The following is a 57671-nucleotide window of genomic DNA, read 5'->3' as shown; positions in this document are numbered from 1 at the left end:
GGCTCGGCCCCAAACGAACATGATCATCATATAGATCAGGAATCCCAGCACCAGATTCACGGTAACCCCTCCCAGCATGATAATCAATCGCTGCCAGGCTGGTTTGCTTCGAAACTCCCAGGGTTGAGGCGGTTGGGCCATCTGCTCCTTATCCATGCTTTCATCGATCATCCCCGAAATCTTTACGTAACCCCCAAGAGGTAACCAACCGATCCCGTAGACGGTTTCACCAATTTTCTTTTTAAAAAGGGCGAACTTCACATCAAAAAACAGAAAAAATTTCTCTACCCGCGTCTTAAAAAGTTTCGCCGGAATGAAATGCCCCATTTCATGAAGTATGATCAAAAAGGACAAACTGAGTATTAATTGTATGGCTTTTACTAAAAATGGATCCATTAAGTAGCTTCAATTTTTAAATCGCACAAAAGTAAGTTTTTCTACTCTCCTACGAAAGTTTATATTTTTGAGTTCCAGCAGACATTGAAATTTTTACAGGTAGAATTCTTCTATTTCATTTTCAGCCTTTAACTTTGCCAAAATTTTGAGAATGCTAAAGTTTTTTGCTCGCTATAAGACATTCGCTATTGTAATGTTTATACTTTCTGTAATCATTATTTACACCATCTACAATCTTTACAAACCCGAAGAAAGGCTTCCTATATATCAGCCTGATATGGTAAATGCCGAACTGGTAGATTCTACCGTTCAGAATGTTCGGAAATACCACCGTATTGCCGATTTCAAATTAATAAACCAAAACGGTGATACCATCACCCAGGATTTTTATAAAAATAAGATCTATGTGGCCGATTTCTTCTTTACTACCTGTGTGACCATTTGCCCTATAATGACCGATCATATGGTGAAAATACAGGAAAAAATCAAAGACGACCCTGAGGTGTTATTGCTTTCCCATAGCGTTTTTCCGGTGGCCGACAGTGTCCCGGCCTTAAAGAAATACGCCGAAGAAAAAGGTGTTATCGATGAAAAATGGAATCTTGTTACCGGCGATAAGAAGCAAATCTATGAACTGGCTAGAAAATCGTACCTGGCTACCAAAACTACCGGAGATGGCGGGAAGTATGATATGATCCATACCGAAAATTTCGTGCTTGTGGATAAAGAACGGCGAATCCGGGGATTTTATGACGGGACCGACCCAAAAGCTATCGAACAGCTTATGCACGATATTGGGGTTCTGGAAAAAGAATATAAGTAAACTTACTTTTTTATGCTTTCACTTTTCTATTGGTCTAAATTCCATTACTTTTGCCTTGTTTAAAATCAATCTAAATAAAAATGAAGGTAACGGTTGCTAATCTCAAAAGGGGCCAGCGCGGGATCATCAAAGACTTCTCGGCCGATATGCTCCCTTTAAAGTTACTGGAAATGGGCTGCCTGCCCGGCAATGTGGTCGAGCTGGTACAAACCGCTCCCTTCAAAGACCCGATGTATCTGAATATCAACGGAAGTCATCTGGCTATTAGAAAAGAAACTGCCCTTTTAATCGAAATTGAATTGATAAGCTAATATGGCAAAACAAATCAATGTTGCCTTAATAGGAAATCCTAATACTGGCAAAACCTCTGTTTTCAATCAGCTAACCGGCCTTAACCAGAAAGTGGGGAATTACCCGGGAATTACTGTTGAAAAAAAAGAAGGCATTTGTAAACTTCCGCGGGGGTTAAAAGCCCATATCATTGACCTGCCCGGTACTTATAGCCTGAATGCTTCTTCGTTTGATGAGAACGTGGTCATCGAACTGCTTCTTAATAAAAATGATAAAGATTATCCCGATGTTGCCGTTGTGGTAAGCGATGTGGAAAATCTGAAAAGAAATTTACTCCTCTTTACCCAGGTAAAAGATCTTGGTATTCCTACCATCCTGGTGGTAAACATGGCCGACAGGATGAAAAGAAAAGGCATCAGCCTTAATGTTGAGGAATTTGAAGAGAAATTGAAGACTAAGGTCGCCCTCGTGAGCGCCCGGAAAAGGATGGGAATTGATTATTTAAAAGAACTCATTATCAATTATCGGCATTTACCCATAGAGCCCTGCCTAAATGCTTCAATTATTGACCCGGAATATTTTAATAATCTACGACAAATGTTTCCCAACCAGTCGCTTTACAAGTTGTGGTTGGTGATCACCCAGGACGTCAATTTTGGCAACATCAGCAGGTCAGGGATCAACAACGCCGCTGATTTCAATACCAAGTCGGGAAGTGATCTTAAAAGGCTTCAGCAAAAGGAAACAATTTTAAGATATCAGTTCATAAACGGAGTTTTAAAAGAGACTTTAACGATAGATAAAGATGCTGCCACCGATCTTCGTTCCAGGCTGGATCGCATTCTCACTCATAAAGTGTGGGGATATTTGATATTCTTTACCATTCTTCTAACCATTTTTCAGGCTATCTATAACTGGTCAAGTTATCCCATGGATCTTATTGATACCGAATTTGCGAAGCTGGCAGAATGGTCTAATGCCGTTTTACCAGCCGGACCTTTTACAAGCCTCATCTCTGAAGGAATAATCCCCGGCCTGGGCGGAATTATCATTTTCATTCCTCAAATCGCATTTTTGTTCCTGTTTATTTCCATTCTTGAAGAATCGGGCTATATGAGCAGGGTAGTTTTCTTAATGGACAGGATTATGCGAAAGTTCGGTTTAAGCGGAAAAAGCGTGGTTCCCTTGGTTTCTGGAACCGCCTGTGCCATCCCCGCAGTCATGGCTACAAGAAATATTGAACACTGGAAGGAACGTCTTATCACCATTCTGGTGGTTCCGTTCACCACCTGTTCGGCACGCTTGCCCGTTTATCTAATTATCATCGCGCTAGTGATTCCCGATAAGACGATACTCGGACTGAATTATCAGGGCTTAACCCTTATGCTGCTTTATCTTATCGGTTTCGGAATGGCAATTTTTTCAGCATGGATCCTCAACAAGATCCTTAAAAACAAATCCAAACGATATTTTGTAATTGAAATGCCTAATTACAAGCTGCCTATGCTGAAAAATGTCAGTATAAATGTAGTTGAGAAAACAAAATCATTCGTTTTCGGCGCCGGAAAAATTATCCTTGCTATTTCTATTATCCTCTGGGTGCTGGCGAGCTATGGGCCGGGCGATAAATTTGAAAACGCCGAAGAAATCGTTAAGGAAAAATATCAGAATCCTGCGAATGTTTCCGATCAAAAACTCGAAAATCAAATCGCTTCTTATAAATTGAAACATTCGTATATCGGCATCATGGGGCAGGGAATCGAGCCGATTGTACGACCTCTGGGGTATGACTGGAAAATTGGGATTGCCATTATCAGTTCTTTTGCCGCCCGGGAGGTATTTGTAGGGACTTTGGCTACTATCTATAGTGTGGGAAGTGATGAGGAAGAAACCATCAAAAATAGAATGGCCGCGGAAACAAACCCGGTTCTAGGTGGTCCCTTGTTCACCTTTGCAAGCGGCGTGAGCCTGCTGCTTTTTTATGCCTTCGCGATGCAGTGTATGAGTACGCTTGCCATTGTGAAAAAGGAAACTAATACCTGGAAATGGCCGTTATTACAGTTGATTGTTATGAGCAGCTTCGCATATTTGGTTGCTTTACTTGCATTTCAGCTGTTAAAATAGTAATTTATAGACAGTAAAAACGACACATAGAATATGGTAAGTTTACAGGAAATATTAGTATTTATAATTTTTTTGATTGCTGCTGGCTATCTGGTGACCAAGTTCATCTGGAAGCCAGCGTTTTTAGGTGGAAAAAAGAAATCAGGTTCCTGCGGAGTTTCTGATTGTGGCTGCGATCATTAAAGGTCAATCTACTTTTTCGGAAATTTCAATAAATAAGGAATAATCTTCAGGATTTATTTTCCGCCGGATATCCGGATATGGATAAAGTGAAAATCTGCTAATCTCAATATTATTTTTATCAAAAAATTCAGCTAATGAAGTTCCGGCTGAAGTAAAAATTCCTGTACCCAACGATCTATTTCCTTTAAAAAATTCAAGTTTTACCTTTGCTTCTCCGGCCCAGATGCAGTTAACTCCTTTTGAGCAGCGTGAATCTGAGATCACTTCGCAAAAGACTATGGAATAATCTTCAAACGCTAACTTACCTCCGAGACAGAGCTCCTCGCCAATATTTCTGAAATTTTCGGCTTCTCCGGTTTGCGGGAAAGAAGTTTCGGCCAGAAGCATTAAACATACCGCTAAGAATATTCTCATAATTGTTTTATTTTAAAGACGATCCGGAACAAGCTTTGTTGCAATTAAGCAAGTCCCACATCCAGCGTCATCATAATCATAAATCCTCCGATAAAACCAAGTGTTGAGATATCAGTATGCGCACTTTGCTGTGATTCTGGTACCACCTCTTCTACCACCACAAAAATCATGGCGCCGGCGGCAAAACATAAAGCATAGGGCAAGACAGGTTTAAAGGTCATCACCGCCCAGGCACCTAAAACCGCGGCAATAGGCTCAACTATTGCAGAAAGCTGGCCGTAATTAAAACATTTCCACCTGCTGAGTCCCTGGCGGCGTAGAGGCATAGCCACGGCAAAACCTTCAGGAAAATTCTGCAAACCAATACCAATGGCCAGAGCAACGGCCCCTCCAATGGTTGCGCCCTCAAAGCCGGCGCTCACACCCCCAAAAAGCACTCCAATAGCAAGCCCTTCAGGAATATTATGTAAGGTAATAGCCAGGGTAAGAAGTATAGATTTATGCCAGGCAGTTTTTACCCCTTCTTTTTCAGTTTCTTTAAAATTTACATGCAGGTGCGGCAGGATCTTATCAAGTGCGAAAATAAAAAGGGCGCCGAGCGAGAAGCCGATCACAGCCGGAATTACCTTTGCAAAACCTTCCCCCGGGCTCATTTCAATTCCCGGAGCAAGCAAGCTCCAAAAGCTGGCTGCCACCATTACACCCCCCGTAAAACCCAGCATTCCATCAAAAAATGCTCGATTCATTCCTCTTAAAAGAAAAACCAGTGAAGCTCCTAAAGCGGTTAACCCCCAGGTGAAAATTGTTGCGTAAAGAGCCGCCAGAACGGGATCAATACTTTTAAAATATTCAATAACTCCTTGCATATTCTGTGAATTTTATGAAATAAAAACTGGTATTTTAATACGATGGCGAACCTTATCTACGGTAGTTCCGAAGAGGAGATCTTTAAAAAAGGCATGGCCGTGACTACCTAAAACCAGTAAATCAAAATCACCGGAATTTACAATTTTTGGCAAAGCTTTTTTGGAAAGCCCGAAACCGAGTTGAATATTTATTTGGTAGCCGTTATTTTCGAGCTCCGATCTATAATCTTCAAGAAACTCCATATCGCTGGAGGTTTCGAAATCTTTTATCTGATTTCCATAAAGAATAGCTCCCGGCGTTTCCACAATATGAACAAGGGTGTATTTTGCTTCTTTTCCTCCAATTTGTAATGCCGAAGCGATACTTTTACTATCGGCTGTAGAAAAATCGACCGCTACCGCAATATTCTGATAAGCTTTCGGAATAGAAAGTTGCCCAATTTGTGAAGCTGTTATATGAGGGACCATTTTGGTCTCTTTTTCAGCGAAAAATCTTTTGATATAGGGCCATAAACCGATGAACAGAAGGAGCAATACGGCCCCAATAGCAACCGGAATAACGAAAATCCAGATCCAAAACGGGTTTTCGGAATTCTGAAGCCAATTGATTATCTCATCGTTTACCAGCTTTACATTTAAAGAAACTATGATTATGGTAATGAGCCAGGAAGCTGCTGCAATGGGCCATTTTATCTGGTATCCCTTCATCATTTTGTTATCACTAACGAAATGAATTAACGGAATCACGGCAAATCCCAGTTGCAGGCTTAGCACGACCTGGCTAAGTACCAGTAATTCACCGGTGGAACTTTCCCCAAAAAAATAAATGGTAAGCAAGGCGGGAATAATGGCAAGAAGCCTGGTAATGAGTCTTCGTACCCAGGGCTGAATCCGCAAATTCAGGTAACCTTCCATTACGATCTGTCCTGCCAGGGTTCCTGTTAGCGTAGAACTTTGTCCCGCCGCGATCAGGGCGAGTGCAAAGAGAACAGGTGCCAGAGAACTTCCGAGTAAAGGTTCCAGCAGGGCATGGGCGTCCTTAATTTCCGCAACCTGGTAAATTCCATTTTTGTAAAAGACCGAAGCGGCAAGAATGAGAATGGCAGCATTGACAAAAAAGGCAAAATTCAGGGCGATTGCCGAATCGGCAAAATTATACTTCAATGCCTGTTTTATGCCCGCTTTAGTTGGTATGATCTTTCTGGTTTGTACCAGCGAGGAGTGAAGGTAAAGATTATGAGGCATCACCGTCGCACCGATAATTCCAATTGCGATATAAAGGGCACGATTGTTCTTAATTTCAGGGATAAAACCAGTTGCTATTTCAGCTAAATCGGGTTTTGCGAAAAACAATTCCAGAAAGAAACACAAACCGATGACCGCTACCAAAGAAATGATAAAGGCTTCCATTCTGCGAATCCCTTTATTCATTAAAAAAAGCAGCAAAAAACTGTCAAAAACCGTAATGCTTACGCCCCAAAGGAGTGGAATATGGAAAAGAAGCTCAAGGCCTATGGCCATTCCCACCACTTCGGCAAGATCGGTAGCAGCAATGGCTATTTCAGCCAAAATATAAAGAATAAAATTAACAAATTTGGGATATTCTTTTCGGGAGGCCTGTGCCAGATCAAGACCACTAACGATCCCAAGCCTGGTGCACAAACTCTGGAGCAATAGCGCCATGATGTTAGACATGAGCAGCACCCACAACAGAGAATATCCAAACTGGCTTCCGCCGGCAATATCGGTGGCCCAGTTCCCGGGATCCATATATCCAACACTTACCAGGTAGGCAGGGCCCAAAAAGGCGAAGATTTTCCTCCAAAAGGTTTTTTGGTCAGAGGCGTTTACCGAACCATGCACCTCTTCCAGAGATCTCTTCAGCTTTTCCTTAGCCTTCATTTTCCTGTATTTTTACAAAAAGATTAAAAGCCGTCTTTTTGGAAAGACTCATCTGCCCTTCTGAAGTTTCCACCAATACAGACTGATCAAAATCTTCTTTGTGCAAAAGGGTGATCTTACTTCCAAGAGCAATGTTATTCTTATCTAAATACCGAAGAAAAGATGCCGATGAATCTTTAACTCCCATCACAATGGCGGTTTCACCTTCACGGCATTCGCTCAGGAGAATTCGGCTGGTTTTTGCAAAATTTCCTTCCTCGTCTGGAATTGGATCGCCATGCGGATCTCTTTTCGGATAACCGAGAAATCGATCCAGCTCATGTATGAGTTTTTCAGATTTTATATGTTCCAGTTGCTCTGCAACCTCATGCACCTGATCCCAGTTAAAATCGAGTTTCTCTACCAGAAAATATTCCCACAAACGGTGGTTCCGCACTATTTTTACAGCTTCTTTCCTGCCTTTTGGACTCAGTTTCACGCCCTGATATTTCCGATATTTCACCAGATCTTTATCTGATAACTTTTTAACCATATCGGTCACCGACGATGCCTTTGTTTGCATTTCTTCGGCAATCGCATTTGTGCTAACGCCATTTTTTGCTGTTCCTTCCAGATGAAAAATGGCTTTTAAATAGTTTTCTTCAGAAAGACTGATCCCCATATTCTTTTCGAGTTATAAAACAAAAATAAGGCTTTTTTGGCTTTATAAAACTTTATTTTTAGCCTAACCTAAATTTTCAACCTAAAAACAGGTAATTACAGGGTAGAATTTTCAGCTAAAAAATTACATACCTCTCTCCTTTTGAATTAGTTCGTAAGCTTCCTGGACTTTTCTGAATTTTTCCTCGGCGCCTTTTCGGTAGGCTTCATCCATATGTCCGAGTTTATCGGGATGGTACTTTTTGGCCATTTTCCGGTAGGCTTTTTTCACCTCCTCATTGCTGGCATTTTTTTCAATCTCGAGAATGGTATAAGCATAATCGGCCTTTTTAAAGAACATGGCCTTTATGCTTTCAAAATCGCGGCGGTTGAGCTGAAGATATCCTGCAATTTCCTGGATGACCTCCGCTTCCGGCTCACTCACGCGGCCATCGGCCTGAGCTATGCCGAATAAAAAATGAATGATTTGAAGCCGGGTCGCATATCTGGTTTTTGCAGCAAGGTACCTGCCAATTCTCGAAGCCGAAACCTGCCGGTTCTTCACCACTTCATTAAAGGTGCGAAAAGTGGCATTTGCGCGCTCCTTTCCGTAAGACTGGACGAAATAGGTTCTTACATAATCGAGTTCCTGTTGAGAAACATGGCCGTCAGCCTTGATCACTATGGAGCACAGGGAAAGGAGATTCAGTTCAAAATCACCGGGAGAAACATGCTGTTTCTGTTCGCCAAACCAGGAATTAAGCAATCCGCCGGTGGAACGTATATAATTGTCGAGCAGTGTACCTATAATAAAGCCAAGTATCGCCCCCGGAATGCGGGCATACATAAATCCGAGGACTGCGGCAAGCCATTTGATCATTGGGCAATTTTCTTTAGCCGCTAAGATAACACTTTAAGAGCGGAAGCCACAAGCTTAATAAATTCTGAGGAATTAGAAAAGGATATAAATTCAACCTATTTGTTCATAGGAATTTGAGATATGTATAGCCAAACATAATTTGTATCTTTGTGCTTCAAATAAGTTTTATAATTTAAAATCGTAATATATGTATCCAGCAGAATTGGTGAAACCAATGAGAGAAGATCTAACCAGCATTGGTTTTGAAGAATTGCACACCGTGGAAGATGTAGAAAAGGCGATGGAGAAAAAAGGAACCACGCTTGTAGTTGTGAATTCGGTTTGTGGCTGTGCCGCTGCCAATGCCCGACCAGGAGCCAGACTTTCTCTTCAGAATGCCAAAACACCCGATAATTTATTTACCGTTTTCGCCGGAGTAGATAAGGAAGCTACTGAAAAGGCTCGTGGTTATATGCTGCCTTTCCCTCCTTCTTCTCCTTCCATGGCGCTTTTTAAAGACGGAGAGCTCGTTCATATGTTGGAACGCCATCATATTGAAGGCCGTCCGGCTGAAATGATCGCAGAAAACCTTATGGGAGCTTACAACGAATATTGCTAGTGAACAATTAAGAATTTATAAGGCCTCACGCCTCTGCGTGGGGCTTTTTTATGCTTTGAAATAGCTATTTTTGTATTTTTAAGAAAATGAAAAAAATACTCTCATACTTTTTATCGGTCGTCTTTTATTTTTTCTTCGGAATTACGCTTCTGGTTTTCCACCCTATCCAGTGGGTTTCCCTGAAACTTGGCGGTTATGAGGCTCATAAAAAAAGCGTGGATATCTTCAATTTTTTTCTTCTTCGTTGCCTGAATTTACTGGGAACAACCTTTACAGTAGAAAATGATTTCGATATTCCCGCTGATAAAACCTGCATTTTTGTGGCTAACCACCAGGGAATGTACGATATCCCGCCTATTATCTGGTATTTTAGAAAACATCACCCGAAGTTTGTAAGCAAAAAGGAACTGGGAAAAGGGATCCCGAGTATCAGTTTCAATTTAAGACATGGTGGTTCGGTTTTGATCGACCGTAAAAATCGCCGGGAATCTTTGCTGAAAATGAGCAAGTTTGCCGATTATCTTGCAAAAACAAAACGCTCTGCAGTAATTTTTCCCGAAGGCACCCGAAGCCGCACCGGGCAACCAAAGAAATTCCAGGTGAGCGGAATGATGATGCTTTTTAAAAAATTACCCGATGCCGTGGTGGTTCCCATAACCATCAATAACTCCTGGAAGCTTTTTAAACATGGAAGTTTCCCTATAGACCCCGGCGTTCATATTCATTTAAAAACTCATAAACCTATTCCGGTCAATTCTACCGATGCCGAAAGTCTTGTAGCCGAAGTGGAAAGAACGATAATAGCAGATATCCGATAATTGATGAATAAAGACCTGCTTATTTCCCAAACCATTGATTTTGTAAAAGAAACGCTCAAAAATGCCGAAGGCGGACATGACTGGTTTCATATTGAAAGGGTTTTGAATAATGCACGGCATATTGCGAAAGGTGAAAACGCCGATATGCTGGTGGTGGAATTGGGAGCTCTGCTGCACGATATAGCCGATTCCAAATTTCATAACGGGGATGAAAGCGTTGGTCCGGAAATGGCCCGTGAATTCCTGAAATCTCGCGAAGTTCCCGATGCGATTATCAATCATGTAATCAAGATCATCGAGAATATTTCCTTTAAAGGTGGAAATGTGGAAAGGGATTTTACTTCCGTCGAACTCGATATAGTCCAGGATGCCGATCGGCTTGACGCCATTGGCGCCATTGGGATTGCGAGGACTTTTAATTACGGCGGATTTAAAGGAAGAGCCCTTTACGATCCTGAGATCGAGCCCAACCTTAACATGAGCAAGGAAGAATATAAAGCTTCCACAGCCCCTACCATCAACCACTTTTATGAAAAATTGCTGCTTCTAAAAGACCGGATGAATACCGCAACCGGGCGCCGAATCGCCGCAGATCGACATGCTTTTATGAAGCGTTTTCTTGATCAATTCTATTCCGAATGGAATGGCGAGGCTTAAAAAAGTTTCATTTGTCCGTCTTTAAACTGCTCGTGTAGATCGCAATTCAAGGGCGAAATTTCGCGGTCTTTTAAATAAAGTTTTCTGGCAATTTTAAACTGCTGTGCCACCTGGTCGGCGAATTCACCTTCTCCCTTCATGCGGGTTCCAAAACGACTGTCATTTAAACTTCCGCCGTGAACATGAGCGATTTGATTTAGTACCCTTTCAGCTCTGTCTGGCATTGCTTTTTTGATCCAATCGGTAAAAATTCCTCCAATAGCTCCGTTTAATCTCACGATGGTATAGCCTACACCCAAAGCTCCACGATCGGAAATTTCTTTTACCAAAGGCATAATTTCATGACTGTTGATGGAAGGAATAATAGGAGCCATCATCACCCTTACCGGAATACCTTCTTTCGAAAGTTTCTCTACCGTTTCCAGTCTTCTATTGATACTGGCCGTTCGTGGTTCCAGAATTCTCCTGGTATTCTCCTGTAGGGACGTTATTGAAATATTCACATTCACGAGCCTGTGTTCATTTAATTCTTTCAGGATATCAAGATCGCGTTGTACCAGGGCATTTTTGGTGATTATTCCCACCGGATGCCTATATTTTAGAAAGGTCTTTAAAAGATTCCGTGTTATTTCCAGCTTCTTCTCGACTGGCTGATAGCAATCGGTATTTCCCGAAAGCATGATCGTTTCGGCTTTCCAGCTTTTGCTTCTCAGTTTGGCTTCAAGCAGTTCTACCGCATTTCTTTTTACCAGAATTTTCTGTTCAAAATCGAGTCCGGCGCCATAGCCCCAGTATTCATGAGAATTTCTGGCATAACAATAAATGCAGCCATGCTCACAACCCTGATAGGGATTCAAACTATAACCCGGCCCCACATCGGGACTGGTAACTTTATTGATTATGGTTTTTGGAAATGTTTCAATGATGCTGGTCTTGTTTTCCTGGGCTTCATCTCCTTCTGTCGCGCAGTAATTCAAAAAATCATCGCGCATTTCATGGCGATGTTCCAGGAATTTATTTGCCACATTTTGCTGCGCTCCTCTTCCTTTAATAAAATCCTTCTCCATATTTCAAAAATATGGATATTTTCCAATTTAAAGGATTTTTTCCTATTAAAGTTTAAGAGCTTTTAAGCTTAAAGCTCTAAGCCATTATAGAATATTGTACAATAAAGGAGACTGCTTCGTTGACTTCGTCCCTCGAAGTGACTAATCACAGGCTGTTGTCCTTACGATCCGCCAGGGGCGGACAAGCAATCTCATAATTTCAGCTACAAGCTTAAGCCTAAAGCTCCCAGTCCAGAAAAGTCCTGATTCCAGTTTCAGAAAAGACCAGGTTAAAATAGAAAATGTCATCTTTCGACTCCGCTCAAGATGACAGTCATATTGATAAAGTTAAAGCTGTTACCTCCAACTTCGAAAATCGTAAATTTCATTGAGATTACTTCTCCGCTCAAGGCGGATCGTAATGACAATTTTTTAAAAAATTATTTCCCTGGAAAATCTGCTTTTCGCTTGTTTAGAAAGGCTGAAGTTCCTTCCTTAAAATCTTCGGTTCCAAAAGCACGGCCAAATTCTTCAATTTCAGTTTCAAAACCGTTTCTTCCGGCCTCATAATTGGCATTGATCGCCCTGATAGCCCCTTTAATAGCCACCATAGAATTTTTCATGATCTTACGCGCCATATTTTCTGCAAATTCCAGCAGTTCATCAGGTTCAGTTACGTGATTTACTAAATTGTATTGTAAAGCCTGGCTGGAATCGATCATTCCGGCGGTCATGATCATTTCCATGGCACGACCTTTACCTACGAGCTGTGGCAGCCGCTGTGTGCCACCATAACCCGGAATCACTCCCAAAGAAGTTTCGGGAAGCCCCATTTTCGCATTTTCGCTCGCAATTCTGAAATGTGCCGCCATGGCCAGTTCGAGTCCCCCGCCAAGAGCAAATCCGTTCACGGCTGCTATAACAGGTTTCGGAAAATTGGCAACATAATTGAAGAGTTTTTCCTGTCCTTCAGCCGAAAGTCTTTTTCCTTCTTTAGGAGAAAAATCGGCGAATTCACTAATATCTGCACCGGCTACAAAAGCTTTTTCCCCGCTACCGGTAAGAATAACAACCTTCACCTCTTCATCAGCTTTCGCCTCTTTAAAGGCCTCATGCAATTCCTGAATAGTTTCACGGTTGAGAGCATTGAGTTTCTTGGGCCTGTTAATCGTGATCGTTAAAATATTTTCGTCAATTTCAGTTTGAATATTCTGGTAGCTCATAAGTTTTATTTTGGAAATCTAACTTTAAAGATAGTGCCTTTATTTTGTTTAGACACAAAACAGATGGTTCCGTTATAGGTCTCCACGATATTTTTTACCATCGCAAGTCCGAGGCCCATTCCGCTCGATTTTGTGGTGAATTTGGGCTCAAAAACCTTCTCTTTATTTTCTTCGGAAATCCCTGAACCATTATCGCATACCGAAACACATACCATTTCATCTTCCTCTTCCACAGAAATTACAATATGCGGATTTTCAGTTTCATTAAGCGCCTGAATGGCATTTTTCACCAGATTGGTGATCACGCGAATCAGCTGCGTTCGATCAAATCTGGCCAGGATCTCCTCTTTATCACATTTGAATTCGATATAAGGTTCATTGAAGATGTCGAGCGCCAGTTTTACGATTTTAGGAACATTCAGCGTTTCGCTTTGCTGTGCCGGCATCTTGGCAAAATTTGAAAAGGCCGAAGCTATCGAGCTCATCGTATCGATCTGGTTAATGAGCGTATTTGAATATTCCTTCACTTTCTGATCTATTTCCGGATCGTTTTTGTCAAAATTCCGAAGAAAACTCTGGACGCTCAACCTCATCGGTGTCAACGGATTCTTGATCTCGTGCGCCACCTGTTTTGCCATTTCGCGCCATGCCTGTTCGCGCTCACCGGTAGCCAGTTTTACCGCGCTTTCTTCCAGCTCATCGATCATACTGTTATAGGCCGAAACTAGTGAGTAGATCTCCTCAGTGGCATTCCCGATCTCGATCTTTTGATTGCGCTTATCCAGCCTGGTTTGGTTGATCTTTTCAGAAATTATCTTCAGCGATTTGGTGATATATTTTGAAAGGAAAAATGACAAAATAATCGCCAGCAGAAGCATAAAAAGATATACTTCTCCCATTTTCACCAGGAAATTATGAAGGTCACGATTCAAAAGAGAATCGTCCTGAACATAGGGCAGATATAGAATTGCCAGCGGTTTGAATTTTTCGTCGGTTATGTAGGAATAGGAAGACTGGTATTTTTGACCGTTGATCTCAGTTTTTTTAAGCAGATGTTTTTCAGGAGAAGCACTGAGTTCCTTCAGAATTTTATCATTCAGCTTCGCATTGGCAGTATCGCGAAAGAAAGATTCATCAGATTTAATGATGAGATTTCCGTTGAGATCGTAAATATAGATCTGCATTTCGTGGATCGCGGCGAGATCGTAGATCTGCTTTCGGTCACGCAAAATATTACCAATATTTTCGGTGTTTACGAGGTAAGAAGTATTGGCGAGAATGATCTTGATATTTTCGCGAATCGCTTCCTCTTTGCGCTCCAGCCGTTCACGGTGATAACTTTCCGCCTCTTCTTTATACTGATAAACCGTCACTCCAAAAATTAGGATAGAAGCTCCCAGGACCAAAAGTATCATGGAAATAAATATCCGCGTTCGTAAAGAGAGTTTCAGCATTTTCATATACACCGGCTTGCTTGCATTGCAACAATTATCACACCATATCAGGCATTCGGGTTTTTTGATCTGATTCTTTTATAGAGCCTGATGCCCAGCATAAGCAAAATTGCCAGGAGAAAAATACCTAAAACCCCGTAGATCCAGTTGATCGCGTTGCGAACGATCACCAAAAAGATCACCGAAAAAAGGATTAGCGTGGAGCCTTCATTCCAGATGCGCATTTGGTGCGAAGACCATTTCACAATATCATTCTGTAGCTCTTTATAAATAAAATGAGATTTGATATGGTAGGCAAAAAGCAGCAATACGAAGAACAATTTTACGTTCATCCAGCCCTGCTGCAGCCAGGAAGGCATCATAATAAGCAGAATTACGGCAAAAAGCGTGGCCAAAATTGCTGAAGGCCAGGTAATGATGAGCCAGAGCCGTTTGGTCATCAGTTTAAACTGATTGATCAAGATACTCTTTTCGGGTTCTTCCTTTTGAGCGGCTTCGATATGATAAATGAACAGTCTCGGGATATAAAAAAGCCCCGCAAACCAGGTTATCACAAAGATTAGATGCAGGGCTTTTATGTAATTGTAATATTCCATTAATCTTCAGCTTCTACAAAAAGATAGTTCAGGTCCATTTCGTTAAAGCGTTTATTGAATTCTTTTACCTGATCGGAAAGCAGCTGGTCAAACTTCTCAAGTTGCGAATTAACCTTTTTGGTCAGTTCATTTTTAACTTGAATATCCTGCTCGGTTGGCGGAAAATCGTCCATTCCAACGAGACTATTCAAATGTGCCAGTTTATTGGTCAATTTTATAGGAAAATTAAGCGGATCCTGATTGCTTCGGTTTTTGGTCTGGTAAAGTGCGTTCTCAATTTCAGAAATTGAATCGCTTAACATCTGCGCTTTTTCAACCAGGGGTTTTACCTTTTCGTCGCCCTTGTACCTTTTTTCAAAAGTCGAAAGCTGTTTTTCCAGGTCCCTCATTTTCTGAATTGATTTATGGGCTTTATCAACCGTATTATTTACATCTGAAATAAAATCGAATTGCCTTTGCATTCCGGCAATATCGGTTTCGGCATTAGGATCGGCCAGAACTTTAAAATTTTTGGTTTGCACCTCATCGCCAACCTGCAAAACAACTTTATATTCACCGGGTACTGCCTGTGGAGCATCGGTACTCGCCCACCAGAGAATCATTCCGTCAAGCACCTTAGCGCCTTTTCCTCTTAAATCCCAGGTTTGCAAATTTGCACCCTGTTTTACCTCCAGTTTATTTTTTTCGCTATCGGTACTGAAAGTTTGGATAGTATCATTTTTAGCATTGAGATAACTCAACTTTATCGTCTTGTCTTTTGGATCTTCAACATAAAAATAGGTCATTACTCCCGCAGGATGATTGGTGCCGGCCGTTAATGATCCTTTTTTGGAACTTCCTCCCATTCGGTATGCATCTTCAGGTTTAAATAGAATATTCCCCTTATTTTCTGTGTTATATAACTGATGCAACAACGTAAGATCATCGATGATCCAGATACTCCTTCCCTGTGTGGCAACGATAAGATCGTTATTTTTGATCTTTAAATCGGTAACGGGAACAATGGGAAGGTTTAACTGAAAATGCCTCCAGTTGGCACCATCATCAAAAGAAATATACATGCCGTTTTCAGTTCCCGCATACAGAAGTTCTTTTTGTTTGGGATCTTCTCTTACTACGCGGGTAAAATCTTCAGCTTCTATTCCATCAGTGATCTTTTTCCAGGACTTGCCGTAATTGGTTGTTTTGAAAAGATAGGGTGCAAAATCACCTAATTTATAAGTTGTTGCGGCAATATAAGCAGTTCCGGGATCGAAATGAGAAGGCTCCACGCTATTGATCATCGCCCATTTAGGCAGATTTTTAGGAGTGACATTTTCCCAGTTTTTGCCTCCATCTTTGGAGACGTGAACAAGACCATCATCACTTCCGGTCCACAGCAATCCTGGAGTCACAGGAGATTCAGCAGCCGCGAAAATGGTTCCGTAGTATTCCACGGAAGTGTTATCCTGAGTAATTGGGCCACCGGAGGATTTCAGTTTTGAAGGATCGTTCCGGGTAAGATCAGGACTTATAACCTTCCAGCTTTGTCCTTCGTTGGTACTCATGTGTAAATGATTGGAAGCTGTATATAATTTATCTGGATCATTGGGTGAAAAGAAGATAGGGAAATTCCACTGAAAACGGTATTTCATGTCCTCGGCTCCATGCCCCATCGGATTATCAGGCCAAACGCTCACGCTTCGTACGGTATTTTTTTCATGATTGAAGCGGGTTAGGAAGCCATCATAACTTCCGCCATAAACAATTTCGGGATTTTCAGGATCTACCGCGATATGCGCGCTTTCTCCCCCCGCGGTTTCTTCCCAGTCGTCTTCGCCAATAGAGCGGCCTTCGGTTCTATATGGAATTCGGATGGTTGAATTATCCTGCTGGGCAGAATAAATTCGATAAGGAAAAGCATTATCTGTAGTTAGTCTGTAAAACTGCGCCGTAGGCTGATTGTAATAGGTACTCCACGTTTTTCCGCCGTCGTAAGTTACCTGCGCCCCGCCATCATCAGCAATGATCATGCGGTTAGGATCTTCGGGAGCGATCCATAGATCGTGGTGATCACCATGGGGTGCATTATGACTGGTAAAAGTTTTTCCGCCATCGGTACTTTTATGATAGCTTACGTTCATCACGTAAACCGTATTCTCATCTTTGGTATCGGCATATATTTTCGAATAATACCAGGCCCTTTGTCTCAAAGAGCGATCATCATTCACATATTCCCAGGTATCGCCGCCGTCATCACTTCGGTAAACGCCGCCTTTATCTTTATTTTCCACAATTGCCCAAACGCGTTCACTATTGACGGGTGAAACGGTTACCCCAATAATTCCCAGAGTATCCGTTGGAAAACCTTTATTTTTTGAAATCTCTTTCCAGTTTTCGCCACTATCGGTACTCTTCCATAAAGCCGAACCTGGTCCGCCACTGCTCAGGCTGTAAGGCGTACGCTGAATATTCCAGGTAGAAGCATAAAGAATTCGTGGATTTTTAGGATCCATTACCAAATCGACAGCTCCAGCATTCTCATTGGCAAAAAGCGTCTTTTTCCAGGTTTTACCTCCGTCAGTAGATTTATACACGCCTCTTTCTTCGGTGGGCTTATAGATATTTCCTAACACTGCAGCGTAGACGGTATTAAAATCATTGGGATCCACCACCATTCTGGGAATATGCCGACTCTTTTCAAGCCCCATATGCTTCCAGGTCTTACCGGCATCGACAGTTTTCCAGACGCCATTTCCGGAAGAAACATTTCCGCGGATGGTACCTTCACCTCCGCCCACATAGATCACATTATGATCGCTCGGAGCCACTTCCACAGAACCTATCGAGCCTCCGAAGAAGCCATCGGAGATATTTTCCCAGGTTTCGCCTCCATTTTCAGTACGCCAAACCCCGCCGCCTGTTGCACCAAAGTAAAACAAATCTGGCTGACCGGGAACTCCTGTTACTGCAGCGCTTCGGCCTCCACGAAAAGGTCCGATTAACCGATAATCGAGCGCATCATAAAGTTTTTTGTCAAAATTTTGGGCTAAAAGATCATTAGAAGAAATTAAAAAAATCAGGCATACGAAAAGGCCTGAACGAAATAACTTATTTATCATGAAAATAAAAGATTTGTGAACGGATTTAAAGATAGTTAAATATGTTAATTTTCGGAAAAGCCTAGCGGAGTGTTTTTACAATTTCCCGGTTCAGAAAATACCCTGTGATTATAGTTGACAGTAAATCGGCTACCGGAAAAGAAGCCCAGACGCCGGTTTCTCCAAAATAAACAGGCAGAATGAGTATAAGCGGAATAAAAATAAATCCCTGCCTGGATAAGGTTAGAAGGAAAGCAGGGATCGCTTTTCCAATCGCCTGAAAATAAGCCGCTCCAATAAGCTGTAGCGCGATAATTGGCGTTGCTGCAAACACCCACCTCATAGCCGGTGGGGTTTCTTTTACCACATTTGCATTTTGAGTAAAAATGTATACAATATCATCGGCGAAAAACATGATCCCAAGGAAGATCAAAAGGCCGAGAGCACTGGAATACAAAATTGCCGTATTTATCGATTTTCGTACCCGGTCGTAATTCTGTGCTCCGTAATTGAAACCCGCAATAGGCAAGAATCCCTGGGTAACTCCCAGCACGGGAAACAAAGCAAACATGAGCATCCTGCCGATAATGGCATAAACCGCCACCGAATCTTCTCCCCCGAGGTTGAAAAGGATATTGTTCATCAACAAATAGGTAAGGCTCACCACCGCCTGCCTGGATAAAGTCACTCCCCCCAGGGACCCTATTTCCTTCAGAATTGGAAAATCCATCCGGAAATGAGTTTTCGAAATCTTCAATTCAGATTTATCTGAAAGGAAAAACCAGAAAACATATCCAAAACAGAGCATATAAGAAGCGGTTGTAGCCCAGGCCGCTCCAGCCATTCCCAGATCCATCCTGTTGATGAAGATATAATCGAGAATAAGATTTCCAACCGATGGTATGATCATGGCGATCATCGCGTATCGCGGTTTTCCTTCTGCCCTGATCACTGTATTCCCCATCATGCAGAGCGCCAGGAACGGCACCCCGTATAAAACAATGGTATAATAGACTTTCGCAGGCTCAAAGATATCTCCCTTTCCTCCAAAAGCGGGGATCAGGAAATCCATAAAATACAGTCCGGGAATTACCAGGCCTACGGTAAGCAGTAAGGTCAATGTTATTTGATTTCCGAATGTCTTCAATGCTTTGGGTTTGTCATCTGCCCCAAGAGCGCGGGAAATTATTGAAGAGCCACCGGTACCGATAGCCATTCCCAAAGCGGCAATAAAAAACGAAACGGGCAAAACCACGTTGATGGCTGCAATGGCAATGGCGCCAATCCAGTTTCCAACAAAAATAGTGTCGATTAGAATGTTAAGGGACATCACAAGGATACCTATCGAAGCCGGAACCGCTTGCTGAATTAACAGTTTACTGATGGGTTTTTCACCCAGGTCTGTTGAATTTTTACGAGCCATCAGGATTGGATCGGAGTTTGGTGTGCCCATTCATCAATCCACCTCGCCAGCACTTTTACCCAATCATCACGATCATTCAAACAGGGAACGACTGTGAATTTTTCTCCGCCAACCTCATGGAAGATCTCTTCTCCCTCCATGGCAATTTCCTCAAGGGTTTCGAGACAATCTGAAACAAAAGCGGGAGTCACAATAGCTAGTTTTTTCATTCCCTGGTTTCCCAGTCTTTCGATAGTACGATCGGTATAAGGTTTCAACCACGGATCAAATCCCAGCCGGGACTGAAAAGAAACGCTGTAGGTATTGGGTTTCAGTCCAAGATATTCAGCGGTAAGCCGGGTGGTTTCAAAACACTGGTGACGATAGCAGAACTGGTGCGCCGTGGAAGGCGTCTGGCAGCAACTACCGTCAATTTTACAGTGCGAGTTGGTCACATCACTTTTGCGAATATGCCTTTCGGGAACGCCATGATAAGAAAAAAGAAGATGTTCATATTCTACATTTTTCAGCCTTTCAGCAATGCTGTTTCCCAGTGTTCGGATGTAGTCCGGATGATTATAAAAAGCAGGTACCGAGGTAAAGTTCATTTCAGGGAAATGCTTTTTTCGAAGCTCTTCTGCCAGCACGAGGATTGTTTCGGTGGTGGCCATCGCGAATTGCGGATAAAGCGGAAAAAGCAGCACCTCATCAACTCCTTTATCGTGTAATTCTTTGAGCCCTTCATATATTCCCGGCGATCCGTACCTCATCGCCAAAGCGATCGGCACCGCAGTGATATCATCGATTTTAGACTGTAATCTTTCCGAAAGAACAATAAGCGGGGAACCTTCATCCCACCAGATCTTTTTATAAGCTTCTGCTGATTTCTTCGGACGCGTATTCAGTATAATTCCTTTTACCAGCAATGTCCGCGCCCAATACGGCACATCGATCACGCGTTCATCCATTAAAAATTCACCGAGATATTTTTTTACATCCTTCGGATCGGTACTGTCAGGAGATCCAAGGTTTACCAGCAATACGCCTTTACTCATAATTTTTCTTTTTCGAATACAAAAATAAGGCTATAAATCTTCCCCAAACCAGGGAACAGAATCATAGTTTTCTATTGCTTAATAGAATTATTTCCTTTCTCCAGGGCAAACTGTATACTCCTAAGTAAATGTTCCCTGAAAAGAGGTTCGGTATACGATTCGCTGGTGTGCCCGCCAGCCGTGTAAATCGAAACTCCGCCGTTTCCGGTGGCTTTATACCAGGCAATAGGGTGAAAATCGCCATTTTCGCCTCCTTCGTAAGTAGACTCCTCAAGTTCTAAAAGCACATTGATATCATCCTGAATATCATTGAAATTATACCATTCATCGGTGCGTTCCCACACCGGCGGTAAATGGGAAACCATTTCATTGGAAGGATCTTTAACCTTAATTTTTGCTGAAGTTATCGCGGGATGGCTTTTAAAATAAGCACCCACCAGTTTTCCGTAGAAAGGCCAGTCATATTCGGTATCTGAAGCGGAATGGATTCCGAGGTAATTTCCTCCATTTTCGATATAATTCCGAAAAGCCAGCTGCTCCTTTTCATTAAAAACATCACCGGTGGTATTCAGAAAAATGATAAGGTCGTAATTGGAAAGATCTTCGGAAAGGAAAATTTGTGAATCATCAGAATCGGTGACCTGAAAGTCATTATTCTGCCCCAATTCCTTAATCGCTTTTACCCCATCAGGAATCGATTTATGATGCCAGCCCTGGGTTTCATGGAATACCAAAACCTGCTGTTGGGCAGACACGAAAAATCCGGAGCATAAAGCAAGAAAAAAGAATAAAAAATATTTCATAAGGTTTAATTTACGGAAAGTATATATTTCTTTGGCGTGGTTCCGAACTTCTTTTTAAAACCGGCAATAAAATGGCTCGCTGTACTGTAGCCAATTTTCAAGCCGACCTCGTTGACATTGTATTCCCCGGTTTCAAGGAGCTTGCGCGCATATTCCATTTTATAATCAAATAAAAAACTGTATACGGAATCGCCATAAATTTGTTTAAAACCGTCTTTTAGTTTTTTGAGGCTCAGGCCTATTTCATTGGAAAGTTCCTGCAGCGAAGGAGGCTCGGCCATTCTAGAAATAATAATATCCTTGGCTCGTCTTATTTTTTTGATGTTTTCCTCATCGCTCAGAAAAGGGCATTGTTCAAGATCGGGATTTTCGGCTTTATTGAAATACAGGCTCAGAAGTTCTAAGGCTTTTGCCCTGAAATAAAGATTTTTAATACTGGGAGTTAGGCTAAAATTCATAAGCTGGTTCAGGACTACAGCCATAGATGGTGATACCGCCGCATCTTTATAATATTTTTTATCCTTATTATCTGCGCTTAAGAAAGTTATGTAATTGGCCTCCTGGGAAAACAATGAATGAAACTTCTTGATAGAGATCACCAGGGAAATCAGCCAGGATTCTCCGGAAAGCATCACGTTTAAAGGCAAATTTTGCTGAGGATTATAGAGCAGAAGTGAATTCTCTTCAGGCAACGGAAGTTCATAAGAACTTTTATTAAACAGAAACTTGCTATACCCCTTCACATTAAAATGAAACTGGATAAAACTATTGTCTATATCCCTGGACATCAACTTATTGTCCTTGGTGTCATTCTGGAATTTCAAAAGATAGAAACCCTCTTCTATTTTTATCTCTTCTGAAATACTTACAGCGTTATTTTTTTCCGGGTTTTCGTTCATCTCCGACTGAGTTTATTTAGAATGAATCTAAACAGAAGCCTCCGAAGGCCCTCTGGTTACTACAAAAGTACAGTATTTCCCTATTTTGATATCCTTTTTCATGATAATTATCATATATCGACACATTTAGTACTTCAAGCGTTACTTTTTAATTTAACATTCCCTTATTTTTGCGCCGGAATCTCCTTAATCAATTCATGGAAGAATATCAATTCGCCACTGGAAAACATTTCTATTCGATAGGCTTGAGCTATAAAAAGGCTGATGCTGAGATTAGAGGTCATTTTAGCCTTGATGAAGAAGCCAAAGAACGCTTGCTGGAGCAGGCCCAGGCTGAAAACATCGATACTATTATCGTGACCTCTACCTGCAATCGCACCGAAATTTATGGTTTTGCCCAACATCCCTTTCAACTGATTAAATTACTATGCGAACATACTCACGGTACTGTTGAGGAATTTGAAAAAGTAGCCTATGTTTATAAAAACAAGCAGGCAATTTCACATCTTTTTCGTGTTGGAACCGGTTTGGACAGCCAGATCCTTGGCGATTTTGAGATCATCAGTCAGTTGAAAATAGCATTCGGACGTTCCAAAAAAATGGGGCTGGCAAATGCATTTATGGAAAGGCTCATCAATGCCGTGATCCAGGCCAGTAAGCGCATTAAGAATGAAACCGAGATATCAAGCGGTGCGACTTCGGTAAGTTTCGCTTCGGTACAATATATTCTGAATAATATTCCCCAGGTTTCCAGTAAAAAGATCCTTCTTTTTGGCACCGGAAAAATTGGACGAAACACCTGTGATAACCTTGTAAAACATACCGATAACAGTCATATTACCCTTATCAACCGTACGAAAGATAAGGCTGAAAAGATCGCCGGGAAATTCAACCTGATCGTAAAGGAATATGCCGACCTTCAGGCTGAAATTCGCGACACCGATATTCTTATTGTTGCCACCGGAGCTCAGAACCCTACCATTTCCAAGGAACTGATCTATCCGAAAAAAGAATTGCTCATTCTGGACCTATCCATTCCAAAGAATGTTTCAGACGATGTAAAAGATCTTGAGAATGTAAGCCTGGTTCACCTGGACCATCTTTCACAGATCACCGATGAGACCCTTGAAAGGCGCAAGAAATTCATTCCGCAGGCTGAAAAAATCATTGCAGAAGTAGAAGGTGAATTTAACAGCTGGCTGGAAACAAGAAAATTCGCGCCTACCATAAAAGCCCTGAAAAAGAAACTCCGCTCGATGAAAGACGCCGAGATCGATTTTCAGCGAAAAAAAATAAACGATTTCGACACCGAACAGGTAGAAGTCGTGACCAATCGCATGATCCAGAAGATCATGAAACACTTCGCAAATCATTTAAAAGAAGATTCCGAGTCAACCGATGAAAGCCTGGAACTCATACAAAAGGTTTTTCAGCTTGAAGAATTTCGGAAATGAACAAAGTGATCCGCATTGGCACACGTGACAGCGAACTGGCGCTCTGGCAGGCGAAAACCGTGCAGCAGGCGCTGGAACAGACCGGCCATGAAACCCAACTCGTACCCGTAAAATCTGAAGGCGATCTCAACCTTGATCAGCCGCTTTACGAAATGGGCATTACCGGTATTTTTACCAAAACACTGGATGTCGCTATGATCCAGGGAAAGATCGATATCGCAGTGCATTCAATGAAAGATGTGCCCACGCTACTGCCCAGAGATATTGTTGAGGGAGCGGTGATGAAAAGGGCCAATACCACCGATATACTTATTCATAAAGGCCTTGATTTTCTTGAAAATGAAGGCACCATCGCCACCGGCAGCCTCCGCAGAAAAGCACAATGGCTTCATAAATATCCCAGTCATAAAGTTGTTGACCTACGCGGAAATGTAAATACCCGCCTCAAAAAGCTGGAAGAAAATGATTGGAATGGAGCGATTTTCGCTGCTGCCGGTCTCGAACGTATCGAAATAAAACCCGATAATTTTATAGACCTCAACTGGATGATTCCTGCACCGGCACAGGGAGCGATGCTTATTGTCGCTATGGAAAATGATATATATAGCCGAAAAGCACTTTCCGCTTTAAATCATAGAGAATCTGAAATTTGTGTACATATAGAACGGGAATTCTTAAGAGTTCTGGAGGGTGGATGTACGGCACCCATTGGCGGTCTCGCCCGTATTATTGAAGATAAAATTCATTTTAAAGGCGCTCTTTTCAGCATTGATGGAAAACAAAAGATCGAGGTTGAAAAAATAGTGCCGGCCGATCAATTTCAAGATCTGGGAAAAACCTGCGCCGAAGAAATCCTTCAAAATGGCGGTGCCGAACTGATGAAAAAGATCAAATCGATCCTAAAAAACTAGAACATGCCGCGCATTCTTTCTACCAAAATACTGGCCGAAAACCAGAAGCAATTGCTTCTTAACGCCGATATTGCCCTGGTGGAATATAATGCCATCCTTATAGATTTCCTCGATTTTCAGCTTCCGGAAACGAATATCAAAAATGCAATTTTCACCAGTAAGAACGCGGTAAAAGCTATTCTGAAGAAGAATTTGAAAATTGAAAACTGTTTTTGCGTGGGTGAGAAAACAGCGGCCCTGCTTGAAAAAAATGGTTTTAGCATTTGCGAAATCGACGATAATTCGAAAAGTCTCGCCGAAAAGCTGAAGGAAAATCATAAAAATGAGCAGTTCACTTTTTTCTGCGGAAATCGGAGAAGGGACGAACTTCCGAAAATTCTGAAGGAAAACGGTATCCCTTTGGAAGAAATCGAAGTTTACAAAACCTCTTTGGCGCACAAAAAATTCAATTCAGCTTTTGACGGAATTCTGTTTTTCAGCCCGAGTGGTGTTCAAAGTTTTGTTTCAGAAAATGAAATCGAGGGAGTTGCCTTCTGTATTGGTGAGACAACCGCTTCAGAAGCAAAAAAATACACAAAAAATATAGAAATTGCCAATCAACCCGGCATTGAAAATGTGATCGCAAAATGCGTTTCCTATTTCAGGAAGTCCGGCCAAAAGATAGATTCAGAATGATCAAAAACGATTTGCTGTTAAAAGCCCTCAGGGGAGAAAGCGTGGAACGGCCTCCGGTGTGGATGATGCGGCAGGCAGGACGATATCTGCCCGATTTCATGAAACTGAAAGAAAAATATGATTTCTTCACCCGCTGCCAGACTCCCGAGCTCGCCACTGAAATCACTGTAATGCCTATCAAACAGGTGGGCACCGATGCGGCGATCCTTTTCAGCGATATTCTGGTGGTGCCCCAGGCGATGCAAATCCATATTGAAATGCAGCCCGGCCGCGGTCCTGTAGTGCCCGATCCAATTGATACAAAAGAGAAAGTTGATAAAGTAATTGTTCCCGATGTTCGCGAAGAACTCAATTATGTATTTGAAGCGATCAAACTTACGAAGCAGGAACTAAATGATGAGGTCCCGCTGATTGGGTTTGCCGGCTCACCGTGGACAATTTTGTGTTATCTTGTGCAGGGACATGGCTCTAAAACCTTCGATAAGGCCAAGAAATTCTGCTTTACCGATCCGCTAGGCGCACATATCTTACTTAGAAAAATCACCGATACTACCATCGCTTATTTAAAGGAAAAAGTAAAAGCCGGCGTGGATGCCATCCAGCTTTTCGATTCCTGGGGCGGACTTCTGGAACCGCAGGATTACCATGAGTTTTCCTGGCAATATATGCAGCAGATCATAGATGCCCTGAAAGATGAGATCCCGGTGATTGCTTACGGAAAAGGCTGCTGGTTCGCGCTGAAAACCATGTCCCAGAGTGGCACTTCAGCATTAGGTGTCGACTGGACCTGCGATGCCAGAAATGCAAGATATTTAAGCGGTGGGCAAATTACTTTGCAGGGAAATTTTGATCCTGCCCGGCTTTATTCGCCGCCTTCCGAAATCAAAAGAATGGTGCATCAAATGATCGACGCTTTTGGAAAAGATCGCTATATCGCGAATTTAGGCCACGGAATTCTGCCCGATATTCCGGTTGATCACGCCCGTGCATTTGTTGATGCGGTAAAAGAATATAAATAGAGAATTATGCTGAATAAAGGTTTTCGCGACGAAGAAAAGCAGAAAGTCAGCGAAGCGCTGACCGACCTTCTGGATATCGAATTTGTTCCCGATCTATGGAAAATGGAACAGGAAAGAAAAGTGCGCGACGTGCTTCAGAAAATTGCCGGCACCGATCTGGAGGCGATCATGAATTCTTCCGATGAAGATTTGATGAACCAGCTACAGGAAAATCATTTCGGAGGTCAGCAATATGAACAACTGGGTGATCTTTTGATTAAAACGGCTCCTTTTCATGAAGAGGAAAATCAGCAAAAACTGGCTCAGAAATCACTGTTGCTTTATGAGTTTTCACAAATAGAGACCAGAACTTTTTCATTCGGACTTATTCAGAAAATAAACCGTGCAAAAGATCTGACAGGAGAATGAGAGAACGTTTTCAGAAATATATCGAAGATCTACAGGATCGAATCACTTCAAAACTGGAAGAGATCGACGGAAAAGCAAAATTTCATGAAGATCTCTGGGAACGCGAGGAAGGTGGCGGGGGTCGCACCCGAGTAATTGAAGACGGCGCGGTGTTTGAAAAAGGAGGAGTAAATATATCAGCCGTATATGGTCCGCTTGCGCCGGCCATGCAGCGATATTTCAAGGTAGGAGATGTTGATTTTTTCGCCTGCGGACTCAGCCTGGTGATCCATCCGAAGAACCCCATGGTCCCAACGGTTCATGCAAACTGGCGCTATTTTGAGATGTATGACAAAGAAGGTAATGTAGTGGACCAGTGGTTTGGTGGCGGTCAGGATCTCACGCCTTACTATCTTTTCGAGGAAGACGCAGAACATTTTCATAAGGTTTCAAAAAAAGTCTGCGACAAGCATGATCCTGAATTTTATACTCAGTACAAGAAAAAATGCGATGAATATTTCTGGAATCATCATCGCGATGAAGCCCGAGGTATAGGCGGCTTGTTTTTTGACTATCTGAAACCAGACGAAAAGAGAACTATAGAAGACTGGTTTAATTTTGTTACTGAAGTTGGAGACTCGTTTCTTGAAGCTTTTGTCCCAATTGTTGAAAAAAGAAAAGATCTGGATTTTACCGAAGCTCAAAGAGAGTGGCAGGAAATTCGCCGCGGACGTTATGTAGAATTCAACCTGGTACATGATAAGGGAACTTTATTCGGCTTAAAGACCAATGGCCGTATTGAAAGTATTTTGATGAGCCTTCCGCCGCATGTGCAGTGGAAATATGATCATCATCCAGAGCCAGGAAGTGAAGAAGAAAAACTATTGAATGTGCTCAAAGAACCCCGAAAATGGGTTTCTTAGCTTTAAGTTTTCAGTTTTAAGCAATAAGCCATGACAGATTATAAAAATTATAAGGTTTGGCAAAAGTCACATTCGTTAGTGCTGGAGATTTATCAGGTTTCTAAACATTTTCCTTCAGAAGAAAAATTTAATCTGATTTCACAAATCGACCGAGCTGCTTTATCGATACCAACGAATATTGCTGAAGGCTGTGGAAGACAATCCCAAAAAGAATTTCATCATTTTTTACATATTTCCAGTGGTTCTGCTTTCGAAATGGAATACCTGATCGAAGTTTCTCGGGATCTTAAATTTATAGATAATAACACTTCTGAAAGTTTGCTTTCGGATATATCCGAAATTAAAAAGATGTTTTTTAGCCTTATTCAGAAAGTAAAAACTGAAATAAAAAAGGCCTAAAGCTTATTACTTAAAACTTATGACTATGATAATAAGAAGAAACAGACGACTCCGAACTAACGACTCCATCCGCTCCATCGTGCGGGAAACTATAATTTCTCCTAATGATTTTATTGTACCGCTTTTTGTGGTGGAAGGGAAAAATATTAAAGAAGAGATCAGTTCCATGCCGGGATATTACAGGTTAAGCCTGGACCTTCTGAAAAAGGAAGTCAAAGAACTCTGGAGTTTAGGTCTCAAATCTGTGCTGTTATTCGTAAAAGTTCCGGAAAACCTGAAAGACAATGCCGGAAAAGAAGCTTTAAATCCCGATGGATTGATGCAGCGAGCGATTAAAGCGGTAAAGGAAGCCGAGCCTGAAATGCTGGTAATGACCGATGTCGCGCTCGACCCGTATTCGATTTATGGCCATGACGGAATTATCGATGCAGGAAAAGTTTTGAACGACGATACCACCGCCGTACTTTCAGAAATGGCACTTTCTCATGCCAAAGCCGGAGCCGATTTCGTCGCGCCCAGCGATATGATGGATGGTCGTATTTTCGAGATGCGCAGCCTTTTGGAAGACGAAGGATTTTATGAAACAGGCATTATGAGCTATAGTGCCAAATATGCTTCTGCATTTTACGGTCCGTTTCGTGATGCTTTAGACTCTGCTCCCGTGGATGCCAAAGATATTCCTAAAGACAAAAAAAGCTACCAGATGGATCCCGCAAACCGCGAGGAAGCGGTGAAGGAAACTTTAATGGATATTGAGGAAGGCGCCGATATCGTAATGGTAAAACCAGGACTTTGTTACCTGGACATCGTTCGGGACATCAGGAATGTTGTGAATATCCCGGTAGCTGTTTACCAGGTAAGCGGTGAATACGCGATGATCAAAGCGGCCGCTCAAAAAGGCTGGCTGGACCATGACGCGGTGATGATGGAGCAATTACTGGCAATAAAACGAGCCGGGGCAAGCCTCATAGCCAGCTATTTTGCGAAAGAAGCAGTTAAATTAATTTCCTGAAAATTTAAAAAATATAACTAAATTTTTAAACAGCGAATTTTCTTTCTACATACATTTGTAGTATGAAAATCAGGAAGCTTTTATTTCCATTGGTACTGTTGCAGGTCTTTTTGCTTGCAACAGGGGTAAAAGCTTTTACTTTTCCTGAAGCACATTTTGAAAAGATTGCTCACAAAGGCAATTTCTTTAAGATTTCTTCTAATGACCAGGCATTTCTTTGCGAAGAAAATGATGGTTCGTTTTTTCAAAATCAGCTGGAGAATGATAAGGATCTTTCTTCAGTTTTCTTCGGAACTTTTCCCGGTTTTCAGTATAAGTTATCCCGGCAGCCGCAGGTTTGCATCGCCGCAGAACCGGTAAATTTCCGTGATATTCTGAAAAAACAAATCTTTCCTTTCCATTTTTTCTGGTAAATACCTGAAGAGATTTTTCGTGGTTCTTTAACCAAAACATCTTTTGCCGCTTCCACAGAAAGGGGCAAATCTTTCAGTTATTTAAATATTTAAAAAATGGACAACAACTCTTTATTGATCGGTTTATTATTGTTTGGTTTATTCATGTTCCCGATCTTATACGTACTCATTAAACAAAATTCCAATGAGAAAAAACACAATAAATTTCTTCAGAAGATCGCCGAAGAACACCGGTTAAAATTTGATAAAACCGGCACTTATGGCCCGCTAAGTCTTGGCCTGGATACCAACAATAAGAAATTGGTTGTAGTAGAATTCAGAGGTAGCGCTGATTATGACATTTTTGATCTAAAAGATGTGAAAAATGTGAAAATCACCAAAAAAATGCTTCCGGCAGGTTACAGCGCTTCCAAAAAGGAGCGCATCATTTATCTAAGCCTTGATCTAGAAAATAAATATGCTTCAAAAATCACCGGCATTACTTTTTATGATGAAGAAGACGAAGAAAGCATCGACGCCGATATCAGGCTGAATGACGCCAAAATATGGGATACGCTGATTCATAAAAATCTGGCTGTTTAAAATATTTCCCAATATTAAACCACAAAGGTTGTTCAGAATTTCAGTCTGCCATAACGCTGGATTTTGGGCAGCCTTTTCGCTTTTATCATTTCTTTTAAAAAATTTGGTTTCAGAATACATAAATTAGCCGGTCTAAGAGTTACCGGTACATGATATTACTGCTTTTATTTGCAACACTTTCCATATTTTTTTCTTTCATGTGTTCAATCCTGGAGGCTGCCCTGCTAAGCATTACCCCTTCATATATCAAAATCAAAAGGAAAGAAGGAAGGAAATACGCGAAAATCCTTGCTCACCTGAAGCAGGATATTGATAAGCCGCTCATTGCCATTCTTACCATTAACACGATTTCCCATACGGTAGGCGCAATTTTAGTGGGCGTTCAAGCCGAAAAGACCTTTGGCCACGGTGGCCATGCCGTGGGAATAGTTTCCGCTTTGATGACGCTCGCTATTTTAGTGCTTTCTGAAATAATTCCGAAGACGATCGGGGCAACTTACTGGAAACGAATGGGCAACTTTACCGCACGTTCACTTAAAATTATGATCTTTCCGCTGAAATATACCGGCATTCTCTGGTTGTTGATGCTCACCACGCGACTCATTGGTAAATCGGCACATGTGAGCAGTATGAGTAAAGAAGAATTTGCCGCCATCACCGATGCTGCCGAGGAGGAAGGCGTTTTTGAAGAAAGCGAGACTACGGTGATCAAAAATCTCCTTGTCTTCAAATCTGTCGAAGCAAAAGATGTGATGACGCCGTTTTCGGTAGCGATTACCGAAGATGAAAGATTGTCCCTGGAAGAATTTCACCGAAATCATAAAAACCTGAAATTTTCCAGAATCCCTGTCTATAAGGGCAAATCGAACAATATCTCCGGATTTATTCTGAAAGACGATGTGCTGGAACAAATGATCGATGAAAAAGGCGACAGGCCCCTTAGCAGTATAAAGCGCGATATCCTGGTTACCCATGACAAAACCCCAATCCCGGAACTTTTCGATATTTTTGTCCAGAAGCGGGCTCATATTTCCATGATCGTGGATGAATTTGGAAACGTAACCGGAATTGTGACCATGGAAGATATTATAGAAACCTTACTGGGACTTGAAATTATGGATGAAAGCGACCGGGTGGAAAATATGCAGCTTCTGGCGCGAAAGAACTGGGAACGTCGCGCGAAAAGACTTGGGCTTATCCAGCGTAAACAGGAGCAGGAAACCGAAAATAAAGCCACTTCAGAAGAGACATCAAATAATGAGGAATCTCAGGAAACCAATAAAAACGGCAAAAATTAAAACTCCTCTTGGTATCGCCTTTCTGGAAGGAGATGAAAACGGACTTCGAACCATTAGAATTTCAGATGAGGAAGGAACAGATTTTCCGGAGATATCGCCGATACTTCAGCCTGCTGCCAAACAACTTAAAGAATATTTCAGCGGGGAGCGCACAGAATTCGATTTAAAATTAAATCCGCAGGGAACAGAATTTCAGAAAAAAGTATGGCTGGAACTGCAAAATATCCCTTTTGGCTCCACCACTTCCTACCTCGAACTTTCAAGAAAAATTGGCGACGAAAAAGCGATTCGCGCGGTTGCCGCCGCAAATGGGAAAAATCCGCTTTGGATCATTATCCCCTGTCATCGGGTGATTGGCAACGATGGTTCGCTTACCGGGTATGCGGGAGGCCTGCATCGAAAGAAATGGCTGCTCGATTTCGAAAATCCGCCGGCACAACAAAGTCTGTTTTAAAAATTGTAATTTAAGGATATGAAAAAGTTCCTCCGGTTTTTCCTTTATTTCATAGCCTTTCTGCTTTTGGTCTCCCTTCTGCTCTATGCTTTTGGTTACGCTTACATTTTCAAAGGAATTAGAACCACTTATTTTACCGGTCATAAAACGGCTTTTATAGACGATTACACCTACTTCGATAATCATGTGATTGCCAATGCCGATACCATTCAGGAATGGCCCACAGCGAAAGGTTATAACCAGATTGAAGCTACCAAAACCCTGGACAGCCTGAATGCCGAATTGGAAACGGTTGCATTCCTTATCATTAAAAATGACAGTATCTGGTTTGAAAAATATTTTGATGATTACGGAAAATTTTCCAGGACGAATTCATTTTCCATGGCCAAAAGCATTACAGTAGCACTGATGTTCAAGGCAATTCAGGAAGGATATCTCAGAAATATCAATCAGCCTGTGGCCGATTTCTATCCGCAATTTGATGAGAGATTGACCATAGGCGATTTGGCTTCCATGTCTTCTGGGCTTAACTGGAACGAAAGCTATTTTAATCCTTTTGGAAGTACCGCCAGAGCTTATTTCTCGAAAAATATCGAAAAAGGAATCCTCAATCTTGAAGTTGTAAAAGAACCCGGGGAAGATTTTGAATACCTCAGCGGAAACACCGAATTGCTTGGAATGATTATTAGAAAAGCAACCGGTAAAAGCCTTAGCCAGTACCTCAGTGAAAGTTTCTGGAAACCTATGGGCATGAATGATGAGGGTTTATGGCAGATCGACAGCCGGGAAAACGGAATGGAAAAAGCCTATTGTTGTATCGCCAGCAACGCGCGAAATTTCGCGAAATTCGGCAGGCTTTTTAAGCATTATGGAGAGTGGAATGGAAAACATCTGCTCGATTCTTCCTTTGTGGCCACCGCGATACATCCCCGTTTTGAAGATACCCCATACTACGGCTACGGTTTCTGGCTCAGCGATTATAAAAACAAGGATATCTTCTATATGCGGGGCGTTTTGGGGCAGTATGTTATTGTGATCCCTGAGGATGATCTCATCATCGTGCGCCTGGGAAAGGAACTCATCAGGGAGAAAATAAATAAACATCATAAAGACTTTTATCTGTATATTGATGAGGTTTATAAAATGATGGAAAATGCTTCATAAATTAAATCTGGAAAACATTCTTTTTCTGGATATAGAGACCGTTCCCGAATTTTCAGAATTTTCAGAAATGGAGGCTGAAAAGAAATTGCTTTGGGAAGATAAATCGAAATACCAACGGAAGGATGAATTTACCCCTGAAGAATTTTATGACAGGGCAGGGATCTGGGCTGAATTTGGAAAGATCATCTGCATTTCGGTAGGTTATTTCAGTTTCAGGAATGGCAGCCGAAACTTCCGATTGACGAGCTTTAAGGGAGAGGAAGAAAAGCTGCTGCGCGATTTCAGCAATTTATTGGAAGAGCATTTCTTCCAGCCTTACCATCTTTTGTGCGCGCACAACGGAAAAGAATTCGATTTTCCGTACATCGCCAGGCGCATGCTGATTCATGGAATTCGCTTACCGGCAAAGCTGGATCTCTTCGGAAAAAAGCCGTGGGAAGTACCTCACCTTGACACCCTGGAATTATGGAAATTTGGAGATTATAAACACTATACTTCCTTAAAATTATTAACCCACGTTCTCGGAATATCTTCTCCAAAAGAAGATATTGATGGCTCGATGGTGTGCGAAGTCTATTATAAAGAAAAAGACCTGACCAGAATTGTTGAATACTGCGAAAGGGACGTTTTAGCAATCGCCCAGGTGATCTTAAGGCTACGCCAGGAAAATCTTTTAAACGAAACCGAAATAAGCAAAATTTAAATTGGCCGAAATCTTTAACTTCAGCAGATTTCTTACAATTTCATCTCGGGAATTTCACCTTCCACGACCAGTTTCCCTTCGGTAGCTTGCTTTATTTCTTCCACGCTAACATCAGGCGCTCTTTCAAGTAATTTGAATCCGTCCTTGGTGACTTCCAAAACCGCCAGATTTGTAACAATCTTGGTCACACAGCCCACACCCGTAAGAGGTAAAGTGCATCTTCGCAACAATTTCGACTCACCGGCCTTATTGGTATGCATCATCGCCACGATGATATTTTCCGCGGAAGCGACAAGGTCCATGGCTCCTCCCATACCTTTCACCATTTTCCCGGGTATTTTCCAGTTTGCGATATCGCCATTTTCAGCGACTTCCATCGCGCCAAGGATGGTAAGATCTACATGTTTCCCTCTGATCATCCCAAAACTCATCGCTGAGTCAAAATAACTCGCTCCGGGCAATGCGGTGATGGTTTGTTTCCCTGCGTTGATAAGATCGGCGTCCTCTTCACCTTCAAAGGGAAAGGGCCCCATCCCGAGAATCCCATTTTCACTCTGGAATTCCACCTGTATATCATCGCGCACAAAATTGGCGACCAGAGTTGGAATTCCAATCCCGAGGTTCACGTAATATCCATCTTTTACCTCTTTGGCGATGCGTTTTGCTATTCCGTTTTTGTCTAACATCTTAATTTACTAATTCATTAATTGAACAATGTATCAATTATTACTGGTTAAATTCCGTTTGCTTGTACTCACAATTTTATACATAATTAAACCTATTTCTTCTGCCCTCCTTTTCAGCTCAGGATCAAAAGGATAAGATTGAGCCCTTTCACAAAGCAATAACCAGTATTTTACTTCTTCCAGTTCTTTTAAAGCAATTTTTATTTTATGAATGAAATCAATTCTACTCTCAGCGTTTTGAGCTTCATGAATATTTGCTCCAATACTTGTTGCCGACTTAAGTAGCTGGTTTGAAATAACATATTTGTGATTTTTCTCCAGTTCCTCACAATATCCAATGACCATCAAAGAAAATTCTATCGATTTCTCAGCAATAATATTCTTCCTTTTTTCCATTGATTCATTGGTACATTGGTACATTGAAAATTTCAAATTATTTTTTACGAACCGTTCTTTGCTCTATTCTTTTTTCATAATTCTCTCCCTGGAAAATTCGTTGCACGAAGATCCCCGGAATATGGATTTGATTGGGATCCAGTTCACCTGGTTCTACCAGTTCTTCCACCTCAGCTACCGTAATTTTGGCGGCACCACACATCACCGGATTAAAGTTCCGGGCCGTACCTTTAAAAATCAAGTTCCCGGCTTTGTCTCCTTTCCAGGCTTTTACAAAGGCAAAATCGGCTTTAAAAGCTTCTTCCAGAACATACATTTTACCATCGAATTCGCGGGTTTCTTTGCCTTCGGCTACTTCGGTACCGTATCCGGCAGGTGTAAAAATTGCGGGGAATCCCTGTTGGGCAGCCTGGCAGCGTGCAGCAAGGGTTCCCTGTGGAATCAGTTCAACATCAAGCTCGCCGCTAAGCATTTGCTTTTCGAAAATGGCATTTTCTCCCACATAGGAAGAAACCATTTTATCGATCTGTTTTTTATGAAGCAGAAGTCCGAGACCAAAATCATCGACCCCGGCATTATTGGAGATGCAGGTGAGATTCTTTACGTTGAGCCGCTTGAGCTCTGAAATGGAATTTTCAGGAATTCCGCATAAACCGAAGCCTCCCAGCATAAAGGTCATGCCATCGCGAACGTCTTCCAGCGCTTCCTGAGCATTCTTTACCGTTTTTATGATCATTATTTCCGATTTTTACCCGAAAATACGAAAATAATGCAGTGGCTGCAATGGCAAACAGGATGGAAATTGCCTATTTCTGAAATAAAATCATGAAAAATTACGAATTCCTAAAAATCAAGTTCGTCGGGAACCGAAGATTGTGAAGTTTTCTTCCGGCCGTAGTTATCACAATTTATTTCAATACTTAAGTCTTCAGGTTTTTCAAATTCTTCTTTTGAAACCTCTAATTTATCATCGGCATAAACATCTTTCATATACATCCCCCAGATTGGCAAAGCCATAGTGGCTCCCTGTCCGTAGGTAATCGTAGGAAAGTGTACCGAACGGTCTTCCCCGCCTACCCAGACACCGGTAGCAAGATCAGGCACCATTCCGATAAACCATCCGTCACTTTGATTCTGGGTTGTTCCTGTCTTTCCGGCAATCGGGTTTTTAAAATCATAAGGATAACCTGTTACCGCGCGTTTATAATCAATTCGGTCTTTGCCCCAGGTACCGCGCAAACGAACTCCTGAACCTGCCTCGGTTACACCTTCCAAAAGGTTAATGGTGACGTAGGCAGCTTCCTTACTCAGCACATCACGGGTAACCGGAGTGTGCTGGTAAAGCACGGTTCCGTTTTTATCTTCAATGCGGTTTACCACCACGGGCTTCACATAAACTCCCTGGTTGGCAAAAGTGCTGAAAGCTGAAACCATCTCGAAAAGGCTGATATCGGCTACACCGAGTGCAATTGCAGGCACTGCAGGAATATTACTCACATCTACTCCAAGCTTCTGGGCAAGATCGATTACCGGTTGCGGACCGGTTTTATCGATAAGCCTCGCAGTCACGGTATTGATAGATTTTGCAAGCCCTTCCTTTAAAGTTACCATTCCTTCATAACCTTCATTACCTGCATTTTGGGGACTCCAGTCTTTCATATTCCCATATTTGCCCGCTTCGATCGTGAAACGGCTCATAGGAAGCGTATCGCAGGGTGAGAATTTAAGCTGATCGATTGCAGTAGCATAAACAAACGGCTTAAATGTAGAACCTACCTGTCTTTTTCCCTGTTTTACGTGGTCATATTTAAAATGCTTAAAATTGGTTCCGCCCACCCAGGCTTTCACTTCGCCCGTTTGGGGTTCCATAGACATCAATCCGGCCTGAAGAAAAGATTTGTAATAAAGTATTGAATCCCGGGGTGTCATGGTGGTATCGATGTCTCCTTTCCAACTGAAAATTCTCATTTCCCGTGGTTTTTTAAAAGAAGCCAGGATCTCTTTTTCCGATTTTCCCTCGGCTTTCATAGTGTACCACCGGTCAGACCTTCTCATCGCCTGCTGAATGATATTTTCTTCCTCGCTCTTATCAATATCGCGGAAAGGAGCGGTTGGATTATTTTTATTTTGTCGATCAAACTCTTCCTGTAAATGCGCAATATGTTTTTTCACGGCATTTTCGGCATATCCCTGCATACGGGAATCAATACTGGTATATATTTTCAATCCGTCTCTGTACAGGCTATAGTGACTGCCGTCGGGCTTCGGATTTTTTTCGATCCAGTCTTTCATAAAGCCCTGAAGGTAAGCGCGGAAATAAGTAGCCATTCCCTCGTCGTGACCTTCCGGAGTAAATTCGATCTTCATCGGTAATTTCTGAAGCGAATCCATTTCATTTTCTGAAATATAGCCATTGCGATTCATCTGTTCCAGTACCTGATTCCTTCTTGCCTCTACCAGATCTGGACGGCGAACAGGATTATAAAGAGCTGCATTCTTAAGCATTCCAACGAGAACGGCAGACTCCTGGATATTGAGATCTTTAGCCTCTTTTCCAAAATAGATCTTCGCAGCAGAACGGATACCGACCGCCTGGTAAACAAAATCGTATTTATTGAAGTACATGGTAATGATCTCTTCCTTGGTATACTGGCGCTCAAGACGGGTCGCGATCACCCACTCTTTGATCTTCTGAAAGATCCTTTCCGTAAAACTATCTGAAACATTTTCGGTAAATAACTGTTTAGCCAGCTGCTGGGTAATGGTACTGGCACCTCCGCGCTGGCCTAAAAATACAGCTGCCCTTAAAGTTCCGCGGGCATCTATACCGGCATGTTTATAAAAACGTTCATCTTCGGTGGCCACCAATGCCTGCACCAAATGCTCGGGCAGATCTTCATATTTCACCGGTGTCCGGTTTTCATTATAATATTTCCCCAGTGTCTTTCCGTCGGAAGAAAAAATCTCAGTGGCAAGATTGGTTTCAGGGTTTTCGAGTTCCTCGAAGGTCGGCATTTTACCAAAAGCACCCCAGCCGGCTAACAGGAAAACAAAGATTGCCAAAAGTATCCCAATACCAAACAATGTCCAGAAACCAATAATATAGGGACGATTGCTATGCGTAGATTTTTTAGTTTTTTTCGATTTTTGGGCCATTTAATTCTTAAATATTATTTTTCGGTTTTTTCAATTCTGAAGCCTACATCGGTGATGCCTTCAAGCAGCTGAATTCCCTTTACACTATCGTTCTTTCTCATCGCCTGCCTGATCTTAACCTGGTAATTTCCGGCTTCATCGAACTTTACGTTCTTCTTATACCACAATTTGTTTTCCTTCACATCACCAAAACCCGTGCCGAGCCATTCCCCATTAGGTTTTGCCATCTCATATTCCAGGGTATCGCTAATCACTTTTCCATTGGGAAACTGCATGTTGGTAATCAAAAAAATGTTGCTATACTTATATTCATTCGTATTCCTGAGATTGATAAAAAGATTGTAAACCTTCGAAGTATCAAGTGTTCCCAGATCAAAGCTAATCACTGAATCTTTATTCCAGCCTCTTACCGACTGGTACTCATCAAAAACCCTTTTTTTATCACAGGCCGAAAAAAACAAAATACTGCCTAAAAGAAATAAAACGATGAATGAGCTACGCATTTTTAGACTTTGATGAGGTATTCCCTTTTCGTTTTTTTCGTTTTTTAGTTTTTCTGGATCGGCGTTTCTTTGGCTGATCGAATCTTGTAAGACTGTCCTGACCAACAACATTATTGAAATCTGGTTTTTTGCTGTCTTCGATCTGGATCTCCAGTTCATACTCTTCAAGGCTTCCCACCTGCTCGCTTTTTTTATTTTTAGCGATGATCAAATTTGCCTGTTCAGGAGTGAGTTTATGCCAGTTCATCCATTCCCCTTCATAGGCGTACCAAAGCAAACCTTTGAAAATGTCAATTTTCTGGCAAACCGCTATTCCTTTCTTGGTTTTTAACTTAACGTCGGTTTTTGGAAAAGATTTTAAAGCTTCGAGATAAGTATCTAATTCGTAGTTAAGACAGCACTTAAGTTTACCGCACTGTCCCGCCAGTTTCTGTGGATTCAGCGATAACTGCTGGTATCTTGCCGCGGAAGTACTTACCGACCGGAAATCGGTTAACCAGGTAGAACAACATAATTCCCTTCCGCAGGAACCAATTCCTCCAAGTCTGGCAGCTTCCTGACGGAGTCCGATCTGCCTCATTTCAATTCGTGTATTGAATTCATGAGCATATTCCTTGATCAACTGACGGAAATCCACGCGGTCATCGGCTGTATAATAAAAAGTGGCTTTAGAGGCATCGCCCTGGAATTCCACATCGCTGATCTTCATACTCAAATTGAGCCTGATAGCGATCTGGCGGGCGCGCTGCTTGATCTTTTCTTCCCTGTCACGGGCTTCCTGCCAAACGTCGATATCTTTTTGAGATGCCTTCCTGTAAATCTTCAGAATTTCCCCTGATTCGGGATCTTCCTTCTTCTTTTTCATTTGAATGCGTACCAGTTCACCGGTAAGGCTAACCATTCCCACATCATGCCCGGGACTGGCTTCAGTAGCGACGATATCACCGATATTCAGACTTAAATTTTCGGTATTTTTATAGAAATGTTTACGTCCGTTTTTAAAACGGACTTCCACGAAATCAAAGGGTTCCACACCTCCCGGAAGAGACATGTTCGACAACCAGTCAAAAACAGTGAGTTTATTGCACCCGTCAGTTCCACAGGTACCGTTATTCTTACATCCTTTCGGCTGACCGTCTTTACCGGTCGAGCAACTGCTGCAAGCCATAGATTATATATATTGAGAAGTCTGCCGGAGGAAAGCTGAATATTTTCTGATTCGGATAATCGAACCGGTTCCAGCTCAAAATTTCATTCCAGCACCTTCCTGGGGTTCGTAAAAAATTTCACAATTCAAAGCCTCTAAGCTCCCAAAGCATAAGAATTAAATAAATTCTTACCCAGGAAACCGGGCCTTTGAATTTTCACTCATCGAGTAAATATACCAATATTAATTGGCACCGCCATTTCGAAGCAGAAACCTACTGCTTAAATTTCAAAACTTCGGATCTTCCCTTTTTAAAGATCTTATTGCTGTTTCCTTTTCCCTTTCGGAGCTTCTTCTGCTCTTCATAAGGCAATGCATGTATCTCTTTACATTTTTCGGAACAACAATTATCCATTTTTTCGGCGCATTCCTCACATTGAATAAATAACAAATGACAGGCTTCATTTGCACAATTCACATGAGTGTCACAGGGTTTTCCGCACTGGTGACAATGGGAGATCACATCTTCGGTAATACGCTCGGCACGCCTATGGTCAAAAACGAAATTCTTCCCGATGAATTTATTTTCAAGATTTAATTTTTCAACCTGCCGCGCATATTCAATGATCCCGCCTTCAAGCTGGTAAACGTTTTTGAAGCCGCGGTGTTTGTAATAAGCACTCGCTTTTTCACAACGTATCCCGCCGGTACAATACATAACGAGATTTTTATCTTCCTTATGTTCTTTCAGGTCTTCTTCGATGATAGGAAGACTGTCCCTGAAAGTATCCACATCTGGAGTGATAGCGCCTTCAAAATGGCCAATTTCACTTTCATAATGATTTCTCATGTCCACCAAAATGGTATTCGGATCATTGATAAGCTCATTGAATTTAAGCGCGTCAACATGAACACCTTTATTGGTGACATCAAAAGTTTCATCATTAAGGCCATCGGCCACAATTTTGTCCCGAACTTTCACCTTGAGCTTAAGAAATGATTTCAGGTCATGTTCAATGGCGATATTCAGCCGGACATCTTTCAGAAAATAAATTTCGTCAAGAAATTCCTTGAATTCAAGAAAACGTTTTGCAGGAACCGAAAGCTGAGCGTTGATGCCTTCGTGAGCTACATAAATTCTTCCCAAAACTTCCATTTTGTCCCAGGCAATAAAAAGATGATTCCTGAAAAGGTGCGGATTTCCGATATTCGCGTAGGCATAAAAAGAGAGCGTAAGCCTGTCTTCACCGGCCTCTTCTAAAAGAGCTTCTCTCTCCTTAGCGCTTAATTTATTGTACAGTTGCATGCTATACCAATATTTTAAGAGTTAAAGATTTTTTATAAAATTTTCGCGGTAATAATCTTTACCGGACAGGCTTTCTGCGCCTGCAAACAGGGATCAAAGATACTGTTATCGTGAGACTTAAGCGTAAAGAATCCTTTTTTTTCATTGGAATTGAGCAACACGCTTTTCCCGTCTTTCTTCGACATTTGAAATTGACCCGGTGCCATCTCCACACAGTAATTACAACCTATGCATTTTTGGCGCTGCAAAGTTACAACTACCATTAGACCTGCACAATTTTATATAGTTTATCTGAAAGGCGCAGCCTGAAATCAAGAGGAATGGTACAGGAATCCCCTTTTGTTGCTTTTTCTGAAATCTTCTCCTCTACCATTAGCTCCTGAAGATCGAATTCTTTCACTCCGGTGGTTGGACCAGTCACTAAAAGTCGATCACCCACTTTAATATCATAGGCCTCAATTTTGAATTCGCCAATACCTGTTTTTGGAAAGTAATGAGCTCCTTTCCCGATATATACTTTTTTCTGAGTAGCATGCGATCCTGAACCATCGCTCCATTCGCCCAGTTTCTGGCCCAGGTAATAGCCACTCCAGAAGCCGCGATTATAGACTTTTTCAAGTTCTTTCATCCATGTAGTTACTTTTTCTTCGGAATAAGTTCCATCGTAAAAAGCATCGATTGCCTCCCTGTAAGTTTTGATCACGGTGGCAACATATTCGGGAGCTCTTCCCCTTCCCTCGATCTTAAGAACCTTTGCACCGGTTTCTATCACCTGGTCAAGAAAATCCAGGGTACAGAGATCCTTCGGGGACATCATATATTCGTTGTCAAGCTCTATTTCAAAACCCGATTCCTGATCGATAACCGTATATTTTTTTCGGCAATTCTGTTTACAGGCACCACGGTTCGCTGAAGAATTATGAGAATGCAGGCTTAGGTAACATTTACCGGAAACCGCCATGCATAAAGCACCATGGCCGAAAATCTCAATTTCCACCAGTTTTCCTGAAGGGCCTTTTATCTGGTCTTTCTCTATCTGTTCACAGATCTTTTTTACCTGCCGCAAACTTAATTCCCTGCTCATCACCATGGTATCGGCAAACAGGGAGTAAAATCGAACCGTTTCTATATTGGTAATATTGATCTGGGTGGAAATATGAATTTCCATACCTACCTGTCTGGCATAGGCGATCACCGCCTGATCCATTGCGATTACCGCGGTCACACCTGCTTTTTTAGCATTATCTATCAAAGTTTTGATGAGTGACAGATCGTGATCGTATATAATGGTGTTAAGGGTAAGATATGTTCTTATCCCTTTTTTTTCACATCTTTTTACAATTTCAGGCAGATCGTCAAGAGTGAAATTTATGCTGGCCCGGGCTCGCATATTGAGTTGCTCCACGCCAAAATAAACTGAATCTGCGCCATTATCTATCGCCGCCTGGAGCGATTCAAAATTCCCCGCAGGGGCCATTAACTCTATTTTTCCAATAGTGGTCATACACCAAATTTTGAGGTGTTCAAAGATACATCTTTCGTCAAAATATTTCAGGTTAATGATATCATAGAAGCCCTGGCGAGAAGTATTCCATAAAATTGGAATATTTCCAAAAATGGACAATTAATTTTGTTGGATTGCATTAAAACTTATAGTAATTTAGCAGACCTTATTTATAGATTTCAATATAAAATTCAACATGAGCAACGATAAAGAGAAAGAGGCAAAACTAAAGGCGCTGAAGCTTACTTTAGACAAGATGGACAAAACCTACGGCAAGGGTACGGTCATGAAAATGAGTGATCAGAATATTGTAGATGTAGATGCGATTTCTACAGGATCTCTGGGTCTTGACCTTGCGCTGGGGGTAGGCGGCTACCCGCGTGGAAGGGTGATCGAAATCTACGGTCCAGAATCTTCAGGTAAAACCACTCTTACTCTTCATGCAATTGCTGAAGCACAAAGAAAAGGCGGTATCGCAGCCTTTATTGACGCTGAACATGCTTTTGACAGGTTCTATGCCGAAAAACTGCATGTAGACATTGATAACCTCATCATCTCTCAACCAGATAACGGAGAACAGGCTCTTGAAATTACCGATAATCTGATCCGTTCCGGGGCGATCGATATAATCGTGATCGACTCGGTTGCAGCTCTTACTCCCAAAAGCGAGATCGAAGGGGAAATGGGAGATTCCAAAATGGGTCTTCATGCGCGTTTGATGTCACAGGCTTTGAGAAAGTTAACCGCTTCAATAAGTAAGACAAATTGTACGGTAATTTTCATCAACCAGCTCCGCGAGAAAATCGGTGTGATGTTTGGAAATCCGGAAACCACTACCGGTGGTAACGCACTTAAATTTTATGCTTCTGTTCGCCTTGATATCAGAAGATCCACCCAGATCAAAGACAGCAGCAATAACGTTATGGGTAACAAGACCCGCGTGAAAGTTGTGAAGAACAAAGTAGCTCCACCATTCAAAACTGCCGAATTTGACATTATGTATGGTGAGGGAGTTTCCAAGATCGGTGAGATCATCGATATAGGCGTGGAATACGAGATCATAAAAAAGAGCGGCTCGTGGTTTAGCTATGAAGACACTAAACTCGGCCAGGGCCGGGATGCGGTAAAAGCATTGCTGAAAGATAATCCTGATCTAATGGATGAACTTGAAACCAAAATCAAGGAGGCTATTAAGATCACTCAGGAATAAAAATCTAATCCCCTTCACGGGGATTTTTTTTGATCTTTACGCAACCTTTTTGAGTCTATTGCATCTACAGTACAAAAGCAAAATAAAAATTTATGAAAAAAATCGTTTTTGTATTAATGTCAGTAATCCTCCTTTCAGGATGTTCAATCGATAATGAATCAGGCCCAAATGTAGCTTACGATCTTGTTGCTATTACCGGGAATGACCTCCCTGAATCTTTTGAAAAAGGCAAAACCTATGAAGTGAATGTAACGTATGAGCTTCCAAACCAATGTTACGCTTTTAATTCATTAGATGCCAGAAGGGCAGGAAGCTCCTCAGAACAAAGAAGAAAAATCTATGTTGGAGCCATAAGCCTGGTAAATCTAAGCGGCACTTGTGATGAATCTTCCGAAGGAGATACCGGAACCAGTAAATTCACTATTCTGATCGATGAAGATGGAGAATATGAATTCAATTTCTGGATCGGGAAAGATTCAACCGGTCAATCTTTATATGATAAAGTCACTGTTCCGGTGGTAGATAATACTAATACCGGAGCTTAATCTGAAATTTAAAACAGATCACTATTAGTGAGTTTACACGAACTCATCCATCAGTGCAGGAAGGAGAACCGCAATGCACAGGAACAGCTTTACCGTTTATATGCGGCTAAGCTGTTCGGCCTTTGCCTTAAATATTCAGAAAACAGGCAACAGGCAGAGGATAATTTACAGGATGGGTTCGTGCAAATTTTCAATAAGATCAAACAGTTCAGAGAAGAAGGTTCTTTTGAGGGATGGATGAAGCGTGTGATGGTTAATACCTGCCTTCAGAAATACCGACAACAAAAAGTCTATAGCCTGAGCAATGAAGCGCAAATCGAAGAAGAAGATCCTGAAGTTGAAGAAGAAGAATTTGAAATCAATTTTCTTCTTCAATGTATACAGGCTCTGCCCGATCGCTACCGACAGGTTTTCAGTTTATACGTACTGGACGGATATTCACACCGGGAAATTGCAGAAATGATGAATATTTCTGAAGGCACTTCCAAGTCTAATCTTGCACGCGCAAGAATGGCCTTAAAAGAAAAAATTGAAGAAAGCCGTGAAAGGCAAAATTCTGCACAATCATCATGAAAGAAAAAAAACACATAGATAGGATCTTTCAGGAGAAATTCAAGGATTTTGAAGCCAATCCACCCAGCGGTATGTGGGACAAGATCGCTTCAGAACTTGATAAAAAGGATGATAAAAAACCTTTAATTATTCCGCTTTGGTTTAAAATAGCGGGCGTTGCTGCCGTTATCGCCATTGTAATCGCAGGATTTTTATTTACCGATGAACCTGCGAATGGTTCAATTTCCCCCTCAATTGTAGAACAGCCTTCTGAGAATTCATTAAAATCAGATAAAGAACCGGGCTCCCAGTCAGGTTCTGCCATTTCAAATTCTGAAGATGAGGGAAAATTAAATAAGGAACCTCCAGAAGTAAAAAACAACTTTAATTCTTCCGAAAAAACTTCGGTTGTTGCCCAAAATGATCAGGAGGAAAATAAAAATGAATTAAAACCTAATTCTGAAACTGGACAAATTTCAGATAAAAAGGAAAAAATTTCCGAAAAGGAAAAAAACCAGCGCATTGCTGCAACTCAAAATGTCCATACCAGCAAAAATCAGGAAGAAAATAGTGAAAAGGAGAAATTAGTTGATCCTCCGGGAGCAGTAAATAAGCCTTCTGTTTCCGGAGCGATCGCTGAAAATGTCGAAAATTCGAAAGATTCTGTAGAAAATAATATGCCTTCAGAAAATGCTCTGGCGGAGCTTGAGAAGAAAAACGAAAAATCTGATGAAGAGCTTGCTGAAACCAACACCAAAAGGCTCAGCCTTTCAACTTTTGCGGCTCCTATTTTTTACAAAAACCTGGGAAGCGGAAATGAGCTTTCTTCGCAATTGGCAAATAACAATTCGGTTTCTGATGTGACCGTTTCATACGGCGTAAAAGTGGCCTATGCAATTTCAGAAAAAATTAAAATCAGGACTGGTATCAGCAAGATCAATGTGAATCAGACCGTAGAGGATATTTCTTATTCACCAGTCGCCATTTCCGGCGGACTCGCGAATATCAATTCATCAGGGGAGGTCTTTGCGATTCGTGGCAATAATCCGTCGAATTCCTTCAATACCGCGAGCGTTTCAAGTTTTCTGGCAGCTCCTTTGTTCACACCCGGTGAGATCAACCAGGAATTCGGTTTTATCGAAGTGCCGCTGGAATTGGAATATGCCCTGATCGACACAAAATTTGGACTGAACCTCATTGGCGGTGCGAGTACTTTGTTCCTTGACGAGAACCGCGTGGATCTGGTTTCGGGAAATACCAATACCCGTCTGGGCAAGGCAAATAATATCAATTCAACAAGTTTTAGCACCAATATTGGCGTGGGAATGGATTATGATCTAAACGATCTATTCAGCCTAAGTTTAGAGCCAATTTTTAAATATCAGTTGAATACTTTTAATAATGTCCAAAGTGTGCAGCCGGTGAATTTTGGAATTTATTCAGGTATCACCCTAAAATTTTAATAAACCGAAGGACTCTGTAATTCATCAAGGATCACCTTCCTGGTTCTCTCTTTTAGCATTCGGCGATCTTTTAATTCCATTCCTTCAGTACAGATGAATTTGTGAATTTTCACTCTTAATTTCCCGGGCCCGCCAGTGAAGAATTTATAAGAAAACCTTTTTTTCGTATCGTGAAAAGTTAAGGGCACGATGGGAATTTGATGCTCCAGGGCAAGGCGGAAGGCGCCGTCTTTAAAAGTATCAAGAACAATGGAAAGATCATCAGGCACGCCCCCTTCGGGAAAAATACAAATGCTGTTTTGCTGTTCCAGGCGTCGCTGTGCTTCGGTGAAAGCCTCCTTCCTGCTTCTCTGATTATTTCGGTCAACAAGAATGCAGGTTCGCCGGTAAAAGAACCCGAAAACTGGAATTTTGACCAGTTCTTTTTTTCCGAGGAAAATAAAGGGCCTTTTGATCACGTAGAGCATCAGCATAATATCCAACATCGAGGTGTGATTGGCCACAAACATATAGCTCTTGTGTTTTTCCGGCAGCTGTTCAGCAAGCGTTTTAACGCTGAAACCCATCCCAAAAATGATGATTTTCGCCCAAATCCGGGCACAAATAAAGAATTGAGGATAAAACCTTTCCGCAGAAGTCAAAACAATAAGCACCGGGAGCATAATAACGATCGGCACCACCAGTAAAATATAAAACCAGATTCGCCAGAGAAGAATTGCCGCCGATTTGAGAATGCGCATAACTTCAAAAGTACTAAAATGAACCGATTGAATTCCATAAAAAATTTACCTTTGCAGGAAAAATCACAAGCCAATGTCCAGAATACTTACAGGAGTCCAAAGTACAGGAACGCCACATCTTGGCAATCTTTTGGGAGCCATCATGCCTGCAATTGAAATGGCTAATGACCCGGCTAACGATTCTTTCATTTTTATCGCCGACCTTCATTCCCTTACTCAAATAAAAGATGCTGAAACTTTAAGGCAAAATACGTATTCGGTGGCGGCGACATGGCTCGCCTGTGGTTTGGATATTGAAAGAACTGTGTTTTATCGTCAAAGCGATATCCCTCAGGTTACCGAGCTTACCTGGTTTTTAAGCTGCTTTTTTCCCTATCAAAGGCTAACTTTGGCGCATTCTTTTAAAGATAAGGCTGATCGCCTCGAAGATGTGAACGCCGGACTTTTCTCTTATCCCATGCTAATGGCTGCAGATATTCTGCTTTATGACGCTGAAATTGTTCCGGTTGGAAAAGATCAGTTACAACACCTGGAGATGACCCGCGATGTGGCATCAAGGTTCCATGCAAAAATGGGCGAGGTTTTCGTAATTCCGGAAGCCAAAGTGCAAAAGGAAACCATGTATGTGCCGGGAACCGATGGTGAAAAAATGAGCAAATCCAAGCAGAATACCATCAATATTTTTCAGACAGATAAAAAACTGAGAAAACAGATCATGGGAATCCAGACAGACAGTACACCTCTGGAAGAGCCCAAAGATCCCGATACCTGCAATGTTTTTGCTTTATACAGGCTAATTGCCCGTGAAGAGCAGATCACAGAAATGCGAAAGAATTATGAGGCTGGTGGTTACGGCTATGGAAATGCCAAACAAGCGCTTTTCGAACTGATCAAAGAAAAATTTTCTGAACCCCGAGAGAAATATGAATATTTCATCAATAATCTCGAGGAGGTAGATAAAGCCCTCGCAGTTGGAGCGAAAAAAGCAAAAAAAGTAGCTGATGTTGTTTTAGGGAAAGTGCGGGCAAAAGCCGGATATTAAATAATTTCAAACATTTTTCCCGGCAAGGGCCTGATGGCTCCTTTTAATTCCATATTGAGTAAAATCGAAGCGGTTTTAAAGGTTGGAAAATGACAGTTTAAAGCGAGTACATCCAATTCACTCTTTCCTCTGTCTTTTAGAAAATCATATAATTTCTGTTCGTCTTCCTCCAGTTCAAAAAACAACTGTTTTTGGACTGCTGCCGGCCTGTCTTCGATATTCCAGTTCAAAATATACAAAAGATCAGCCGCTGAAGTAAGCAAATGTGATTTTTGAGATTTTATCAGGTTATTACAGCCAATGCTGTATTTTTCACCGGGCCTTCCGGGCACCGCGAAAACCTCCCGATCATAAGAAGCTGCAATATCGGCCGTCACAAGTGCGCCACCTTTTTCAGCGCTTTCGATAACCACCGTAGCTTCGCTCAAACCTGCAATAATTCGGTTCCTTTTTAGAAAATTATTCCGATCAAATTTATCGGTACTCCAGAAATCGGTGAAAAAGCCACCATTCTCTTCGATCTGGTTTACATATTTTTTATGCGCTTTCGGGTAAACCTGGTTCAGGCCGTGCGCCAGGCAGCCAATGGTTTGGAGTCCGTTTTTGACGGCCGCTTTATGAGCGGTAATATCTACGCCATAAGCAAATCCCGAAATGATCACAGGATCGATAACGGCCAGATCTTCAATAAGTTTTTCGCAAAACTGAGTTCCATGCACGGTGATCTGCCGCGTTCCGACGATACTGAGGATCTTTTTATTCTTCAGATCAAACTTTCCTTTTGAAAACAATAAAATTGGAGCGTCCAGGCAGTGTTTCAGTTTTTGCGGATAATTTTCTTCCTGAAAATAATGAGTGTTGATGTGATTTTTTTCGATGAATTTTATTTCAGATTCTGCCGCTTTGAAATGCTCAGAACTGCCTAATTCTTTAATGCGAAGCTGGCCGATGCCGTCTATTTTCAGAAGACGGCTTTTCTTTTCTTTGAAGATATTTTCGGCTTTTCCGAAATGCCGAATCAATTTTTTGGCCGTTGTATCTCCCAGATTTGGAATATGTTGCAGCGCTAAGGTGTAAAGTAAATCTTCAGAATTCATCCGGCCAATTTGATCAAAATTACAGAAAAAAAGATTTGTTAATAAAAATTCTTTGGGTAACTTTAGCCTTAGACCTAAACCTCTATTTTTGCCTTCAATGAATATAGCCAGCTACATCCAGGATTTATTATACCGATACGAATGCGTGGTTCTGCCAGGTTTCGGAGCCTTTCTTTCTCAAAAACAATCGGCTTATATCGATGAAAAAACAGGGCAGTTCTTTCCGCCTAAAAAGTTAATTTCATTTAACCGCCAGCTTTTAAGAAATGATGGTTTGCTTGCGAATTATATTTCCGAAGTGCAGGGTGTTTCGTATGAAGCGGCTACGAACATGGTTCGCGAGTTTGTTTATGATCTCGAAATTAGCCTGGAAAAAGGTGAAAAAACTGAAATTGGTCATATTGGCAAACTTTATCTTGATGAAGAAGATAAACTTCAATTCGAGCCAAACAACAGTATTAATTTCCTTACCCACTCGTATGGGCTTAGTAATTTTGGAGTGACTGAACTTCAAAGGGAAATTTATAAAAAAGAAGTGGCTCAACTCGAGGAAAAAGCGCCTTTGCTGTTTACTCCCGAGAAAAGACGCACCTCCATTCTTAAATATGCGGCGATAGGTCTTATTGCGCTGGGACTTTCTGGCTATGCCGGACTCAATATTTACAGCCATCAGGTAAGCCAGCATAATATTGCGGAGCAGCAGGAAGCAGAAAACCAGCTGCAGCAACAAATCCAGGAGGCTACCTTTGTGATCGACAATCCGTTGCCGGCAGTAACTTTCGAGGTTGAGAAGCAATCGGGCAACTATCATATAGTGGCCGGAGCTTTTAGAGTAGAAGAAAACGCCGAAAAGAAAGTTAAAGAACTTAAGGAGGAAGGTTACAAAGCCCGTTTGATCGGCGCCAATAAATACGGACTTCATCAGGTGGTCTATTCCAGCTATCAAACCAGAAGGGAGGCTATAAATGCTCTTTATAAGATCAAGAAAACCAATGAAGCCGCATGGTTGCTTGTTCAGGAACTTTAATACTCTTTTAACGGGAAAATTCGAATCGGGGGCCTTATTTTTGCAAAAAATCAACTATGGAGGCCAAAAAACCGAGTGATTCCCGTACTACCTTAACCGATCTTGTACTTCCCAGTGAAACAAATCCTTTAAATAATCTATTCGGGGGTGAATTACTCGCCCGTATGGATCGCGCAGCCAGCATTGCCGCTCGTCGTCACAGCCGAAGGATTGTGGTTACAGCTTCGGTAAATCATGTGGCCTTCAATAAAGCTATCCCTTTAGGAAGTGTTGTAACCGTAGAAGCGGCAGTTTCCAGAGCCTTTAAATCGTCTATGGAGATCTTTATAGATGTTTGGGTGGAAGACCGCGAAAGTGGCCGCAAAACAAAGGCCAATGAAGCGATCTATACATTCGTGGCGGTAGATGAGACCGGTACACCTGTTCAAATTCCCCAACTGGAACCGGTAACCAAACTTGAAAAGGAAAGATATGCCGCTGCCTTAAGAAGAAAACAACTAAGTCTTGTCCTGGCCGGAAAAATGAAACCTAATGAAGCTACCGAGCTAAAAGCGCTTTTTAAAGATTAATCGGTACTTCCAAAAAGAAAAGGTTTATTCACAATCTGGGGCAAATTACATTTGATAGATCCAGTCTGCAGGATCCATTTTCTGGGTATTCTTGAAAATGAAAAAATGAAGCGTGGTTTTTCCCGTGGTTTTACTGGTGGCTACCTCTCCAACTTCCTGTCCGGTCACCACCTTATCGCCTCTCTTCACATAAACGCTTTGCAGGTTATTATAAATGGTAATATAGTCACCGTGACGCACCATAACGGCCATGTTGGCTCCTTTTACTGCCTGCACCTCGCTTACCGTCCCATTGAAAACAGCACGGGCTTTTCCTCCTTTATCGGTATCTATACGCACGCCATTATTATTGATCATTGCTGACTGAACCACCGGATGAGGGTGTTTCCCGAATTGCATGGTAACAACGCCAGATTTAACGGGCCAGGGCAATTTCCCTTTATTATTGGCAAAATCGGCTGCCAGAGCTTTTGCCTCGGGAGTTAATTCGTAAGTATCCCGGGAAGACGAACCGCTTTCCTCATTGGCTTTGGCTATCGAAGCACGTACCATTTCTTCAATGGCCCTGTCTATTTTATCTATTTCCTGTTGTTTTTTTCTGATCTGAGCGGCAAACTCACCTTCCCTTTTCTTAATGGTTGACATTAATTCCTGCTGCGATTTCCTGTTCTCTTCCAAACGGGCCCTGGTCTTACGGTTCTCAGCGATCAGTTTTTCCTTGGCTTCCTTTTGTTCGGCGAGGTTAGCGTTTAATTTCTGAAGTTCACGGGTACGCTCTTTGATCTCTTCACCCTGTTTCTTGCGGTAGTTGGTATATTGCTTCATGTATTGAAGGCGCTTATAGGCTTGCAGGAAACTTTTAGACGATAGCAGGAACATGATCCTGCTTTGTTGCGATTTGCTTTTATAGGATTTACGGATCATCCGGGCATAATCGTCTTTTAATTCTTCAAGTTCTTTTCTAAGCTGACTGATTTTTTTGGTATTCGTATTTATTTCACGGGTAAGCAAATTTGCCTGCTGATTGGTGACTTTTATAAGATTTTCAGTGCTTTTTATCTGCTGATTAAGATCTTCGACCTGTCCTAAGACCGACTGCCGCTTTTTTTGCTGACCAATACGCAGTTCATTGATACGCCTGATCTCATTCTGAAGTTCCACCCGTCGCTTTTCAAGTTCCTCACGTTTGCTTTGGGCATGGGAAGAAGCGATTCCGAAAAACAGTAATAAAATGAAAAGCGTTTTTACATGCTTCATAATTTTCAATTTAAACTGGTTTCTTCATAACCTGAAGGAATTTCAAAAGGAAAACTCACGTCCTCATTAAATTTTACAGAACGATAGGTAAGTTCAATATTGGTATTATCGCCTCCTTCATTGGCAATAATTTTAATTTTTTCAGGGAAAATAAAACCGTCAACTTTCTGGTAGTCGGAATAGGTCACGGTGAGACTTCGGTTTTCCTGCTGCTGAACCAGTTGTTGTGCCTGAGCTTTGAAAGTTGCCGGGTCCAGGAGAAACATTTTTTTGATAAGCGCATCATCGGCCACAAACTGAAAGCCTCTTGGTGAGGTAGAAAAATCGTATTCCTCATCGCGAAGATCATAAATGGCCTGGCCGATCAGTAAATTCTGAAGTTTCTGAAAGTCAAGGGGAGTTCCTAAAAAATCGCTTACCAGACTAAAATCACCCTTAAAATAGGTTTGGTTCACCTTTTCATAATAGCTCACCTGTTCAGGTGTGATATAGGCTTTTGCCACAGGGAATCCAAGGACACTGGCACTCATCCAGATGGCCTTATCTTTTTCCATTCGGAAGGTGAGCGTTATTGCCTGACTTTTATTTTCATCTTGATAAACAGCCCTTAATTTCCCATTAGCAGTTTTGAAATCGGTCTCGGTTTTATAATGTTTCCTGATCACCGAAACGGCTTCGGCGTCCCGGGTAGCAATTTTTCGGTTTATTCCTCTACGGCTTCCGCAGGAAACCACAAAAACAGATATCATCAATAATATGGTAACTTTTCGTAACATCAATTGATCTCTTTTTTAAGATTTTCAGCCTTTCTGCGAAATTCTTCCGCTTTAGACATCTCATTCATTCCCTCATAGCTCAGCGCCAGCTGCAGGTAAAAATCACTTTCCATTTCACGGTCTTCAACGAGATAATCCAGGCCTTCCTTTAACTTTTCTTCAGCCTTTTTGAACTCAGAAAGCTTATTTAAAGCAACTCCCTGAAACAAATACAGGAGCGGTTGGGTTGGAAAAATTTCGAGGGAATTTTCACTAAGCAGCTTTGCCTCCTCAAACCTGGCAAAATCTAACTGCAAAATGAGGATATTTTTGATTAACTGGAAATTATCCTGATCCTCTTTAATCCCAAGTTCAAAAAACTTTAAAGCATTCTCTTTATTGCCTTTTTTAAGGTAATATTCTCCAAGCTGTTCATAGATCTTTGGAGTATTCTCCCAGTTTTTGAGCTTTCCGGCAGCCTCAATAAGCTGCTCTTCATACTTTGGATTTTGCTGAACATAATTCAGAAAATCGTTAAGCACCTTAAACTTGGTCTCTGCGTCTATCTCTTCGCTCTCGAAGACAATATCCATCGAAGCGATTGCAGCTTCCGGATTGTCCTTATTCAGATAAAACTTATACAGAGCCAGGTGAGCCAGGGAAGAGCCGGGATTCGTCTTTAAAAGCTCCTGAGCGACTTTAAAAGCTTCCTCTTCATTGCCCTGGTCGCTGTAAATATAAATAAGGTTGAGATAATTTTGTTCAACATCGGGATTGCTGGCGATGCTTTCCCTTAAATTTTGCACCTGTGCATCAGTATTGTTTGTGCGGGCATAAATTTGCCTGCGCAGGGAAGTGCGATAGGTATTGCTGCCGTATTTAGCATCCAGTTCATCCAGTGTTTTCAGTGCTTTATCATACTCCTCATTGAGTAAATAGAGATTGGCGAGATCCTCTTTATATTTAGGATCCATGGGAATGAGCTTTTTTACCGTTTCTATGGCTCCGGCATAATCTTCGGTCATCCCATAGGTTTGGAAAAGAAAATTCAGGATCGCCTCCCTTTTTGGTTCCAGCTCGTGGGCCTTTTTAAAATTTGAAATCGCCTGTTCGTAATTTTCCAGTTCCCGATAATTCTTACCCAATTCAAAAAAAACCACCGCTTGTGTGTCGTCAATTTTCAGACATTGCTGAAGTTGGTTTATGGCTTTTTCATAATTCTCAATTCCTTTCTGTTTAAGGGCTTCAAAAAAATGCTCCTGAAAGGCATCGCTGGCATTTCCAAGATCATCCTGACTCACATCTTTTAAAGGCTGCGGAATTTCCTGGCCTTCGGAAGAAAAGGCGGAAATCGACAGAAAAAGTATGAGAATCAGGTTTTTCATCTATTTTACTTATTCCAGCACCGAATAATCACCAATGCTGATCTGGGTGAAATTACCGTCAAACTTAGCATAATTACCAATCATCGCATTATCAAGGTTGGCATTTTTTATCTCGGCTTCGTTTTGAATAAGACTATTCTTAATAGTGGAATTTTCTATTCTCGTTCCATCACCAACAGAAACGTTCGGACCGATTTTCACATTGATCAATTCCACATTTTCACCAATAAAGCAAGGCTCGGTGATCTCGGCATTTTTGATCTTTACAGAATCTGAAATCAGTTTCTCTCCATCCTGGTGAAGGAATTTGAGCATTCGCCCATTGGTTTCTACCGTTACATTTTTATTCCCACAGTCCATCCATTCATCCACTTTTCCGGGAACAAATCTCAGGCCATTCTTTCTCATAGCCTGAATACCGTCATTGATTTGATACTCTCCCCCACGGGTAAGCTTTTGATCGAGCACGTTCTGAAGTTCATCTTTCAGGACTTCAACATTTTTGAAATAATAAATACCGATTACCGCAAGATCTGAAACAAATTCCTTTGGTTTTTCAACAAGGTCAACAATTTCCCCATTCTGATTTAGCTTAACAACCCCGTAAGCAGAAGGGTTTTCAACTTTCTTCACCCATATTACGCCATCAGCAGATTTATCAAGATCAAAATCGGCTTTAAAAAGAGTGTCTGCATAAGCGATCACCGCGGGACCGCTTAAAGATTCTTTCGCACACATGATCGCATGGCCGGTTCCAAGAGGTTTATCCTGATAATAGATCGTGCCTTTAGCACCCAAAGAATTGGCAATTTTCATCAAATCTTTTTCCACCTGTTCTCCAAAATCTTCACCTATGATAAAAGCGATCTCATCGATCTTTTCATCAAGCACTTTCGCGATATCTTCGACTAATCGGTGAACTATAGGTTTTCCCGCGATTGGAATTAAAGGTTTAGGGACGGTTAAGGTGTGAGGACGAAGTCGTGAACCACGACCCGCCATGGGTACGATTATTTTCATTATTGAATTTTCTTTTTCTTAATTTTTATTGATTTAATTATGAGATCGCTTCTCCGCCTGAGGCGGATCACAATGACATTTTTTAATTTATTTGTGGCCGGTACTTCCGAAGCCGCCAGCTCCGCGTTGGGTTTCCTGAAGCACTTCGGTTTCGGCCCATTCTATCTGCTCATGTTTTGCAATTACAAGCTGGGCGACGCGCTCTCCATCCTGGACGCTAAACTCTTCATTCGATAGATTCACCAGAATTACCCCAATTTCGCCGCGGTAATCGGCGTCGATGGTGCCGGGAGAATTGAGCACCGTAATTCCTTTTTTGGCGGCGAGTCCGCTTCGTGGTCTCACCTGTGCTTCATAACCAATTGGAAGCTCAATGAAAAGTCCGGTTTTAATAATGGCCCTCTCGAGCGGTTTCAGCACAACAGGCTCCTCCATATTAGCCCGCAGGTCAAGACCTGCTGAGGCTTCGGTTTCATAATTGGGAAGCGCATGCTTCGATTTATTGATAACTTTTACAATCATTTAGTCAGAATTTTATTGAGTTGTTTTCTTTCCATAGAAAAAACGATTCCGAGGAACAGCAAATTCAATCCCGTTGCAATCAGATAATTTTCCCTGAAAAACAGGAAGGAAAGTATGGAAAGTCCTACGGATAAAAACAAATAGAAACTTATTTTTTTAACGTTATAAGGCACGGGATAGTATCTTTTTCCCAGGAAATAGGAAATGATCATCATACTTCCATAAGCGATAAGTGTAGCCCAGGCAGATGCGATGAATCCTATCACCGGGATCAGGAAAATATTCAGCAAAATGGTAATTATCGCTCCGAATACCGAAATATACATTCCCGTGCGGGTTCTATCGGTGAGCTTATACCAAACCGACAGATTGTGATAAATACCCAGAAAAAGGTTCGCCATCAAAACGATCGGAACGATACTAATGGCGATCCAGTAAGACGAATCGCGAATAACCAGCGCTTTAAAGAAATCAATATACGTGACGAGAATCAAAAAAATCAGGCTTCCGCAGATGACAAAATATTTTAAAATTTCTGCGTAGGTTTCCCGGGCGTTTTCCTTTTGAGCATGGTTGAAAAAGAAAGGCTCGGCGCCCATTTTAAAGGCCTGCACGAAAATGGTCATAAAAACAGCCAGTTTATAACACCCGGAATAGGCTCCCATAATTTCATCGGAAATCATGTCTTTAATTAAGATTTTATCGAGGTTTTCGTTGATCACAAAGGCGATACCGGCAACCATGATAGGCCATCCATACTTCCACATCTGCTTGAAAATATCGACACTGAAGTTTATTTTAGTCCTGAAAAAATACGGGAGAAGCAAAATAAAAGTAATCCCGCTGGCAGCCACATTGGCCATAAAAATATATCCCACAAGGTCTTTTGGGTCGTAATTTTTCGTTATGTACACCGGGGAATAGTCGGGAAATTTCCTGACGAACCACAGGAAGTAGAAATTCAGACCCACGTAAGTGAGAATATTGAGGATCTTTATACCAGCGAATTTCAGTGGCCTTCCGGTAGCTCTCAAATAAGCAAAAGGAACGACTACAAGTGTGTCGAGTATCAAAACGCTGAAAAGAAGCTGAAAATAATAAGGGTCGAGATCCATTAGCTGCACCAGCTGATCCTGAAAAATAAGGACGAGAATGGCAAATACTACCGTTGTACTTGTGAGCGCGATAAAAGCAGTAGAGAAGACTTTTTCGGAATCTTTGGCCCTGCTGAAAAACCGGAAGAAGGAGGTTTCCATCCCGTAGGTAAGCAGCACATTGAAAAAGGCGGCCCAGACGTAAAAAACGGTGTTTACTGAATATTCCTCACGCGGAAGGATATCGGTGTGCAAAGGCACCAGGATGAAATTCATCAGCCGTGGGAATACCGTCGCAAAACCGTAAATAAGAGTGTCTTGAAAAAATCTTTTTAAAGTACTCAACAGGAGCGGGTTGATTTATTACAAATATCTGAATAAATCAGGATTATAAAAGCCGGAGCTCTTATTCCTTTTCCACAATTCCTGTTAGCTTGTAGTATTTGGTCTCTCCATTCTGGATAAATACCAGTAAGGCTTCGTCCTTTTCAATTTTTACCGGACTTTTTTCGGGCATTTGTGGCGGCTGATTCCCATATTCCTTTTTTGGCTCTTTATGCATCACTATATCGCCCATTCCGGTGCGGAAATCGGCCACATAAAGATTAGGTTTTTCCTCATTTTGAGTCAAAGCCGATTTCATTCCGCGGAAATAAACCGAATTAAGGGAAACTTTCTGATCCTGAATTGCAATAACAGGAATATTTAGCCTTATACCTTTTGGCGTTTTTGTAGTGTATATCTTACCGAATTGAGCGGGTGCTCTTTCCTGTAAATTCTTATTGCCGCCACAGGAGCCAAAAAACAATAAGCTGAAGATCCCTGAGAATAAAAGTACACTGGCTTTCATAATGATGAGTTTTAGTTGATAAGTAAAAGACAAAAGCCGTACCAAAAGAAAAAGCCTCCCGGAATGAGAGGCTTTTAATGTTTTATTCATCCTTCGACTCCGCTCAGGATGATAGTCATTTTATCCGTTTAGCGCTTCGGCACCACCAACGATCTCAAGGATCTCATTGGTAATAGAAGCCTGACGAGCTTTGTTGTAAGACAATTTAAGATCATCCCGAAGTTCTTTCGCGTTATCGGTCGCTTTATGCATCGCAGTCATACGCGCACCGTGTTCAGCAGCAAAAGAATCTCTAAGAGCCT

General features: G+C 41.7%; 62 protein-coding genes (2 of these 62 running past the window's edge). 28 read left to right on the top strand and 34 right to left on the bottom strand.

The window, feature by feature from the left end:
* Positions 1–396 carry the beginning of an RIP metalloprotease RseP gene (rseP, locus tag C7S20_RS06400; protein ID WP_107011707.1) on the bottom strand. Its footprint begins 921 nt before the window's first position, so 396 of the gene's 1317 nt are visible here — the first part of the coding sequence; the start codon lies at positions 394–396; its stop codon lies beyond the left edge, outside the window.
* A 151-nt stretch (positions 397–547) separates the two neighbouring features.
* Here rseP and C7S20_RS06395 point away from each other — a divergent pair, with 151 nt between their 5' ends.
* From C7S20_RS06395 to C7S20_RS06380, 4 genes are all read left to right on the top strand, one after another.
* Positions 548–1219, top strand: coding sequence for an SCO family protein (locus tag C7S20_RS06395; RefSeq protein WP_107011706.1), 672 nt, complete (start codon positions 548–550; stop codon positions 1217–1219).
* Between the two features lie 80 nt (positions 1220–1299).
* Positions 1300–1530, top strand: a complete 231-nt coding sequence (locus C7S20_RS06390; RefSeq protein ID WP_107011705.1) for a FeoA family protein — start codon at positions 1300–1302, stop codon at positions 1528–1530.
* 1 nt (position 1531) lies between these two features.
* Complete coding sequence (gene feoB, locus C7S20_RS06385) at positions 1532–3634, top strand: ferrous iron transport protein B (RefSeq protein ID WP_107011704.1); 2103 nt, start codon at positions 1532–1534, stop codon at positions 3632–3634.
* A gap of 33 nt (positions 3635–3667) precedes the next feature.
* Positions 3668–3817 (top strand): FeoB-associated Cys-rich membrane protein, encoded by a 150-nt coding sequence (locus tag C7S20_RS06380; protein WP_107011703.1) that lies wholly within the window; start codon positions 3668–3670, stop codon positions 3815–3817.
* 3 nt (positions 3818–3820) lie between these two features.
* Here the strand turns inward: C7S20_RS06380 and C7S20_RS06375 are convergent, their stop codons facing one another.
* The 5 genes from C7S20_RS06375 to C7S20_RS06355 all read right to left on the bottom strand — a co-directional run bounded on the left by C7S20_RS06375 (position 3821) and on the right by C7S20_RS06355 (position 8518).
* Entirely contained in the window at positions 3821–4231 is a 411-nt protein-coding gene (locus C7S20_RS06375; RefSeq protein WP_159039884.1) for a hypothetical protein, read from the bottom strand.
* 44 nt (positions 4232–4275) lie between these two features.
* Positions 4276–5097: a ZIP family metal transporter gene (locus tag C7S20_RS06370; RefSeq protein ID WP_107011701.1), complete on the bottom strand. Its 822-nt coding sequence runs from the start codon at positions 5095–5097 to the stop codon at positions 4276–4278.
* Between the two features lie 12 nt (positions 5098–5109).
* The gene (locus C7S20_RS06365; RefSeq protein WP_107011700.1) at positions 5110–6999 is read right to left on the bottom strand and encodes an Nramp family divalent metal transporter; all 1890 of its coding nucleotides are present in this window, start codon (positions 6997–6999) and stop codon (positions 5110–5112) included.
* Positions 6989–7660 (bottom strand): metal-dependent transcriptional regulator, encoded by a 672-nt coding sequence (locus C7S20_RS06360; RefSeq protein WP_107011699.1) that lies wholly within the window; start codon positions 7658–7660, stop codon positions 6989–6991. Before C7S20_RS06360 ends, C7S20_RS06365 begins: the two co-directional genes overlap by 11 nt.
* Before the next feature lie 123 nt (positions 7661–7783).
* Positions 7784–8518, bottom strand: a complete 735-nt coding sequence (locus C7S20_RS06355; RefSeq protein ID WP_107011698.1) for a tellurite resistance TerB family protein — start codon at positions 8516–8518, stop codon at positions 7784–7786.
* Between the two features lie 187 nt (positions 8519–8705).
* On the opposite strand from C7S20_RS06355, the gene C7S20_RS06350 reads away from it, so the two are divergent.
* The 3 genes from C7S20_RS06350 to C7S20_RS06340 all read left to right on the top strand — a co-directional run bounded on the left by C7S20_RS06350 (position 8706) and on the right by C7S20_RS06340 (position 10591).
* A complete protein-coding gene (locus C7S20_RS06350) occupies positions 8706–9116 on the top strand; it encodes a BrxA/BrxB family bacilliredoxin (RefSeq protein ID WP_107011697.1) in 411 nt (136 codons plus the stop codon).
* 86 nt (positions 9117–9202) lie between these two features.
* Positions 9203–9934, top strand: a complete 732-nt coding sequence (locus C7S20_RS06345; protein ID WP_107011696.1) for a lysophospholipid acyltransferase family protein — start codon at positions 9203–9205, stop codon at positions 9932–9934.
* Positions 9935–9937: 3 nt separating this feature from the next.
* Complete coding sequence (locus C7S20_RS06340; protein ID WP_107011695.1) at positions 9938–10591, top strand: HD domain-containing protein; 654 nt, start codon at positions 9938–9940, stop codon at positions 10589–10591.
* Here the strand turns inward: C7S20_RS06340 and C7S20_RS06335 are convergent.
* The 9 genes from C7S20_RS06335 to C7S20_RS06295 all read right to left on the bottom strand — a co-directional run bounded on the left by C7S20_RS06335 (position 10588) and on the right by C7S20_RS06295 (position 22149).
* A complete protein-coding gene (locus tag C7S20_RS06335; protein ID WP_107011694.1) occupies positions 10588–11658 on the bottom strand; it encodes a PA0069 family radical SAM protein in 1071 nt (356 codons plus the stop codon). The genes C7S20_RS06340 and C7S20_RS06335 overlap by 4 nt on opposite strands.
* A 419-nt stretch (positions 11659–12077) precedes the next feature.
* Positions 12078–12860, bottom strand: a complete 783-nt coding sequence (locus C7S20_RS06330) for an enoyl-CoA hydratase/isomerase family protein (protein ID WP_107011693.1) — start codon at positions 12858–12860, stop codon at positions 12078–12080.
* Between the two features lie 5 nt (positions 12861–12865).
* Positions 12866–14320 (bottom strand): sensor histidine kinase, encoded by a 1455-nt coding sequence (locus tag C7S20_RS06325; RefSeq protein ID WP_107011692.1) that lies wholly within the window; start codon positions 14318–14320, stop codon positions 12866–12868.
* A gap of 41 nt (positions 14321–14361) precedes the next feature.
* Complete coding sequence (locus tag C7S20_RS06320) at positions 14362–14910, bottom strand: CopD family protein (protein ID WP_107011691.1); 549 nt, start codon at positions 14908–14910, stop codon at positions 14362–14364.
* Complete coding sequence (locus tag C7S20_RS06315; protein WP_107011690.1) at positions 14910–18011, bottom strand: WD40/YVTN/BNR-like repeat-containing protein; 3102 nt, start codon at positions 18009–18011, stop codon at positions 14910–14912. The genes C7S20_RS06320 and C7S20_RS06315 overlap by 1 nt, the downstream gene beginning before the upstream one ends.
* 61 nt (positions 18012–18072) lie before the next feature.
* On the bottom strand, positions 18073–19413 hold the full coding sequence (locus tag C7S20_RS06310) for an MATE family efflux transporter (RefSeq protein WP_107011689.1): 1341 nt from the start codon (positions 19411–19413) through the stop codon (positions 18073–18075).
* The gene (gene hemH, locus C7S20_RS06305; protein ID WP_107011688.1) at positions 19413–20447 is read right to left on the bottom strand and encodes a ferrochelatase; all 1035 of its coding nucleotides are present in this window, start codon (positions 20445–20447) and stop codon (positions 19413–19415) included. The genes C7S20_RS06310 and hemH overlap by 1 nt, the downstream gene beginning before the upstream one ends.
* A 71-nt stretch (positions 20448–20518) precedes the next feature.
* Positions 20519–21250, bottom strand: coding sequence for a ThuA domain-containing protein (locus tag C7S20_RS06300; protein WP_107011687.1), 732 nt, complete (start codon positions 21248–21250; stop codon positions 20519–20521).
* A gap of 5 nt (positions 21251–21255) precedes the next feature.
* Positions 21256–22149 (bottom strand): AraC family transcriptional regulator, encoded by an 894-nt coding sequence (locus C7S20_RS06295; RefSeq protein WP_107011686.1) that lies wholly within the window; start codon positions 22147–22149, stop codon positions 21256–21258.
* A gap of 197 nt (positions 22150–22346) precedes the next feature.
* On the opposite strand from C7S20_RS06295, the gene hemA reads away from it, so the two are divergent.
* The 14 genes from hemA (at position 22347) to C7S20_RS06225 (ending at position 33543) form a co-directional block, all read left to right on the top strand.
* Positions 22347–23603, top strand: a complete 1257-nt coding sequence (gene hemA / locus C7S20_RS06290) for a glutamyl-tRNA reductase (RefSeq protein ID WP_107011685.1) — start codon at positions 22347–22349, stop codon at positions 23601–23603.
* Entirely contained in the window at positions 23600–24514 is a 915-nt protein-coding gene (hemC, locus tag C7S20_RS06285) for a hydroxymethylbilane synthase (protein ID WP_107011684.1), read from the top strand. The genes hemA and hemC overlap by 4 nt, the downstream gene beginning before the upstream one ends.
* 3 nt (positions 24515–24517) lie before the next feature.
* Positions 24518–25189: a uroporphyrinogen-III synthase gene (locus C7S20_RS06280; RefSeq protein ID WP_107011683.1), complete on the top strand. Its 672-nt coding sequence runs from the start codon at positions 24518–24520 to the stop codon at positions 25187–25189.
* Positions 25186–26208 carry a uroporphyrinogen decarboxylase gene (gene hemE / locus C7S20_RS06275; RefSeq protein WP_107011682.1) on the top strand — a complete coding sequence of 341 codons (1023 nt, stop codon included), beginning with the start codon at positions 25186–25188 and terminating at the stop codon, positions 26206–26208. The genes C7S20_RS06280 and hemE overlap by 4 nt, the downstream gene beginning before the upstream one ends.
* 6 nt (positions 26209–26214) lie before the next feature.
* Positions 26215–26616, top strand: a complete 402-nt coding sequence (locus C7S20_RS06270) for a hypothetical protein (protein ID WP_107011681.1) — start codon at positions 26215–26217, stop codon at positions 26614–26616.
* Positions 26613–27518, top strand: coding sequence for an oxygen-dependent coproporphyrinogen oxidase (hemF, locus tag C7S20_RS06265; protein ID WP_107011680.1), 906 nt, complete (start codon positions 26613–26615; stop codon positions 27516–27518). Before C7S20_RS06270 ends, hemF begins: the two co-directional genes overlap by 4 nt.
* A gap of 30 nt (positions 27519–27548) precedes the next feature.
* Positions 27549–27917, top strand: a complete 369-nt coding sequence (locus C7S20_RS06260) for a four helix bundle protein (protein WP_107011679.1) — start codon at positions 27549–27551, stop codon at positions 27915–27917.
* Between the two features lie 25 nt (positions 27918–27942).
* Positions 27943–28929: a porphobilinogen synthase gene (hemB, locus tag C7S20_RS06255; protein WP_107011678.1), complete on the top strand. Its 987-nt coding sequence runs from the start codon at positions 27943–27945 to the stop codon at positions 28927–28929.
* 62 nt (positions 28930–28991) lie between these two features.
* Positions 28992–29342: a hypothetical protein gene (locus C7S20_RS06250; protein ID WP_107011677.1), complete on the top strand. Its 351-nt coding sequence runs from the start codon at positions 28992–28994 to the stop codon at positions 29340–29342.
* A 96-nt stretch (positions 29343–29438) separates the two neighbouring features.
* A complete protein-coding gene (locus C7S20_RS06245) occupies positions 29439–29924 on the top strand; it encodes a hypothetical protein (RefSeq protein WP_159039883.1) in 486 nt (161 codons plus the stop codon).
* Between the two features lie 149 nt (positions 29925–30073).
* Positions 30074–31222, top strand: coding sequence for a CNNM domain-containing protein (locus C7S20_RS06240; RefSeq protein ID WP_107011675.1), 1149 nt, complete (start codon positions 30074–30076; stop codon positions 31220–31222).
* Positions 31182–31676 carry a methylated-DNA--[protein]-cysteine S-methyltransferase gene (locus C7S20_RS06235; protein WP_227009114.1) on the top strand — a complete coding sequence of 165 codons (495 nt, stop codon included), beginning with the start codon at positions 31182–31184 and terminating at the stop codon, positions 31674–31676. Before C7S20_RS06240 ends, C7S20_RS06235 begins: the two co-directional genes overlap by 41 nt.
* An 18-nt stretch (positions 31677–31694) precedes the next feature.
* Positions 31695–32840 carry a serine hydrolase domain-containing protein gene (locus C7S20_RS06230; RefSeq protein ID WP_107011674.1) on the top strand — a complete coding sequence of 382 codons (1146 nt, stop codon included), beginning with the start codon at positions 31695–31697 and terminating at the stop codon, positions 32838–32840.
* On the top strand, positions 32830–33543 hold the full coding sequence (locus tag C7S20_RS06225; RefSeq protein ID WP_107011673.1) for a 3'-5' exonuclease: 714 nt from the start codon (positions 32830–32832) through the stop codon (positions 33541–33543). The genes C7S20_RS06230 and C7S20_RS06225 overlap by 11 nt, the downstream gene beginning before the upstream one ends.
* 32 nt (positions 33544–33575) lie before the next feature.
* Here the strand turns inward: C7S20_RS06225 and C7S20_RS06220 are convergent, their stop codons facing one another.
* From C7S20_RS06220 to C7S20_RS06180, 9 genes are all read right to left on the bottom strand, one after another.
* Positions 33576–34229 carry a CoA transferase subunit B gene (locus tag C7S20_RS06220; RefSeq protein WP_107011672.1) on the bottom strand — a complete coding sequence of 218 codons (654 nt, stop codon included), beginning with the start codon at positions 34227–34229 and terminating at the stop codon, positions 33576–33578.
* Between the two features lie 33 nt (positions 34230–34262).
* The gene (locus C7S20_RS06215; RefSeq protein ID WP_107011671.1) at positions 34263–34625 is read right to left on the bottom strand and encodes a four helix bundle protein; all 363 of its coding nucleotides are present in this window, start codon (positions 34623–34625) and stop codon (positions 34263–34265) included.
* A gap of 37 nt (positions 34626–34662) precedes the next feature.
* Positions 34663–35361, bottom strand: a complete 699-nt coding sequence (locus tag C7S20_RS06210; protein WP_107011670.1) for a CoA transferase subunit A — start codon at positions 35359–35361, stop codon at positions 34663–34665.
* Positions 35362–35468: 107 nt separating this feature from the next.
* Positions 35469–37781: a penicillin-binding protein 1A gene (locus tag C7S20_RS06205; RefSeq protein WP_107011669.1), complete on the bottom strand. Its 2313-nt coding sequence runs from the start codon at positions 37779–37781 to the stop codon at positions 35469–35471.
* 14 nt (positions 37782–37795) lie between these two features.
* A complete protein-coding gene (locus C7S20_RS06200) occupies positions 37796–38284 on the bottom strand; it encodes a gliding motility lipoprotein GldH (protein WP_107011668.1) in 489 nt (162 codons plus the stop codon).
* Positions 38277–39452, bottom strand: a complete 1176-nt coding sequence (locus C7S20_RS06195; protein WP_107011667.1) for a PSP1 domain-containing protein — start codon at positions 39450–39452, stop codon at positions 38277–38279. Before C7S20_RS06195 ends, C7S20_RS06200 begins: the two co-directional genes overlap by 8 nt.
* A gap of 253 nt (positions 39453–39705) precedes the next feature.
* Positions 39706–40737, bottom strand: coding sequence for an oxygen-dependent tRNA uridine(34) hydroxylase TrhO (gene trhO, locus C7S20_RS06190; protein WP_107011666.1), 1032 nt, complete (start codon positions 40735–40737; stop codon positions 39706–39708).
* 32 nt (positions 40738–40769) lie between these two features.
* The gene (locus tag C7S20_RS06185; protein ID WP_107011665.1) at positions 40770–41000 is read right to left on the bottom strand and encodes a ferredoxin; all 231 of its coding nucleotides are present in this window, start codon (positions 40998–41000) and stop codon (positions 40770–40772) included.
* A complete protein-coding gene (locus tag C7S20_RS06180) occupies positions 41000–42241 on the bottom strand; it encodes a peptidase U32 family protein (RefSeq protein ID WP_107014116.1) in 1242 nt (413 codons plus the stop codon). Before C7S20_RS06180 ends, C7S20_RS06185 begins: the two co-directional genes overlap by 1 nt.
* Before the next feature lie 196 nt (positions 42242–42437).
* On the opposite strand from C7S20_RS06180, the gene recA reads away from it, so the two are divergent.
* From recA to C7S20_RS06160, 4 genes are all read left to right on the top strand, one after another.
* Positions 42438–43451, top strand: coding sequence for a recombinase RecA (recA, locus tag C7S20_RS06175; RefSeq protein ID WP_107011664.1), 1014 nt, complete (start codon positions 42438–42440; stop codon positions 43449–43451).
* Between the two features lie 92 nt (positions 43452–43543).
* Positions 43544–43996: a membrane lipoprotein lipid attachment site-containing protein gene (locus C7S20_RS06170; protein ID WP_159039882.1), complete on the top strand. Its 453-nt coding sequence runs from the start codon at positions 43544–43546 to the stop codon at positions 43994–43996.
* 27 nt (positions 43997–44023) lie between these two features.
* Entirely contained in the window at positions 44024–44569 is a 546-nt protein-coding gene (locus C7S20_RS06165; protein WP_107011662.1) for an RNA polymerase sigma factor, read from the top strand.
* Positions 44566–46011 (top strand): hypothetical protein, encoded by a 1446-nt coding sequence (locus tag C7S20_RS06160; protein ID WP_107011661.1) that lies wholly within the window; start codon positions 44566–44568, stop codon positions 46009–46011. Before C7S20_RS06165 ends, C7S20_RS06160 begins: the two co-directional genes overlap by 4 nt.
* On the opposite strand, the gene C7S20_RS06155 is transcribed toward C7S20_RS06160, so the two are convergent.
* Positions 46008–46751 carry a lysophospholipid acyltransferase family protein gene (locus C7S20_RS06155; RefSeq protein WP_107011660.1) on the bottom strand — a complete coding sequence of 248 codons (744 nt, stop codon included), beginning with the start codon at positions 46749–46751 and terminating at the stop codon, positions 46008–46010. The genes C7S20_RS06160 and C7S20_RS06155 overlap by 4 nt on opposite strands.
* Before the next feature lie 73 nt (positions 46752–46824).
* Here C7S20_RS06155 and trpS point away from each other — a divergent pair, with 73 nt between their 5' ends.
* Positions 46825–47793: a tryptophan--tRNA ligase gene (gene trpS / locus C7S20_RS06150; RefSeq protein WP_107011659.1), complete on the top strand. Its 969-nt coding sequence runs from the start codon at positions 46825–46827 to the stop codon at positions 47791–47793.
* Here the strand turns inward: trpS and dprA are convergent.
* Complete coding sequence (gene dprA, locus C7S20_RS06145) at positions 47790–48890, bottom strand: DNA-processing protein DprA (RefSeq protein WP_107011658.1); 1101 nt, start codon at positions 48888–48890, stop codon at positions 47790–47792. The genes trpS and dprA overlap by 4 nt on opposite strands.
* 97 nt (positions 48891–48987) lie before the next feature.
* On the opposite strand from dprA, the gene C7S20_RS06140 reads away from it, so the two are divergent.
* A complete protein-coding gene (locus C7S20_RS06140) occupies positions 48988–49917 on the top strand; it encodes an HU domain-containing protein (protein ID WP_107011657.1) in 930 nt (309 codons plus the stop codon).
* Between the two features lie 56 nt (positions 49918–49973).
* Positions 49974–50486 carry an acyl-CoA thioesterase gene (locus C7S20_RS06135; RefSeq protein ID WP_107011656.1) on the top strand — a complete coding sequence of 171 codons (513 nt, stop codon included), beginning with the start codon at positions 49974–49976 and terminating at the stop codon, positions 50484–50486.
* A 45-nt stretch (positions 50487–50531) separates the two neighbouring features.
* On the opposite strand, the gene C7S20_RS06130 is transcribed toward C7S20_RS06135, so the two are convergent.
* The 8 genes from C7S20_RS06130 to atpG all read right to left on the bottom strand — a co-directional run.
* Positions 50532–51743: a murein hydrolase activator EnvC family protein gene (locus tag C7S20_RS06130; protein WP_107014115.1), complete on the bottom strand. Its 1212-nt coding sequence runs from the start codon at positions 51741–51743 to the stop codon at positions 50532–50534.
* Between the two features lie 5 nt (positions 51744–51748).
* Entirely contained in the window at positions 51749–52519 is a 771-nt protein-coding gene (lolB1, locus tag C7S20_RS06125) for a lipoprotein insertase outer membrane protein LolB1 (protein WP_107011655.1), read from the bottom strand.
* A complete protein-coding gene (locus C7S20_RS06120; RefSeq protein WP_107011654.1) occupies positions 52519–53883 on the bottom strand; it encodes a tetratricopeptide repeat protein in 1365 nt (454 codons plus the stop codon). The genes lolB1 and C7S20_RS06120 overlap by 1 nt, the downstream gene beginning before the upstream one ends.
* Positions 53884–53892: 9 nt before the next feature.
* Positions 53893–54903 carry a sugar nucleotidyltransferase gene (locus C7S20_RS06115; RefSeq protein ID WP_107011653.1) on the bottom strand — a complete coding sequence of 337 codons (1011 nt, stop codon included), beginning with the start codon at positions 54901–54903 and terminating at the stop codon, positions 53893–53895.
* A gap of 87 nt (positions 54904–54990) precedes the next feature.
* Entirely contained in the window at positions 54991–55425 is a 435-nt protein-coding gene (gene dut, locus C7S20_RS06110) for a dUTP diphosphatase (protein ID WP_107011652.1), read from the bottom strand.
* Positions 55422–56864: an oligosaccharide flippase family protein gene (locus C7S20_RS06105; protein ID WP_107011651.1), complete on the bottom strand. Its 1443-nt coding sequence runs from the start codon at positions 56862–56864 to the stop codon at positions 55422–55424. Before C7S20_RS06105 ends, dut begins: the two co-directional genes overlap by 4 nt.
* A 61-nt stretch (positions 56865–56925) precedes the next feature.
* Positions 56926–57369, bottom strand: a complete 444-nt coding sequence (locus C7S20_RS06100; protein WP_107011650.1) for a hypothetical protein — start codon at positions 57367–57369, stop codon at positions 56926–56928.
* 120 nt (positions 57370–57489) lie between these two features.
* Positions 57490–57671 carry the 3' end of an ATP synthase F1 subunit gamma gene (gene atpG / locus C7S20_RS06095; RefSeq protein WP_107011649.1) on the bottom strand. Its footprint extends 679 nt past the window's final position, so the window shows 182 of its 861 coding nt (coding positions 680–861); its start codon lies beyond the right edge, outside the window; its stop codon occupies positions 57490–57492.

This window comes from Christiangramia fulva, from assembly GCF_003024155.1.
In the GTDB taxonomy this organism is placed as follows: domain Bacteria; phylum Bacteroidota; class Bacteroidia; order Flavobacteriales; family Flavobacteriaceae; genus Christiangramia; species Christiangramia fulva.
The sequence above is the reverse complement of the archived record's forward strand: the minus strand, read 5'-3'. Positions and strand labels throughout refer to the sequence as shown.

Coding starts and splice junctions, on each gene's coding strand:
- C7S20_RS06120 (WP_107011654.1), bottom strand. CDS start 53,883: ATGAAAAACCTGATTCTCATACTTTTTCTGTCGATTTCCGCCTTTTCT.
- feoB (WP_107011704.1), top strand. CDS start 1,532: ATGGCAAAACAAATCAATGTTGCCTTAATAGGAAATCCTAATACTGGC.
- C7S20_RS06360 (WP_107011699.1), bottom strand. CDS start 7,660: ATGGGGATCAGTCTTTCTGAAGAAAACTATTTAAAAGCCATTTTTCAT.
- C7S20_RS06185 (WP_107011665.1), bottom strand. CDS start 41,000: ATGGTAGTTGTAACTTTGCAGCGCCAAAAATGCATAGGTTGTAATTAC.
- C7S20_RS06390 (WP_107011705.1), top strand. CDS start 1,300: ATGAAGGTAACGGTTGCTAATCTCAAAAGGGGCCAGCGCGGGATCATC.
- C7S20_RS06270 (WP_107011681.1), top strand. CDS start 26,215: ATGCTGAATAAAGGTTTTCGCGACGAAGAAAAGCAGAAAGTCAGCGAA.
- C7S20_RS06345 (WP_107011696.1), top strand. CDS start 9,203: ATGAAAAAAATACTCTCATACTTTTTATCGGTCGTCTTTTATTTTTTC.
- C7S20_RS06335 (WP_107011694.1), bottom strand. CDS start 11,658: ATGGAGAAGGATTTTATTAAAGGAAGAGGAGCGCAGCAAAATGTGGCA.
- dprA (WP_107011658.1), bottom strand. CDS start 48,890: ATGAATTCTGAAGATTTACTTTACACCTTAGCGCTGCAACATATTCCA.
- C7S20_RS06395 (WP_107011706.1), top strand. CDS start 548: ATGCTAAAGTTTTTTGCTCGCTATAAGACATTCGCTATTGTAATGTTT.
- C7S20_RS06315 (WP_107011690.1), bottom strand. CDS start 18,011: ATGATAAATAAGTTATTTCGTTCAGGCCTTTTCGTATGCCTGATTTTT.
- C7S20_RS06340 (WP_107011695.1), top strand. CDS start 9,938: ATGAATAAAGACCTGCTTATTTCCCAAACCATTGATTTTGTAAAAGAA.
- C7S20_RS06160 (WP_107011661.1), top strand. CDS start 44,566: ATGAAAGAAAAAAAACACATAGATAGGATCTTTCAGGAGAAATTCAAG.
- C7S20_RS06350 (WP_107011697.1), top strand. CDS start 8,706: ATGTATCCAGCAGAATTGGTGAAACCAATGAGAGAAGATCTAACCAGC.
- C7S20_RS06170 (WP_159039882.1), top strand. CDS start 43,544: ATGAAAAAAATCGTTTTTGTATTAATGTCAGTAATCCTCCTTTCAGGA.
- C7S20_RS06135 (WP_107011656.1), top strand. CDS start 49,974: ATGGAGGCCAAAAAACCGAGTGATTCCCGTACTACCTTAACCGATCTT.
- C7S20_RS06320 (WP_107011691.1), bottom strand. CDS start 14,910: ATGGAATATTACAATTACATAAAAGCCCTGCATCTAATCTTTGTGATA.
- C7S20_RS06215 (WP_107011671.1), bottom strand. CDS start 34,625: ATGGAAAAAAGGAAGAATATTATTGCTGAGAAATCGATAGAATTTTCT.
- C7S20_RS06230 (WP_107011674.1), top strand. CDS start 31,695: ATGAAAAAGTTCCTCCGGTTTTTCCTTTATTTCATAGCCTTTCTGCTT.
- C7S20_RS06355 (WP_107011698.1), bottom strand. CDS start 8,518: ATGATCAAATGGCTTGCCGCAGTCCTCGGATTTATGTATGCCCGCATT.
- C7S20_RS06195 (WP_107011667.1), bottom strand. CDS start 39,452: ATGGCTTGCAGCAGTTGCTCGACCGGTAAAGACGGTCAGCCGAAAGGA.
- C7S20_RS06380 (WP_107011703.1), top strand. CDS start 3,668: ATGGTAAGTTTACAGGAAATATTAGTATTTATAATTTTTTTGATTGCT.
- C7S20_RS06115 (WP_107011653.1), bottom strand. CDS start 54,903: ATGAAAATAATCGTACCCATGGCGGGTCGTGGTTCACGACTTCGTCCT.
- hemC (WP_107011684.1), top strand. CDS start 23,600: ATGAACAAAGTGATCCGCATTGGCACACGTGACAGCGAACTGGCGCTC.
- C7S20_RS06155 (WP_107011660.1), bottom strand. CDS start 46,751: ATGCGCATTCTCAAATCGGCGGCAATTCTTCTCTGGCGAATCTGGTTT.
- C7S20_RS06260 (WP_107011679.1), top strand. CDS start 27,549: ATGACAGATTATAAAAATTATAAGGTTTGGCAAAAGTCACATTCGTTA.
- hemE (WP_107011682.1), top strand. CDS start 25,186: ATGATCAAAAACGATTTGCTGTTAAAAGCCCTCAGGGGAGAAAGCGTG.
- C7S20_RS06210 (WP_107011670.1), bottom strand. CDS start 35,361: ATGATCATAAAAACGGTAAAGAATGCTCAGGAAGCGCTGGAAGACGTT.
- C7S20_RS06130 (WP_107014115.1), bottom strand. CDS start 51,743: ATGAAGCATGTAAAAACGCTTTTCATTTTATTACTGTTTTTCGGAATC.
- lolB1 (WP_107011655.1), bottom strand. CDS start 52,519: ATGTTACGAAAAGTTACCATATTATTGATGATATCTGTTTTTGTGGTT.
- trhO (WP_107011666.1), bottom strand. CDS start 40,737: ATGCAACTGTACAATAAATTAAGCGCTAAGGAGAGAGAAGCTCTTTTA.
- dut (WP_107011652.1), bottom strand. CDS start 55,425: ATGATTGTAAAAGTTATCAATAAATCGAAGCATGCGCTTCCCAATTAT.
- C7S20_RS06295 (WP_107011686.1), bottom strand. CDS start 22,149: ATGAACGAAAACCCGGAAAAAAATAACGCTGTAAGTATTTCAGAAGAG.
- trpS (WP_107011659.1), top strand. CDS start 46,825: ATGTCCAGAATACTTACAGGAGTCCAAAGTACAGGAACGCCACATCTT.
- C7S20_RS06205 (WP_107011669.1), bottom strand. CDS start 37,781: ATGGCCCAAAAATCGAAAAAAACTAAAAAATCTACGCATAGCAATCGT.
- C7S20_RS06310 (WP_107011689.1), bottom strand. CDS start 19,413: ATGGCTCGTAAAAATTCAACAGACCTGGGTGAAAAACCCATCAGTAAA.
- C7S20_RS06300 (WP_107011687.1), bottom strand. CDS start 21,250: ATGAAATATTTTTTATTCTTTTTTCTTGCTTTATGCTCCGGATTTTTC.
- C7S20_RS06245 (WP_159039883.1), top strand. CDS start 29,439: ATGGACAACAACTCTTTATTGATCGGTTTATTATTGTTTGGTTTATTC.
- C7S20_RS06200 (WP_107011668.1), bottom strand. CDS start 38,284: ATGCGTAGCTCATTCATCGTTTTATTTCTTTTAGGCAGTATTTTGTTT.
- C7S20_RS06370 (WP_107011701.1), bottom strand. CDS start 5,097: ATGCAAGGAGTTATTGAATATTTTAAAAGTATTGATCCCGTTCTGGCG.
- C7S20_RS06235 (WP_227009114.1), top strand. CDS start 31,182: ATGAGGAATCTCAGGAAACCAATAAAAACGGCAAAAATTAAAACTCCT.
- C7S20_RS06100 (WP_107011650.1), bottom strand. CDS start 57,369: ATGAAAGCCAGTGTACTTTTATTCTCAGGGATCTTCAGCTTATTGTTT.
- C7S20_RS06225 (WP_107011673.1), top strand. CDS start 32,830: ATGCTTCATAAATTAAATCTGGAAAACATTCTTTTTCTGGATATAGAG.
- hemB (WP_107011678.1), top strand. CDS start 27,943: ATGATAATAAGAAGAAACAGACGACTCCGAACTAACGACTCCATCCGC.
- C7S20_RS06180 (WP_107014116.1), bottom strand. CDS start 42,241: ATGACCACTATTGGAAAAATAGAGTTAATGGCCCCTGCGGGGAATTTT.
- recA (WP_107011664.1), top strand. CDS start 42,438: ATGAGCAACGATAAAGAGAAAGAGGCAAAACTAAAGGCGCTGAAGCTT.
- C7S20_RS06365 (WP_107011700.1), bottom strand. CDS start 6,999: ATGAAGGCTAAGGAAAAGCTGAAGAGATCTCTGGAAGAGGTGCATGGT.
- hemH (WP_107011688.1), bottom strand. CDS start 20,447: ATGAGTAAAGGCGTATTGCTGGTAAACCTTGGATCTCCTGACAGTACC.
- C7S20_RS06325 (WP_107011692.1), bottom strand. CDS start 14,320: ATGAAAATGCTGAAACTCTCTTTACGAACGCGGATATTTATTTCCATG.
- C7S20_RS06250 (WP_107011677.1), top strand. CDS start 28,992: ATGAAAATCAGGAAGCTTTTATTTCCATTGGTACTGTTGCAGGTCTTT.
- C7S20_RS06375 (WP_159039884.1), bottom strand. CDS start 4,231: ATGAGAATATTCTTAGCGGTATGTTTAATGCTTCTGGCCGAAACTTCT.
- C7S20_RS06330 (WP_107011693.1), bottom strand. CDS start 12,860: ATGAGCTACCAGAATATTCAAACTGAAATTGACGAAAATATTTTAACG.
- hemF (WP_107011680.1), top strand. CDS start 26,613: ATGAGAGAACGTTTTCAGAAATATATCGAAGATCTACAGGATCGAATC.
- C7S20_RS06240 (WP_107011675.1), top strand. CDS start 30,074: ATGATATTACTGCTTTTATTTGCAACACTTTCCATATTTTTTTCTTTC.
- C7S20_RS06220 (WP_107011672.1), bottom strand. CDS start 34,229: ATGTTAGACAAAAACGGAATAGCAAAACGCATCGCCAAAGAGGTAAAA.
- C7S20_RS06280 (WP_107011683.1), top strand. CDS start 24,518: ATGCCGCGCATTCTTTCTACCAAAATACTGGCCGAAAACCAGAAGCAA.
- C7S20_RS06140 (WP_107011657.1), top strand. CDS start 48,988: ATGAATATAGCCAGCTACATCCAGGATTTATTATACCGATACGAATGC.
- hemA (WP_107011685.1), top strand. CDS start 22,347: ATGGAAGAATATCAATTCGCCACTGGAAAACATTTCTATTCGATAGGC.